At 47.1% G+C, this 57,671-nt stretch carries 55 protein-coding genes (1 of these 55 running past the window's edge); 33 read left to right on the forward strand and 22 right to left on the reverse strand.

The window, feature by feature from the left end; genetic code table 11:
• Positions 1 to 220: 220 nt before the first annotated feature.
• Positions 221 to 1,279, forward strand: a complete 1,059-nt coding sequence (locus tag HZF10_RS10080) for a hypothetical protein (protein WP_176006085.1) — start codon at positions 221 to 223, stop codon at positions 1,277 to 1,279.
• Positions 1,280 to 1,483: 204 nt separating this feature from the next.
• Here the strand turns inward: HZF10_RS10080 and HZF10_RS10085 are convergent, their stop codons facing one another.
• From HZF10_RS10085 to HZF10_RS10095, 3 genes are read right to left on the reverse strand one after another with little or no spacing between them, the layout of a single operon-like run.
• Complete coding sequence (locus HZF10_RS10085; RefSeq protein WP_176006086.1) at positions 1,484 to 2,905, reverse strand: DUF5689 domain-containing protein; 1,422 nt, start codon at positions 2,903 to 2,905, stop codon at positions 1,484 to 1,486.
• A gap of 6 nt (positions 2,906 to 2,911) precedes the next feature.
• A complete protein-coding gene (locus HZF10_RS10090; protein ID WP_176006087.1) occupies positions 2,912 to 3,538 on the reverse strand; it encodes a choice-of-anchor J domain-containing protein in 627 nt (208 codons plus the stop codon).
• Between the two features lie 17 nt (positions 3,539 to 3,555).
• Positions 3,556 to 6,354 carry a TonB-dependent receptor gene (locus HZF10_RS10095; protein WP_176006088.1) on the reverse strand — a complete coding sequence of 933 codons (2,799 nt, stop codon included), beginning with the start codon at positions 6,352 to 6,354 and terminating at the stop codon, positions 3,556 to 3,558.
• 135 nt (positions 6,355 to 6,489) lie between these two features.
• On the opposite strand from HZF10_RS10095, the gene HZF10_RS10100 reads away from it, so the two are divergent.
• The 4 genes from HZF10_RS10100 to HZF10_RS10115 all read left to right on the forward strand — a co-directional run bounded on the left by HZF10_RS10100 (position 6,490) and on the right by HZF10_RS10115 (position 10,455).
• Positions 6,490 to 7,593 carry an endonuclease/exonuclease/phosphatase family protein gene (locus HZF10_RS10100; protein ID WP_176006089.1) on the forward strand — a complete coding sequence of 368 codons (1,104 nt, stop codon included), beginning with the start codon at positions 6,490 to 6,492 and terminating at the stop codon, positions 7,591 to 7,593.
• Between the two features lie 225 nt (positions 7,594 to 7,818).
• Positions 7,819 to 8,355 (forward strand): 3-hydroxyanthranilate 3,4-dioxygenase, encoded by a 537-nt coding sequence (locus tag HZF10_RS10105; RefSeq protein WP_176006090.1) that lies wholly within the window; start codon positions 7,819 to 7,821, stop codon positions 8,353 to 8,355.
• 133 nt (positions 8,356 to 8,488) lie between these two features.
• Positions 8,489 to 10,042 carry an L-piperidine-6-carboxylate dehydrogenase gene (gene amaB / locus HZF10_RS10110; protein ID WP_176006091.1) on the forward strand — a complete coding sequence of 518 codons (1,554 nt, stop codon included), beginning with the start codon at positions 8,489 to 8,491 and terminating at the stop codon, positions 10,040 to 10,042.
• Positions 10,043 to 10,068: 26 nt separating this feature from the next.
• On the forward strand, positions 10,069 to 10,455 hold the full coding sequence (locus HZF10_RS10115; protein WP_176006092.1) for a carboxypeptidase-like regulatory domain-containing protein: 387 nt from the start codon (positions 10,069 to 10,071) through the stop codon (positions 10,453 to 10,455).
• 75 nt (positions 10,456 to 10,530) lie between these two features.
• Here the strand turns inward: HZF10_RS10115 and HZF10_RS10120 are convergent, their stop codons facing one another.
• Positions 10,531 to 11,043, reverse strand: coding sequence for a DUF3575 domain-containing protein (locus HZF10_RS10120; protein ID WP_176006093.1), 513 nt, complete (start codon positions 11,041 to 11,043; stop codon positions 10,531 to 10,533).
• Between the two features lie 7 nt (positions 11,044 to 11,050).
• A complete protein-coding gene (locus HZF10_RS10125) occupies positions 11,051 to 11,779 on the reverse strand; it encodes a metallophosphoesterase family protein (protein WP_176006094.1) in 729 nt (242 codons plus the stop codon).
• A 183-nt stretch (positions 11,780 to 11,962) separates the two neighbouring features.
• Here HZF10_RS10125 and HZF10_RS10130 point away from each other — a divergent pair, with 183 nt between their 5' ends.
• Entirely contained in the window at positions 11,963 to 12,418 is a 456-nt protein-coding gene (locus HZF10_RS10130; RefSeq protein WP_176006095.1) for a hypothetical protein, read from the forward strand.
• Between the two features lies 1 nt (position 12,419).
• On the forward strand, positions 12,420 to 12,830 hold the full coding sequence (locus HZF10_RS10135) for an RDD family protein (RefSeq protein WP_176006096.1): 411 nt from the start codon (positions 12,420 to 12,422) through the stop codon (positions 12,828 to 12,830).
• Between the two features lie 21 nt (positions 12,831 to 12,851).
• On the opposite strand, the gene HZF10_RS10140 is transcribed toward HZF10_RS10135, so the two are convergent.
• The 4 genes from HZF10_RS10140 to HZF10_RS10155 form a co-directional block, all read right to left on the reverse strand.
• Entirely contained in the window at positions 12,852 to 13,997 is a 1,146-nt protein-coding gene (locus HZF10_RS10140) for an ATP-binding protein (protein WP_176006097.1), read from the reverse strand.
• A 210-nt stretch (positions 13,998 to 14,207) separates the two neighbouring features.
• Positions 14,208 to 14,957 carry an SDR family NAD(P)-dependent oxidoreductase gene (locus HZF10_RS10145; RefSeq protein ID WP_176006098.1) on the reverse strand — a complete coding sequence of 250 codons (750 nt, stop codon included), beginning with the start codon at positions 14,955 to 14,957 and terminating at the stop codon, positions 14,208 to 14,210.
• A gap of 3 nt (positions 14,958 to 14,960) precedes the next feature.
• Entirely contained in the window at positions 14,961 to 15,308 is a 348-nt protein-coding gene (locus tag HZF10_RS10150) for a nuclear transport factor 2 family protein (protein ID WP_176006099.1), read from the reverse strand.
• 35 nt (positions 15,309 to 15,343) lie between these two features.
• Positions 15,344 to 16,213, reverse strand: coding sequence for an aldo/keto reductase (locus HZF10_RS10155; RefSeq protein WP_176006100.1), 870 nt, complete (start codon positions 16,211 to 16,213; stop codon positions 15,344 to 15,346).
• 169 nt (positions 16,214 to 16,382) lie between these two features.
• Here HZF10_RS10155 and HZF10_RS10160 point away from each other — a divergent pair, with 169 nt between their 5' ends.
• The 8 genes from HZF10_RS10160 (at position 16,383) to HZF10_RS10195 (ending at position 25,267) form a co-directional block, all read left to right on the forward strand.
• Positions 16,383 to 17,387, forward strand: coding sequence for an AAA family ATPase (locus HZF10_RS10160; RefSeq protein WP_176006101.1), 1,005 nt, complete (start codon positions 16,383 to 16,385; stop codon positions 17,385 to 17,387).
• A 67-nt stretch (positions 17,388 to 17,454) separates the two neighbouring features.
• Positions 17,455 to 18,321, forward strand: a complete 867-nt coding sequence (locus HZF10_RS10165; RefSeq protein WP_176006102.1) for a DUF58 domain-containing protein — start codon at positions 17,455 to 17,457, stop codon at positions 18,319 to 18,321.
• Positions 18,322 to 19,938 (forward strand): hypothetical protein, encoded by a 1,617-nt coding sequence (locus HZF10_RS10170; protein ID WP_176006103.1) that lies wholly within the window; start codon positions 18,322 to 18,324, stop codon positions 19,936 to 19,938. It begins immediately after the preceding gene.
• On the forward strand, positions 19,938 to 20,939 hold the full coding sequence (locus tag HZF10_RS10175; RefSeq protein ID WP_176006444.1) for a vWA domain-containing protein: 1,002 nt from the start codon (positions 19,938 to 19,940) through the stop codon (positions 20,937 to 20,939). The genes HZF10_RS10170 and HZF10_RS10175 overlap by 1 nt, the downstream gene beginning before the upstream one ends.
• A 1-nt stretch (position 20,940) precedes the next feature.
• A complete protein-coding gene (locus tag HZF10_RS10180; protein ID WP_176006104.1) occupies positions 20,941 to 21,981 on the forward strand; it encodes a vWA domain-containing protein in 1,041 nt (346 codons plus the stop codon).
• Positions 21,978 to 22,745, forward strand: a complete 768-nt coding sequence (locus tag HZF10_RS10185; protein ID WP_176006105.1) for a tetratricopeptide repeat protein — start codon at positions 21,978 to 21,980, stop codon at positions 22,743 to 22,745. Before HZF10_RS10180 ends, HZF10_RS10185 begins: the two co-directional genes overlap by 4 nt.
• 13 nt (positions 22,746 to 22,758) lie before the next feature.
• Positions 22,759 to 24,519, forward strand: coding sequence for a BatD family protein (locus HZF10_RS10190; RefSeq protein WP_176006445.1), 1,761 nt, complete (start codon positions 22,759 to 22,761; stop codon positions 24,517 to 24,519).
• A gap of 4 nt (positions 24,520 to 24,523) precedes the next feature.
• A complete protein-coding gene (locus tag HZF10_RS10195; protein WP_176006106.1) occupies positions 24,524 to 25,267 on the forward strand; it encodes a tetratricopeptide repeat protein in 744 nt (247 codons plus the stop codon).
• Here the strand turns inward: HZF10_RS10195 and HZF10_RS10200 are convergent, their stop codons facing one another.
• A complete protein-coding gene (locus HZF10_RS10200; RefSeq protein ID WP_179235272.1) occupies positions 25,268 to 25,786 on the reverse strand; it encodes a CvpA family protein in 519 nt (172 codons plus the stop codon).
• Positions 25,787 to 25,865: 79 nt separating this feature from the next.
• Here HZF10_RS10200 and HZF10_RS10205 point away from each other — a divergent pair, with 79 nt between their 5' ends.
• The 4 genes from HZF10_RS10205 (at position 25,866) to HZF10_RS10220 (ending at position 28,786) form a co-directional block, all read left to right on the forward strand.
• Entirely contained in the window at positions 25,866 to 26,222 is a 357-nt protein-coding gene (locus HZF10_RS10205) for a hypothetical protein (protein WP_176006108.1), read from the forward strand.
• Positions 26,223 to 26,324: 102 nt separating this feature from the next.
• Entirely contained in the window at positions 26,325 to 27,116 is a 792-nt protein-coding gene (locus HZF10_RS10210; RefSeq protein WP_176006109.1) for a hypothetical protein, read from the forward strand.
• Positions 27,117 to 27,216: 100 nt separating this feature from the next.
• Positions 27,217 to 28,236, forward strand: coding sequence for a phenylalanine--tRNA ligase subunit alpha (pheS, locus tag HZF10_RS10215; protein ID WP_176006110.1), 1,020 nt, complete (start codon positions 27,217 to 27,219; stop codon positions 28,234 to 28,236).
• Positions 28,237 to 28,378: 142 nt separating this feature from the next.
• Positions 28,379 to 28,786: a hypothetical protein gene (locus HZF10_RS10220; protein ID WP_176006111.1), complete on the forward strand. Its 408-nt coding sequence runs from the start codon at positions 28,379 to 28,381 to the stop codon at positions 28,784 to 28,786.
• On the opposite strand, the gene HZF10_RS10225 is transcribed toward HZF10_RS10220, so the two are convergent.
• The 9 genes from HZF10_RS10225 to HZF10_RS10265 all read right to left on the reverse strand — a co-directional run bounded on the left by HZF10_RS10225 (position 28,783) and on the right by HZF10_RS10265 (position 35,477).
• Complete coding sequence (locus tag HZF10_RS10225) at positions 28,783 to 28,989, reverse strand: hypothetical protein (protein ID WP_176006112.1); 207 nt, start codon at positions 28,987 to 28,989, stop codon at positions 28,783 to 28,785. The genes HZF10_RS10220 and HZF10_RS10225 overlap by 4 nt on opposite strands.
• Position 28,990: 1 nt before the next feature.
• The gene (locus tag HZF10_RS10230) at positions 28,991 to 29,986 is read right to left on the reverse strand and encodes an NAD(P)H-dependent glycerol-3-phosphate dehydrogenase (RefSeq protein WP_176006113.1); all 996 of its coding nucleotides are present in this window, start codon (positions 29,984 to 29,986) and stop codon (positions 28,991 to 28,993) included.
• A gap of 285 nt (positions 29,987 to 30,271) precedes the next feature.
• Positions 30,272 to 31,267 (reverse strand): tetratricopeptide repeat protein, encoded by a 996-nt coding sequence (locus tag HZF10_RS10235; protein WP_176006114.1) that lies wholly within the window; start codon positions 31,265 to 31,267, stop codon positions 30,272 to 30,274.
• Positions 31,264 to 31,845, reverse strand: a complete 582-nt coding sequence (gene nadD / locus HZF10_RS10240) for a nicotinate (nicotinamide) nucleotide adenylyltransferase (RefSeq protein ID WP_176006115.1) — start codon at positions 31,843 to 31,845, stop codon at positions 31,264 to 31,266. The genes HZF10_RS10235 and nadD overlap by 4 nt, the downstream gene beginning before the upstream one ends.
• Positions 31,846 to 31,848: 3 nt before the next feature.
• A complete protein-coding gene (gmk, locus tag HZF10_RS10245) occupies positions 31,849 to 32,442 on the reverse strand; it encodes a guanylate kinase (protein WP_176006116.1) in 594 nt (197 codons plus the stop codon).
• Positions 32,443 to 33,303: a YicC/YloC family endoribonuclease gene (locus HZF10_RS10250; RefSeq protein ID WP_176006117.1), complete on the reverse strand. Its 861-nt coding sequence runs from the start codon at positions 33,301 to 33,303 to the stop codon at positions 32,443 to 32,445.
• Positions 33,304 to 33,351: 48 nt separating this feature from the next.
• Entirely contained in the window at positions 33,352 to 34,242 is an 891-nt protein-coding gene (locus HZF10_RS10255) for a DMT family transporter (protein WP_176006118.1), read from the reverse strand.
• A 101-nt stretch (positions 34,243 to 34,343) separates the two neighbouring features.
• A complete protein-coding gene (locus HZF10_RS10260) occupies positions 34,344 to 34,691 on the reverse strand; it encodes an arsenate reductase family protein (protein ID WP_176006119.1) in 348 nt (115 codons plus the stop codon).
• A gap of 45 nt (positions 34,692 to 34,736) precedes the next feature.
• Positions 34,737 to 35,477, reverse strand: coding sequence for a DUF3298 and DUF4163 domain-containing protein (locus HZF10_RS10265; protein ID WP_176006120.1), 741 nt, complete (start codon positions 35,475 to 35,477; stop codon positions 34,737 to 34,739).
• A gap of 70 nt (positions 35,478 to 35,547) precedes the next feature.
• On the opposite strand from HZF10_RS10265, the gene HZF10_RS10270 reads away from it, so the two are divergent.
• The gene (locus HZF10_RS10270) at positions 35,548 to 36,690 is read left to right on the forward strand and encodes a cystathionine gamma-synthase (protein WP_176006121.1); all 1,143 of its coding nucleotides are present in this window, start codon (positions 35,548 to 35,550) and stop codon (positions 36,688 to 36,690) included.
• A gap of 49 nt (positions 36,691 to 36,739) precedes the next feature.
• On the opposite strand, the gene HZF10_RS10275 is transcribed toward HZF10_RS10270, so the two are convergent.
• Positions 36,740 to 37,525 (reverse strand): THC0290_0291 family protein, encoded by a 786-nt coding sequence (locus HZF10_RS10275; RefSeq protein ID WP_176006122.1) that lies wholly within the window; start codon positions 37,523 to 37,525, stop codon positions 36,740 to 36,742.
• A 268-nt stretch (positions 37,526 to 37,793) separates the two neighbouring features.
• Here HZF10_RS10275 and gdhA point away from each other — a divergent pair, with 268 nt between their 5' ends.
• The 4 genes from gdhA to HZF10_RS10295 all read left to right on the forward strand — a co-directional run bounded on the left by gdhA (position 37,794) and on the right by HZF10_RS10295 (position 42,899).
• The gene (gene gdhA / locus HZF10_RS10280) at positions 37,794 to 39,134 is read left to right on the forward strand and encodes an NADP-specific glutamate dehydrogenase (RefSeq protein ID WP_176006123.1); all 1,341 of its coding nucleotides are present in this window, start codon (positions 37,794 to 37,796) and stop codon (positions 39,132 to 39,134) included.
• A 332-nt stretch (positions 39,135 to 39,466) separates the two neighbouring features.
• Positions 39,467 to 41,770, forward strand: coding sequence for a type IX secretion system anionic LPS delivery protein PorZ (gene porZ, locus HZF10_RS10285; RefSeq protein WP_176006124.1), 2,304 nt, complete (start codon positions 39,467 to 39,469; stop codon positions 41,768 to 41,770).
• Between the two features lie 38 nt (positions 41,771 to 41,808).
• A complete protein-coding gene (gene recO, locus HZF10_RS10290; RefSeq protein WP_176006125.1) occupies positions 41,809 to 42,522 on the forward strand; it encodes a DNA repair protein RecO in 714 nt (237 codons plus the stop codon).
• The gene (locus tag HZF10_RS10295) at positions 42,519 to 42,899 is read left to right on the forward strand and encodes a ribosomal maturation YjgA family protein (protein ID WP_176006126.1); all 381 of its coding nucleotides are present in this window, start codon (positions 42,519 to 42,521) and stop codon (positions 42,897 to 42,899) included. The genes recO and HZF10_RS10295 overlap by 4 nt, the downstream gene beginning before the upstream one ends.
• Before the next feature lie 22 nt (positions 42,900 to 42,921).
• Here HZF10_RS10295 and HZF10_RS10300 read toward each other — a convergent pair whose 3' ends face one another.
• A complete protein-coding gene (locus tag HZF10_RS10300; RefSeq protein WP_176006127.1) occupies positions 42,922 to 43,278 on the reverse strand; it encodes a TfoX/Sxy family protein in 357 nt (118 codons plus the stop codon).
• 149 nt (positions 43,279 to 43,427) lie between these two features.
• On the opposite strand from HZF10_RS10300, the gene ileS reads away from it, so the two are divergent.
• The 3 genes from ileS to HZF10_RS10315 all read left to right on the forward strand — a co-directional run bounded on the left by ileS (position 43,428) and on the right by HZF10_RS10315 (position 48,042).
• Positions 43,428 to 46,817, forward strand: a complete 3,390-nt coding sequence (gene ileS / locus HZF10_RS10305) for an isoleucine--tRNA ligase (protein ID WP_176006128.1) — start codon at positions 43,428 to 43,430, stop codon at positions 46,815 to 46,817.
• A gap of 9 nt (positions 46,818 to 46,826) precedes the next feature.
• Positions 46,827 to 47,207: a TraR/DksA family transcriptional regulator gene (locus HZF10_RS10310; protein ID WP_176006129.1), complete on the forward strand. Its 381-nt coding sequence runs from the start codon at positions 46,827 to 46,829 to the stop codon at positions 47,205 to 47,207.
• 178 nt (positions 47,208 to 47,385) lie between these two features.
• On the forward strand, positions 47,386 to 48,042 hold the full coding sequence (locus HZF10_RS10315; protein WP_176006130.1) for a lipoprotein signal peptidase: 657 nt from the start codon (positions 47,386 to 47,388) through the stop codon (positions 48,040 to 48,042).
• Here HZF10_RS10315 and HZF10_RS10320 read toward each other — a convergent pair.
• Positions 48,012 to 48,596, reverse strand: coding sequence for a 5-formyltetrahydrofolate cyclo-ligase (locus HZF10_RS10320; RefSeq protein ID WP_176006131.1), 585 nt, complete (start codon positions 48,594 to 48,596; stop codon positions 48,012 to 48,014). The genes HZF10_RS10315 and HZF10_RS10320 overlap by 31 nt on opposite strands.
• Positions 48,597 to 48,690: 94 nt before the next feature.
• Here HZF10_RS10320 and uvrC point away from each other — a divergent pair, with 94 nt between their 5' ends.
• The 6 genes from uvrC to HZF10_RS10350 all read left to right on the forward strand — a co-directional run.
• On the forward strand, positions 48,691 to 50,511 hold the full coding sequence (gene uvrC, locus HZF10_RS10325) for an excinuclease ABC subunit UvrC (RefSeq protein ID WP_176006132.1): 1,821 nt from the start codon (positions 48,691 to 48,693) through the stop codon (positions 50,509 to 50,511).
• Positions 50,492 to 52,738 (forward strand): patatin-like phospholipase family protein, encoded by a 2,247-nt coding sequence (locus HZF10_RS10330; RefSeq protein WP_246282560.1) that lies wholly within the window; start codon positions 50,492 to 50,494, stop codon positions 52,736 to 52,738. The genes uvrC and HZF10_RS10330 overlap by 20 nt, the downstream gene beginning before the upstream one ends.
• A 164-nt stretch (positions 52,739 to 52,902) precedes the next feature.
• Positions 52,903 to 54,540: an amino acid permease gene (locus HZF10_RS10335; protein WP_176006133.1), complete on the forward strand. Its 1,638-nt coding sequence runs from the start codon at positions 52,903 to 52,905 to the stop codon at positions 54,538 to 54,540.
• A gap of 318 nt (positions 54,541 to 54,858) precedes the next feature.
• Complete coding sequence (locus HZF10_RS10340; RefSeq protein ID WP_176006134.1) at positions 54,859 to 56,016, forward strand: homogentisate 1,2-dioxygenase; 1,158 nt, start codon at positions 54,859 to 54,861, stop codon at positions 56,014 to 56,016.
• A gap of 54 nt (positions 56,017 to 56,070) precedes the next feature.
• Entirely contained in the window at positions 56,071 to 57,231 is a 1,161-nt protein-coding gene (hppD, locus tag HZF10_RS10345) for a 4-hydroxyphenylpyruvate dioxygenase (protein WP_176006135.1), read from the forward strand.
• A gap of 369 nt (positions 57,232 to 57,600) precedes the next feature.
• Positions 57,601 to 57,671, forward strand: partial view of a DUF3108 domain-containing protein gene (locus HZF10_RS10350; RefSeq protein ID WP_176006136.1) — the start only. Its footprint extends 706 nt past the window's final position; 71 of the gene's 777 nt are visible here — the first part of the coding sequence; its start codon is at positions 57,601 to 57,603; its stop codon lies off the right edge, out of view.

A 57,671-nucleotide genomic window follows, 5' to 3' on the forward strand; every position in this document is an offset into this window, starting at 1 on the left:
GGGGAGAGCGAGCCTAAGGTGCAGTGCGAGCCGTGCAGCGAGGAGCAGCACGCCCAGAACAGGCGAAGCGAGTTCCTTATCGTGAAGCAGTAAGTACATATAAGATTTCATACAATAGAGCTGGATTTATTCCGGCTCTATTTTTTTGATAGCATATCCACAACAAGTAGATTGGGCAAGAAAATGCATCGAGAGTCCGCAATTTCAATATGATTAAAGTATGAAACTAGAAATTAGACACAGGATAGAAATAGCAGATGGAACCATTGCAGCTGCCGGATTCGACACAGCCGGACAAGTGGTTTTTCTAACGGAAAGCGGTAAAGTGTACCGTTATATAAAATCGACGAAGCAATTCCATCATTTGTTTTCTGCGACAACAGCGTTTGCGTTTGAGGACGGCGGTTTTGATTGCAAGGCCAAGTCAAGTATTTATGCGCAGTACGGTGCGGTCGCGGTAGTCAATGACTTTGGCCGTAACGGACTCGTATTTATCGAATCGGACCGTCAAGTGTTGAACCTTTTCCGAAAGGATTACCATGCCGATATCTCGAAGTTTCCGCTCACGTTTTTCGAAAAGGATGAACATTTCCATGTGATTTATCCAAACGATTGGAACCATATCCAGATCATGGATTTGAAAACGAGACAAATCTTGACGGCAGAAAAATCGTTGATCGAACAAAACGCAGAACAACGATATCGGGAATTCTATAAAAACGATTTTTCACGAAGTCTTCCGTGGCCGCCGCCATATGACTATTTCTACGGGGCGTTATCGGTTTCGAACGATCAAAAGAGGTTTCTGAGTACAGGATGGGCTTGGGGTTCGAGCGACAATTATCGCGTTTATGACATCGACGATTTTCTGTCAAACGGCCGAATACAGGACATTTCGATCGGGCATTGGGAGCATGAGAACCGCGCCGCCTGTTGGATGGGAAATGATCGGGTTGCAATAGCGATTTATCCGTTTGAGGTAGATGAAGGTGAGGAAGGCCAATATGAAATCGCCATCTATAAGATTGCGGATTCAGAAGCTGTTCTGGAGCGCACAATAAGTACAGGAGATTTGAATGTGGTGAAGAGCAAGATGGTTTTTTGGGAGACCCGAAATTGCTTTGTGGTTATATCGGAAGTTGCAGGACTAGCTTTAATTCATTCGGATGGAGAAATACTTTTTCACGATCCCAATCTTATTGCAGATGATTTTGATGTTGATTCGGGAAGCGTGTTACAAATCGAACGCGATTCAATAAATCTGTATGAGTTCAATTGAATGGCTTTCTGGCTTGAAATGGAGCCTTTAAACCAACAAACTCCTTTTTTGGAGTAATGGTGTCGTCAGAAGCAATTTGATGGCTCAAAATCCCTAGATTCGGTAAAAAGTCGTTTAAGAAGCCTTGCGGAAGAAAGATAAACCAGACCAGTACAAATAAAAAAAGCGGATCGAATGACCCGCTTTTAATTTTATGTATGAACCTTAGTTAACGACGATGTTGTCGAGATCCATATTGGTAGTAAAGGCAGGATCTGAAATGCCTGATCCGATGTACTCGAAGATGAAATATCCGTTTCCGGTCAAATTCGACGGAATATTATACGTTCCACTTGGAGTAAAGGCGCCAGTCGATGTTGTTCCTGTGGAGATCGAGAAATTCGAAGTAATATTCACCAATGTAGCATCGGTAATATCTGAACCAGGAATATAATCCATGCTATAATATACTTTCAGCGAATTATGACCCGTTACAAGAAACGAAGCACGTGAGTCAAATTTAAATGTATTGGCCGCAGTCATATCGACAGGTACGATGAAAAGCGTACGGTTGTTTTCGGGAGTTCCGCCAAACGAAGTCATCTGGATGAATTTGTTCACCGGAGTACCGTTAGAGCGCACTCTCCAATAACGTGAACCCACGACGGCATCGTTGATGTATTTCGGGAAGATGTACTGGCCAGTTGTATTCGAACCGGCAGAATAACTTTCGAAATTCTCGGTGAAAGATCCGGAATATACGATTGCACTACCGCCTACCGCAGGATAAGGATCGACGCGAGGCCCATCTAAATGAAGGTCGCTTTGCGAACGTACCAAGAATTGGAAATCATCCTGATATTTGGTCAAAACGCCACGGATCGTTCCGCTTCCTTCAGGAACCATTTGGCCTGCGAATGATGCGAAACTGCTGAAGCGGATGAATTCCTGTCCGCCTGTTTGCGGAAGTGTAGCGCTTTCGATCAAGTGGTTTGTAGCACCGCCGCCCGAATCGACATCGTAGAATTTTCTTCCTAGTGAACTGTCGGCGAACTGAACACTTTGGATATCGACCAACAAACCTTGGTATTGGTTCTGGAAGAGATTGGTGAAGTTTACCGCTGTCACCAATTGAGATTCGGCTACTTCGTCACAGCTCAAGAACACGAAATTCTTCCACTCTGTTTCATTAAGACGTCCGATCTCGGCTGGCTCGTTAGGGTTTGGCTGGTAAATGCCTCCGATTGAAAGGATGCCGTCTACGATAGCCGTGTGAAGCCCTTTCAGTTTGATGTAGACTTTGCGTCCAGGATAGAAACCTTCACCGAACGAAGTCGTAAGGTCGAGCGGAAGGCTGAATCCGATAGGAAGGCTGCCGTCTGTAGAAAGCGTTTGCAAATAAACCGTCTTGTAGAAGTTTCCTTTTTCATCGTTCGAAGTCACATAGCCTTCGATGATGTCGTCGGCCATGTATTCTACCGGAGTCGAGGTAGCTGCCAATTTCACATCGGCAACCGATTTGTTCGCTGTAAGTCCCGGATCAACACATTCGTTTTGCGGGGCCGAATAATCGTCGTCATTCACACAGCCTGTGAAAAGACCGATCGAAAGCAACAACAATCCTGATATTTTTATAATGGATTTCATAGCAGATTAATTTTGGTAAGTGATTTTCACGTTGTCGATTTGATAACCTCCGTCAAGGTTCGGATTGGTTCCTGAACCGACCACTTTGAACGCGATATGAACGGTTCCCGTATAACCCGAAAGATCGATGTCGCCCGAATCCTGGAATTCGAAATACGTAGCGCTCGTACCCGGAACATTTGCCGGAAGCGGCGTCCATGTAGCCGAAGTGATATTGGCCTCGTTTCCGTCGTAATCGGTAGAAATCAACACTTGAAACGTATTGGCCGCGTTCGTAACGTAGCTTTGAGAAATCTGGAAAGACAGCACCTCGCCCGTATACGTGTCCATGTTTACAGCGGGAGATATAAGCCATCCGATATTGACCGGATCCCTGTCTTCTGCGATTGGCTCGTAAGCAGTAAACTCGGCATAATTGTTATCTCCGTAATACTGGGATTTCCAAGGCATGTCACCGGCTTCGGCGTAGTTTTGCCAGCCTTGTATTTCTAGTGCGTCTCCGTCATACAATCCAACTTCGAAGTCCGTTCCGGCCAATGTCGGTGTGTAGTTCGCAAGTTCTGTATCGTCATCGCTTACACAGCTCGAAAGCAATGCAGCCGAAGCGAAAGCAAATCCAAAAAGTTTAAACATTTTCATTTTCATAGCTATTAGAATTGGATATACAAGTTAACGAAATAAGTCCTTCCGTATCCGTAGAAATATTTAGGGCCGAACGCTGGAGTTCCGCTAGCCAAATCGCGATCAAGCTCGCGGTAGTTGGCGTTACGCGCCTGTTCGAAACCTCCTGTTTTGTATGATTCGTCCAAAAGGTTGTTGATACTCGCGAAGAAACCGAATGTCTTTCCGTCGATTCTCCAAGACTTTCCGCCTGTAAGGTTCAAAAGGAAGAAGTTGTCGAATTTTTCTTGTTTCAACAATTGGCGTGCACGATTCTGGTCGATGTTGATGAACGATTCGCCTGTTTGCGGATCGCGGAAGAAATTGTCCGTACGCAAGATAGGAGACACGTCAAGATAATTGTCGGCCAAGTAGTTTCCGTTGGCACCGATCCACCAGAAATGCGGGTCGCGGTATTCCAAACCAAGTGAGTAAGCCTGTTGTGGCGTTCCCGGTAATTTGTAATCTTTCATGCGCGAAGCACCGTAAGCGATAAGCGGGTTCGGGTTTTCGGCAGTAGCGGCAGCATCCTGGTTCAAGAAAACGATAGGATTGTTGTCGTACGTGTATTGTCCGTAAGCGGCACTACCCAAGATTTTGATGGTCGGTGTGATTTGGTACTCCAAACCAAGTTCTCCACCCATGTATTTCTTGTCGAGGTGCGTTACCGTTTCGGCTACGAAAGCATCGGTGTTGTCACCAGTTCCGTCTGTATCTTCGAAAACGCCTTCGGCAAAGAAGAACGACGTTTCCGTTGCGTCTTTCACTTTCGCGAAATAACCTGTAAGACGCGCTTTCAATTTCGGTGTGCGGATCACGTAGCTACCATCGGCGCTCACGATTCTCTCGTCTACGGCATCTTCCATGATGAAGTTGTTCAAACGGGCGTTCGGGAACACGTTGCGCATCGTAGGCGCTTTGGTCATGTACAATCCGTTGAAAACAAGGTAATGCTGACCTGTGATTTTGTAAGTCAAACCACCTTTGAATCCGAAGTTTTCGAATACGATCGACTTGCTTTTCCCGAAAGAGTCGTTCGCATAATATCCGTTGCGGTACAAACCTTCGCGTTGGTATTCAGAGCGCGTGAAATTCTGCGCCATGTAGAAATCGACGCTCTTGTAAGCGAACTTGAATTGCGTGAACGCGTCGGCAACGGTAGCCGTAAGGTTGTAGTTGTATCCGAAAGTATCACCTTCGCCAACGATGCGGTTCGGGTTGTTCAAGTCTGATTGTTCTTGGTCGCCTTCTCCGAACGGATCGATGTCGCGGTAGAAATTACCACCCATGAGGTCGAGCAAGTTCTGGAAGTTGTGCGATTTCAAATGACGGAAAGACGCACCAGCGTTCATCGCTACGTTCTCTGAAAGTTGAGAAGTGAAGATAGAGTTCGCTGTCCATTGCGTATCGTCCGTACGGTCTTCGTAAAGAACGTAAACCGAGTTTCCGTCTTCTGTGTGCTGGTTGGCATAGTACAAGAAATCCCAGTCGATTTGGCGATTCGTGCGGAACGTAGCGTTCTGTGCATACGTCGTGTACGGCTCTTGGTTTCCTACGAATACTCCGTTCAAATACGTTGAAGTGAAGTAGCTCGGAAGGTTTCTGTAATATGTTGGGTCTGGATTACGTGCATCCTGATAGTCAAGACGGCTGTTTCCTACGCTTCCTGTTTGGAAAGCCACGTTGGTCTGCAAGCTGCTCTTGTCGTTGAATTTCCAGTAGTGGGAAAGCATGTTGATCGGCTCTTCTACGTCTTTGTCGCGTGAGTTGCGCTTTTCTCCGTTCTGCCAACCCCAATACGAGTTGTATTTTTCGCCTGCAAGATTCGTAACCTCTGCCGTGTTCGGAGAGTTTTTCCCGCGGCTGTTCTGAGCGTAAATCGATGTGAAGTTCAAAGAGTGGTGCTCGTTGAAACGTTTCTCGACACTTGCGAACAAAGAGAACGCGTCGTAATCCGTTCCTTCGAAGTAACCTTCCTGAGCCCAACGGCGTGAACCTGACACTACGTAAGCCCATCCATTTTTGCTCATGCCAGAAGCGTGTGTTCCCATTGCTCTCCAGCTGTAATTTGTGTTGGTTCCCGAGAAAGAAACGCGGGTTCCAGGACGGAAAATCGAAGCTCTTGTGTTGATTTCCTGTGTTCCGAGGATGCTTCCGAAAGTGTAATCGGATGCGGCAGTACCCATGGTGAATTCCTGGTTACGCGTAGCATCGTTCAAACCACCCCAGTTGCTCCACTGCGGACGTCCGTCGTATATTTTGTTCATGGTCACACCATTGATCATGGTCACACCGTATTCGTTGTCCAAACCTCTGATGCGGAAACGCGCCTGTCCCCAGTTGAAGGCCGCAGCCTGTTGGAAAGCATCGCGAGTCGCCTGAAGCAATCCGGCGGTGTTTTCAGAACCGCTGTTGTCGTCACCAAGGTCATTTTCGGTGATCGTGATCAAGCTGAGCTGCTGTTCAGAAGAAATATCCTCTTCCAAAGCTACAGTCCCGATGTCAAGGACTTGCCCTTGTACGATTGTTACCGGAACGATCTGGTCTTTGTATCCGGTACTTTTGATTTGAACCATCTGTTCGCCTGCAGCGACGTCTTGCTTGAAAGAGAAGACACCATTTTGGTCAGTGAGTTCAGTGAGATTGGTGTTCATCACAGCCACCACGACATTGGGCATCGGGCGTTGCGATTTTGCATCCACGACCTTACCGGTCACTCCGGTCGGCGCTTGTGAAAATGCGATAAGCGCCTGCAAAGAGAGTAGGACGCTAAGGACAAGTTTTCTCATATAAAAAATTAAAATTAATTCAGTGTCAGAGTCTTAATAAAAACTTAAAGCGGGCAAATGTACTGCTTTTAATAATATTATTTACTTTTGGCCCGAGTTTTGTTCAAAACTTGACTTTAAATTAATATTCGATTTATGACGATTAGAAAATTCATGGCCGCTTTCATTGTGTTATTCGCAATAACCTCGGTCAAATCACAGGAAAAACAGTATAAAGTGCATACGGTCGCTTTCTACAACTTGGAAAACCTGTTCGATACCATCAACGGACCGAACAACGACGAAGAATACTTGCCGGCAAAGGGCTGGACGCAGAAAAAGTACAAGAAGAAACTCGACAATTTAGGGCGCGTGCTTCCGCAGATCGGAACCAACGACAAACAGAAGGAATCTCCGGTGATTATCGGCTGTTCCGAAATCGAGAACAGAGGCGTGCTTGAGGATTTGGTCAAGAATTACCAAATGATCGGCAAAGACTATGGCGTCGTACATTTCGATTCACCAGATAAGCGTGGGATTGACGTCGGTCTTCTTTATCAGAAGAAATACTTCAAACCGACCAGTTACAAGAACATCCCGTTGTTGATCACGACCGATGAAGGCAAAAAAGCCGACAAGGACGACAAAGAAGACAAAAGCGAAGACGACAACGCCGCCGCAACCGCCGGACCCGACAAACGCGTCTACACCCGCGACCAATTGCTCGTGACCGGTTTGCTCGAAGGTGAAGAAGTGCATATCATCGTCAACCACTGGCCATCGCGCTCGGGTGGCGAGAAAAAGTCGAGTCCTTTCCGCGAGGCAGCAGGTCGTTTGAATAGAAAAATCATCGACTCCTTAATAAAGATCAACCCGAACGCCAAAATCATCACGATGGGCGACTTGAACGACGGCCCTTACAACAAGAGCGTCAAACAAGGAATCGGTGCTAAACTCAAGAAAGAAGAATTGAAGCAAGGCGACATCTACAATCCGTTCGAGCAAATGCAGAAAAACGGCGAAGCGACTTTGTTTTACCGCGATGCGGGCGACATCTTCGACCAGATCATGGTTTCCGAAGGTTTCTGCAAGCCCGATGCCAAAGGCTGGAAATATTGGAAAGCGGGCATCTACAACAAATCGTTCCTGATCCAGACTTCGGGACAGTACAAAGGATATCCGTTGCGTAATTCGACTTCCGAGCCAGGCTTTAGCGACCACTTTCCGGTGTATGTGTATTTGATTAAGGAAGTGAAATAAGACGAAAAGAGAGTAGATCGATAGATAATAGACGGACTGGTGAAATTCATCGGTCCGTTTTTTATTAAGGGAAAAGATGACCCGAACGATAGATAATGGGCGCATAGAAAATCGATAGACCAGTTTTAGGAAACCCATATCCATCTAAAGAAATTGCGTAATTTTATACCACACGGTCTATCATCTATCCGTCCATTATTTATCATCCGAAAAATCATCCCAGTCATGCCCATCACACCACCTTTCAACCTCAATAAATGGATAGACGAGAACCGTCATTTGCTCAAACCGCCCGTCGGGAACAAGAACATCTATCCGCTGTCACAAGATTATATCGTCATGGTCGTCGTGGGCCCGAATGCGCGAAAGGATTACCATTATAACGAAACGGAGGAACTTTTCTACCAACTCGAAGGATCGATAAAAGTCATCGTGCAAGACGAAGGCCAACGTCGTGAAATGGAACTCAACGCGGGTGAAATGTATCTGCATCCGGCCAAAACACCGCATTCACCGGTGCGTTCGGCGAATTCCATCGGACTTGTGATAGAAAGGGTTCGCGCAGGCAAAGGCTTTACCGACGGACTGCTTTGGTTTTGCGAGAACTGCAACCACAAACTGCACGAGGTGTATTTCGAACTGCACGATATAGAAAAAGATTTCCTACCGCATTACAAGCATTTTTATAACTCCGAGGAATTGCGCACTTGCGATAAATGCGGGACGGTGATGGAAACTGATCCTCGTTACGTTTCGGAATAGTATCCTATAAAAGTATTGGCTCAGATTCCTCCTTCGTCGGAATCTAATTTTTAATGAATGTTGAACAACGATTAACGGACAACGAATGTCGAACAAATCCGAAAACGATATATTTGCACCAAATTTTCAAATTATGGAAACAGCTATCGATACATTCGGCATCAAACAAGCCCTTGACCAATTGGGCATCAAAGACATAAACGACGGAACTTCTACCGGAACCCAGAACTTCGCTTCGGGAGAAATCCTCGAAAGTTATTCGCCTGTAGACGGACAACTTATCGCAAAAGTTCGTCAATCAACCAAAGAAGATTACGAAAAAGTCATGGCGTCTGCGCAGGAAGCGTTCAAGACGTTCAGGATGATGCCGGCTCCGCAACGAGGTGAAATCGTGCGCCAGTTCGGTGAAAAATTGCGCAAACACAAAGAAGCGCTTGGAAAACTCGTTTCGTACGAAATGGGAAAATCGCTCCAGGAAGGTTACGGAGAAGTACAGGAAATGATCGACATCTGCGATTTCGCCGTCGGACTTTCGCGCCAATTGCACGGACTTACGATGCATTCGGAACGTCCCGGACACAGAATGTACGAGCAATATCATTCATTGGGAATCGTCGGGATCATTTCGGCGTTCAACTTCCCGGTAGCGGTTTGGTCATGGAATACGGCTTTGGCTTGGATCTGTGGAGACGTCTGCGTTTGGAAACCGTCCGAAAAGACGCCGATTTGCGGAATCGCCTGCCAAAATATCATCGCCGAAGTCTTGAAGGAAAACAATCTTCCGGAAGGCATTTCATGTCTGATCAACGGCGATTACACCATAGGCGAACTTTTGTCGAAAGACACCCGAGTTCCTTTGGTTTCGGCCACTGGCTCCACGCGTATGGGTAAAATCGTTGCCAAAACGGTTGCCGAAAGACTCGGGAAATCGCTTTTGGAACTTGGCGGAAACAATGCGATCATCGTAACTCCGGACGCCGACGTCAAAATGACCGTCATCGGAGCGGTTTTCGGAGCCGTTGGAACTGCCGGACAGCGCTGTACGTCTACGCGTCGCCTTATCATCCACGAAAGTATGTACGAAAAGGTGAAAGATGCGATCGTTTCGGCTTACGGCCAATTGCGCATCGGAAACCCACTAGATCAGAATAACCACGTCGGGCCGCTTATCGACAAAGATGCGGTTCGCATGTACGAAGCGGCGCTTGAAAAAGTCGTCAAGGAAGGCGGGAAAATCCTCGTTGAAGGCGGCGTCCTTTCAGGCGAAGGCTACGAGAGCGGATGCTATGTGAAGCCCGCAATCGCCGAGGCCGACAATTCTTATGAAATCGTACAGCACGAAACATTCGCGCCGATTTTGTACTTGCTCAAATATTCGGGAGAAGTGGAAAACGCGATCGATGTACAGAACGGTGTCGCGCAGGGACTTTCATCGGCGATCATGACCAATAACTTGAGAGAAGCAGAGCGTTTCCTTTCGGTAGCCGGATCGGATTGCGGTATCGCGAACGTGAACATCGGAACTTCGGGAGCAGAAATCGGAGGTGCTTTCGGAGGCGAAAAAGAAACCGGAGGCGGTCGCGAATCGGGTTCTGACGCTTGGAAAATCTACATGAGACGCCAAACGAATACCATCAATTACACGACGAAATTGCCGTTGGCGCAAGGCATCAAATTCGACCTATAATCGTATATTTGGGCAAAACCCTTGTTATGAGAAAATTGATTTTGATTTTGTGCTTTTTCCCGCTGCTCATGGCCGCGACGTGTGAAGACGATGACGACGTGATCGAAGTGGACAATTGTTCCGAAGAAGCCGTCGCAGGTCTCAATGTCAAGGTCAAAGATGCGGTTACGGGCGAATATCTTTCAGACGGTGTTTCCGTAACGGCCGAAGACGGTTCGTACAGCGAACTTCTGGAACTGGTTCCGGCTAGCGATCCGGCAACGTTTGCGGGCGCTTGGGAAAGAACCGGGATTTATACGATTACGGTACAGAAATCGGGTTACGTTACATTCATTTCGAATGCTTTTCAGGTGACCGAAAATCCGTGTCATGTGATTCCGCAAAATCTCACATTCGAGCTTACACCCTTATAAAAAGGCAATAATCCATAAAAAAATCCCGTCTCAATGGCGGGATTTTTTGTTTGTTGATGCTCGGACCTGAGGAATCTAAAACCGGTAACCGATCCCAAATCCGACGCCGAATTCCACAGGCGTATTGAACTCGTCGTTGACTTCTTCGCTAAAGTTGCGTCCGATCGTGAAATACGGCCCGAACACGAACTTGTCGTTGATATTCCATTTGTATCCGCCGCCGATCCCGACGATAAAGCTGTCCATGTCGATTTTCTCGCTGTCGCTGTATTCCTGATATTCGCCGACGCGCGCTTGGATAAAAGGCGAAATCACGAATTCGTTGTTGCGTTCGCCCGTGTAATAGTTGTAGGCGACCTTGAAACTGTTCGTGTCGAAGTCTTTGGCTTGTCTTCCGATGCGCAGATTGTAGACGTCGTTGAACAGCAATTCAGCTCCGACCGATTGATGGTTGTCGATCAGATATTCATATCCGACCTCTACCGATGCGTGCAAAATCGTATTGCCGATATTCCATTTGATTTCGTGTTTTTGGGCCGAAGCCGAAACCGCGAACAGGACCAGCGCGGCGATAAATAGTTTTTTCATGTGAAGGTTATTTGTTTCTCCCGATTTCGTTCGGATACAGATCGGGCAAGCAATCACTTTGCCAAAACTGCTTGGTTTCGATGTCGAGCACCGAAAGTTTGCCCTTGAAAGCCGCTCCCGTATCGATATTCCAAACGTTCGCGCGATTCTGTGGCGTCGTTTCGTCTATTCTCGTAACGGGAGTATGTCCGATATAGATCTCGTTATAAACCGTAAATCGCTTGGGATATAAAATATGGTCAGGCCCAATCTTCGGATCGAGCGCCAAAGCGGTTTCCCAAAGTGTGCGTTCCCAAAACAGCAACCGCGGATAGTATTCGTAATCGACGCCGTGCAGATTCGTGAAACCCGCATGCACGAAAAGCCGTTTTTGGCCGTCGAGATAATAATTCCGCAGCGAATCCAGAAAAGCGATATGATGTTCCTTAATGGTTTCGGGCAATATGGAATAAGCGAGAATCGTCGCCTCGCCTCCGTGCTGGTGCCACAATTTGTTCTCTTTCCCACGCAGCCATTCCATAAGCAGGTCGTCATGGTTGCCGCGCAGGAAAATGCATTCGTGGGTTTGGGAAAGCGCCATCAGGTAATCGAGCACTTGGGGCGATTCGCTCCAGCCGTCGACGTAATCGCCGAGGAAAATCAATTTGTCGTCTGTAGAGACGTCGGCTCTTTCAAACACTTGTTCCAAAGCGCGAAGTCCGCCGTGTATGTCGCCGATTACTAATGTTCTGTTCATATCGGTTGCAAAAATACGCAATGCCTTGAAAGCGCTTGGATTAATTTAAGACGATGCTTTGGGCTTGATTTCGATTTTAACATTTTTTACAGATTTTCTGTATCGCGTAAACGTTTAAAATTCTGAATTTTAACCTCTAGCGAAAGCTCTTATACATATTGTTCAATTTTAATTTTTAAAGCCATGAAAAAACTTTTTTTCTTTTTGCTCGCCACATTTATGTTCGGGAATTATTGTTCAGCCCAACAAGACAGGACACCTGTAACGCCGATTGACGGAGGCGATTCGGTCGCCTGCAGTGATTTCAACATCTCGGTCTCTATTTTGGTCGTCAGCGTTTCCACGACGGTTTATGTGTGTTGCGGTGGGCCGTTTGTAATCAGCCCGACGGTGCCGTGTTCCGTCGTACCGAAACGCACATACGATATGTGGACGGGACAAAATCGCGGGTCGGCCGGAAATGCGGTGCTTGTATCCGATCTGCTGTACGACGGCAAAACGAATTGGCAAGGCGCGACGTATCTGGATGTTACGAATTCGTCAAAAGCCACTGTCAAAGGGAAACAGGCGGCGATTAAAAAAGGTCGCTATCCGATCGACAGCAAGGGTTACGTGTATTTGGAACTTGAATATTTATGATATGAAACAAACGAAAGGTTCGAGAATGGTCGCTTTTTTGATCGATATCATTGCGACGACAAGTGTCAATTTTGTAGTGAAGGATTGGTTTTCGTCCTATCACATGGGGAATTTTAGCTTTATGGGTCAGGAATTCGACATCACGATCCGTCTGTCCTTGCTGGTAATTCCGCTTTACTTCCTGATTTTTGATTTGTTCAATCAAGGAAAGACCGCGGGTAAGCTCGTCATGGGTATCGTCACCGTAGACGCCCAAACCCAAGTTGCGCCCGATAGATTGACCTTGATGGTGCGAACGTTGTTCAAATTCATAAGTATCGCCTTTTGGCCATTGTCGTTTCTCTTTTTTGTGATATCGGCTACGAGTCTTCAAGATATAGTTGCCAAAACAGTTACCCTGAAAACGAAGTAAGCCGGTCATTCCGGCTTATTTCTATTGTACGTCGTATTTCATTTTGCGCAGAACCCGCATTGCTTCTTTAAAAGACAGATAAACGCCCGCATTGGGTTGGGATTTGAGCAACGTTTTGGCGTCTATGAGTTTCTGTTTGGCCTCGTCGAATCCGTTAAGGTAGCAAATCATCAGCGTGGACGACAAATTTTCAAGATCGCGCTGTTCACGACCTGAAAGTGCGACGCCTTTGCTCATCTTGTCGATCAGCGAAAGATTGGAATTGTAGATGTGATGCAACATTTTCCGATTGAACTGAGGCGGCTCGAACAAGAATTGCCTGTCAATCTTGTAATATCCGTTGTCGTAAAACCGGATCGTCTGCGTTTCTAACGGATAATAGCTCGTGCGATCGTTCAAGCCCAAAGGCACGAATTCGGTAATCGTAAACGAATCGTCGTCGTATTCGATCGTCACGTCGTCTAGAGCCGAATAGAACAACTTGACCTGTTCGTTGATGAGTTCGATATCGACGCGCGAAAAGAAAGTCTGCTCGCGGATCTTGCGTTTAGTTCCAGCCCAACAAATCACGAAGAGTTCTTTAAAGACCTTGTATTTTGGCGAGATGTCGCGATGTCGGTTCTGCATGAAATCCATAACGCCATCCAATGTATAGCCGATCGAATTTCGCGAACTGTTCTCGATGTCGATCACGATCTGCGTATTGGCGAAACTTTTTTCGATTTCGCCATCGACGGGCATCGAATTGCTTCCGACGCGCACAAAAACCGTGTTCATCGGAATCGTGTAAATGTTTTTCTTGAAGAAAGAAGTCTTGGTTTTCGGACGAATCGTAACGAGTCCGACGACTTTGTCTTTTGGCAAATTTGGGAAAGGTACGTTCTCGTATTGTATCCGCGGCGGATTTTCAAGAAACGCGTTGACCAGATTCTGGATGCGGCTGTCGTCGAAAAAGTCATCGCCGACGATCTGGTTGTCCTGGTCTTCAACGCCCACGACGATATACGAATTGTTGTTCGGATTCGAATTCGAAAGCGCGCAAATGTGCTTGAGAAACTTCGCCTTACCTTCTTTGGTGTGCAGATTCAACTGACGCTTTTTGTCATAAAAACTGCTTTCGTCGTTGTGTGCGAGCAGGTTTTTGATCAAGAGGCGTTTGTTAATCATTTCGCAACTTAACGAATCTTAGGTTTTGTTTGCGTTAAATTTCGGTTTAAGACGAAAGATAATAGACGGATAGATGATAGACTTTCCTGTGTCTTCCGTACGAGTTCATCTTATAGATCTTGTTTATTGATCATTGTTATCTGAATGAAGACAAAATTTGAATTTACCGTAAACTGAGTCTATCATCTATCCGTCTATTATCTTGCGAAATCAATTCCGATTCACGACCGTCGCACTCGCTTGAGCCGTCGGTAAAATCACCAAATCGGAAATATTGATATGGTACGGACGCGACACCACAAAATGGATCGTGTCGGCGACATCATCGGGAGAAAGCGGTGTCAGACCTTGGTATACGTTGGCTGCACGCTGTGTATCGCCTTTGAACCTAACTTCAGAAAATTCGGTTTCAACCATTCCCGGATGGATTGCACCGACTTTGATACCGTAAGGATTCAGGTCGAGGAGCATCGATTTCGTGAGCGCATCCACGGCGTGTTTGGTCGCGCAATACACGTTTCCGTTCGTGTACACTTCTTTGCCCGCAATCGATCCGATGTTGATGATGTGGCCTTTTCTCCGGTCGACCATACCCGGAATCACGGCTTTCGACACATAAAGCAAACCTTTCACATTGATGTCGATCATTTGGTCCCAATCTTCGATATCGCCGTTCTGGATCGGATCCAAACCATGCGCATTACCCGCGTTGTTGATCAAAATGTCAATGTGGGCGAAGTTTTCGGGTAAAGACGCAATCGCTTCGGCCACGGCTTTTTTCTTGCTCACGTCAAAAAGCAACGTATGGACTTCAGTGCGTTGCGAAAGTTCGTCCTGCAATTCGGCAAGCCGGTCATCGCGTCGTCCACAAATGATGACCTTGAAGTTGTTTTTGGCGAAGATTCGGGCGCAGGCGCGGCCAATTCCGCTGGTTGCTCCGGTGATTAGGATTGTTTTCATTTACTATTCGAGTTCGATATCCATTTTTCTTAACAATTCGTCCTGGGTAAGATAAATGTGCTTTACCGTGCCGTTGAACATTTCATTTCCTTCGAGATCCTTGACTATTTGGTGGACGGCGACTTCCCAAGTTCCGTTCGGTCTTTGTAAAACGCCTGTCGGATCAACTGTCGGATCGATTTCCGCCCATTGTCTTGTCCAATAGTTGCGGATTTCTTCATGTCCGGAAACATAGCCGCCTTCAAACGCTTTTGGCCATTCCACATCGGGATGAAACGTCGAAAGCGCCGCATCGATATCTCGCGAATTGAAAGCTTCGTAGGCTTTTTTGATCAGATTTTGGAATTCCATTTCGACTGTCAGATTTTTGCTATTTCTTTCTGAAATCACGGTACTTTATCGCCCATGCTTTCCGTCCAGATCGCGAACCAATCCTCGAGTTCCATCTCGATTTTGGTGGCTTTCATGAGTTGTTGGATGCGCGCCACGTTTACCGTTCCGGCAATCGGGATGATGCCTGCCGGATGACGTAAAATCCACGCCAAAAGCAAGACGTCGGCGCCCACATCGTATTTCTGAACCAAAGAAGCCAAAAGACGTTTGAGCCAGCGCGTCTGCTCGGAATCTTCGCGGAATACATTGCCCAGCGGATTCCAAGCCATCGGACGGATGCCGTGAACCTGCATGTGGTCGAGGCTGCCATCGAGCATTGGCGTGAAATACGAAGCCGAAAACTGGATCTGGTTATATGAAACTTTGATTTTTTGCTGGATCAGATCGGTTTGGGAAGACGTGAAATTCGACAATCCAAAATCGACGATTTTTCCTTCAGATTGCAGCTTGGTTATCGCTTCGGCAATCTCATCGGCGACCATCAACGGACTCGGACGATGCAAAAGCAACACATCCAGATAATCGGTCTGAAGGTTCTTGAGCGAATTTTCTACCGACCAAATGATGTAATCCTTGCTGTAATCGTAATGCTTGATGCGGTTGCTGCGGTTTCCGGTCACGTGCTGGATGCCGCACTTCGAAATCAGCTGTATGCTTTCGCGCGACAAGCGGCTTTTCTTGAAACCTTCGCCAAACTCGGCCTCGGTCGTGTAACCGCCGTAAATGTCGGCGTGGTCGAAAGTCGTGATTCCGTTCTCGAGGCAGATATGTATGGTATGCGCCATTTCCTCGGCAGAGAGCTTTTTATCCCAGGCGCCCCAGTTCATGGTGCCCGAAATTATGGGAGATAATCTTGTTTTCAAGGAATGTTTATTTGTGGTCTTAAAATTATAAAAACAAAATCACAATTCATCCTTAATTGCAGGGCTTTCAAAGTTTTTTTAACGAGCCGTTAACAATTCAAATTGCAAGAAATTTTCACCTTGCGACGTAATTTTCACTGAACAAGCATTTAACTAAATTTTTCTCAAAATGGAAGACACCAGCGCCGCATTAGACATTCGGGCGATCAATGAAAAAATAGAGAGGGAAAGCGCTTTTATCGACCTTCTGATGTTAGAGATAGGAAAGGTCATCGTAGGACAAAAGCACATGACGGAGCGATTGCTCATCGGATTGTTGGGCCAAGGTCACATTTTGCTCGAAGGTGTTCCCGGATTGGCAAAAACTTTGGCGATCAACACGCTCTCTCAGGCCGTTCACGGTTCTTTCAGCCGTATACAGTTTACTCCGGATTTGCTTCCGGCAGACGTGGTCGGAACCATGATCTACAACATCAAAGCCAACGATTTCTCGATCAAGAAAGGTCCTATTTTCGCAAATTTCGTGCTTGCCGACGAGATTAACCGTGCGCCGGCGAAAGTGCAGTCGGCTTTGCTCGAGGCGATGCAGGAAAAACAGGTGACCATCGGCGATACGACGTTCAAGCTCGACAAGCCATTCTTGGTACTTGCGACACAAAACCCTATCGAACAAGAAGGAACGTATCCGCTTCCTGAAGCACAGGTTGACCGTTTCATGCTCAAGACCGTCATCGATTACCCGAAAATGGAAGAAGAGCGTCACGTGATCCGTCAAAACCTTAAAGGCGGATTCGAGAAAGTGAACCAAGTCGTTTCCGTAGACCAAATTTTGCGCGCCCAGGCGGCCGTTCGCGAAGTCTATATGGACGAGAAAATCGAGAAATACATCCTCGACATCATTTTCGCGACGCGTTTCCCAGAGAAATACAAACTCGAAAGCCTTAAACCATTGATCAGTTTCGGATCGTCTCCGCGCGGAAGCATCAATTTGGCGACTGCCGCCAAGTGTTACGCGTTCATCAAGCGTCGCGGTTACGTGATTCCAGAAGACGTTCGCGCGGTCGTTCACGATGTGTTGCGCCACAGAATCGGAGTGACGTACGAAGCTGAAGCCGAGAACATCACTTCGGTAGACATCATCAATAAGATCGTCAACGAAGTCGAAGTACCTTAATAAAAAAGGCAATGACAAAAGGCAGTAGCGGATGTTGCTGTCGTTTGTCATTGGAAATACGCGAGCAATGGATACCAAGGAACTTCTCAAAAAAGTCCGCAAAATCGAAATCAAGACCCGAAGGTTAAGCGATCACATCTTCTCGGGCGAATACCACACGTCTTTCAAAGGCCGCGGTATGACGTTCAGCGAGGTGCGCCAATACCAATTCGGTGACGACGTGCGTGCGATCGATTGGAACGTTACGGCGCGCTACAACGAGCCTTTCGTAAAAGTGTTCGAGGAAGAACGCGAGCTCACGATGATGCTTATGGTCGATGTTTCGGGTTCGGAAAGTTTCGGATCGAAAAACCAGTTCAAGGACGAGATCGTGACCGAAATCGCCGCGACGATGGCATTTTCGGCCACACAGAACAACGACAAGATCGGATTGGTGCTGTTTTCTGACCAGATCGAATTGTACATTCCGCCGAAGAAAGGAAAATCGCACGTGTTGCGCATCATACGCGAACTCATCGAATTCAAGCCGAAAAGCAACAAGACCGACATCGCCCAGGCGTTGAAATTCCTGTCTTCGGTACAAAAAAAGAAAGCGATCGTGTTCCTGATTTCCGATTTCATGGCGCCCGATTACGAATTCGTCTTGAAAATCGCGTCCAAAAAGCACGACATCACAGGCATTCGCGTCTATGATCCGAGAGAAGAGAAACTTCCGAATCTTGGAATGGTGCCGATGCTCGATGCCGAAACGGGTGAGCAACGATTGGTCAACACAGGTTCGAAATCGGTCCGCACGGATTACGAAAAGTACTATCACGACAAAGTCAAATATTTCAAGGAAACGTTCTCAAAATGTGGTGCCGGCGTCGTGAATACGCGCGTCGACGAAAGCTACGTGACCAAACTGCTGGGCTATTTCAAATCCAGGACTTAGATGAAAAAAATCCTCTACATCGCGTTGCTGCTCATTTCTACGTTCGGGGTTTCCCAGAAACGCGTGGAAACGAGCATCGATACGACCAAAAATAAAATAGGTGCGCAGTTCAACCTGACCTTGCGCGTGAAAGCCGATACTACCGAAACCGTCGTTTTCCCGCACGGCAACCATTTCGGGCCGCTTGAAGTCATCCGTTCGTATGTCGTGGATACGGTCAAGAAAGACAACCGATACGAACTCGTCAAAAAATACGGGCTCACGCAGTTCGATTCGGGCAAGTATAAATTGCCGCGACTTCCGATCCTGATCGACAACAAACCGTTCTATTCGGACAGTTTAAATGTTGAAGTCGGTGCGGTCGCGGTCGATACGCTCAAGCAGAAAATGTACGACATCAAACCGATCATGGCCGCAGAGTCGATCGGTATCCCGATGTGGGTTTACATACTGATCGTTCTGGCGATAATCGGTGGATTGGGCTATCTCACTTACGCTCTCGTCAAGAAATTCCAAAAGAAGAAGACCGAGGAAGTCATTTATAAAACGCCGATCGAAAAAGCGACCGCGCTTCTTTCAAATCTCGAGAAAAAGCAATTGGTGCAAAGAGGTGAAGTCAAGGATTATTATTCGGAACTGACCGATATCGCCCGAACATATATCGAAGAAGTCGTGCACATCCCGGCTATGGAATCGACGACATCCGAACTCATCGTCGCCTTGCGCGAAGCCGCTTCGAACAAGAAAATGCCGGTGAACCAGGAAACTTTCGAAAATTTGGAACGCGTGCTCAAAACCGCCGATCTGGTCAAATTCGCTAAGTCGCGTCCGCTCGATTTCGAGATTGAAGGCGATAAGGAGAAAATCGAAAAAGTGATCGTGGTCATCGACAAATCGGTGCCGAAAGAAGAGGAAGACGAAGAAACCGAGGCTTTCCGCGAATTGCAACGGCGCAAAATGCTCAACCGCCAAAAACGCAACCGCATCCTGTTGACCGTTGGTGTCGTGTTTTTGTTACTTTTTGCGACGACCGTCTATTTCGTGATGACCAAAGGGTTCGATTACGTGAAAGACAACATCATCGGGCATCCGACCAAAGACCTTGTCGAAGGCGAATGGGTGAACAGCGAATACGGCAATCCGGCCATCGTGATCGAAACCCCGAAAGTATTAAAGCGCATCGACGCCGAAAAACTGTTCCCGAAAGAAGTGATCGCGTTGCTTAAGGATTACCAGACATTCGTGTACGGTTCGATGGTAGATGATTTCTACATCAGCGTGGCCACGTTGAGTTATAAGAGCGAAGTACAGATCGACTTGTCTAAATCGATCGAAGGTTCGATTGCGGTAGTCGAACAGATGGGCGCGCGCAACATGATCGTAAAACAAGAGGAATACCAAACGGGCAAAGGCCTTGAAGGACGAAAAGCATACGGCACGTTCTCGCGCAAAAACGCAAAAGGAGAAGATGTAAAGCTCGTGTACCAAATGCTCGTTTTCGGCCAGCAAAACGGTTTGCAGCAAATCGTGCTCATGTACCGCGAAGACGACCAATATGCCAAACAAATGGCCGACCGCATCCTGAATTCCGTCGAACTTAAACAAGTGATGCAATGATGGAAGGCGTAACATTCATGAACCCGGGTTTTTTCTGGCTGTTTCTGCTGATTCCGGTTTTGGCGGCGTGGTATATTTTCAAACGCAAAAACCAAACGGCGACACTCAAGATCAGTTCGCTAAAAGGATTCGGCACATCGACTTCATTGCTTGCCAAAATAAAACCGATGCTTTTCGTGCTGAGGTTGCTTGCCTTGAGCGCGATGATCGTCGCTTTGGCGCGTCCGAGGACCGTCGATGTGAGCAGCAAGACGAAAACCACCAAAGGAATCGACATCGTCATGGCGATCGACGTTTCGGCCAGTATGCTCGCTCGCGATTTGCGTCCGAACCGTATGGAAGCGCTCAAAGACGTAGCCGAGAATTTCGTCGACGGACGACCTAACGACCGCATCGGACTTGTCGTTTATGCGGCAGAAGCGTACACCAAAACGCCCGTTACGAGCGATAAGGCCATTGTGGAACGCGCGATCGCATCGGTCAAATACGACAACGTGCTCAAGGACGGAACCGCAATAGGCATGGGATTGGCCACGGCCGTGAACCGCATCAAAGACAGCAAAGCCAAAAGCAAGATCATCATTTTGATGACCGACGGCGTGAACAACACAGGATTCATCGAACCCGAAACCGCGTCGGACATCGCCAAAGAATACGGCATCAAAGTGTACACGATCGGCATCGGAACCAAAGGCATGGCCGAATTCCCGTACAGTATCACGCCGAACGGAGATTTCCTGTTCAAGATGATGCCTGTCGAGATAGACGAGAACCTCATGAAAAGCATCGCCGCGAAAACCGGAGGCAAATATTTCCGCGCGACGAGCAAGAACAGCCTCAAAAAGATTTACGACGAGATCAACAAACTCGAGACGACCGAAATAGAGGAACTTAAATTTTACGATTACGACGAGAAATTCCGTCCGTTCGCTATTTTAGCGGCCGCTTTGCTGCTGGCCGAAATCGCGCTTAGAAACACCGTTTTCCGCAGCTTTATTTGACATGTACGAGTTAGACGAAAAGAAATATCTGTATTTGCTCATCGCGCTTCCTGTCCTCGCGGCGATTTTCCTATACAATCTGTATTGGAAACGCCGTAAACAAAAGGAATTCGGCGATCTGGAAATGGTAAAAAGGCTCGCGCCAGAAAAATCGACGTTCAAGCAAACGCTAAAATTCTCGATTTTCCTGTTGGCGCTGGCGAGTTTGATTTTGGGATTGGTGAATCCGAAAATCGGCACGAAGACCGAAACCGTGAAACGCGAAGGTATCGACATCGTGTTCGCCGTCGACGTTTCGAAAAGTATGCTGTGCGAAGACGTGGCTCCGAACAGATTGGACAAAAGCAAACAGGTCGTTTCGCAAATCATCAACCAATTGGCGGGCGATCGCGTCGGAATCGTGGCTTATGCGGGAAGCGCTTTTCCGGTTTTGCCGATCACATCCGATTATGCGGCGGCCAAAATGTTCCTGCAAAGCATGGATACCGATATGGTTTCGTCCCAAGGAACGGCTCTCGACGAAGCGATTAAATTGTCGACATCGTATTTCGATGAAGAAGACAAGCAGACGAGCAAGATGATCATCATGATTTCGGACGGCGAAGATCACGGCGAAAATGCCGAAGACGTAGCCGAGGAAGCCAAAAAGGCCGGAATCAAGATCATCACGATCGGTATCGGAACCGAAAAAGGCGGGCCGATCCCGATCAAAAGGAACGGACAGGTTGCCGAGCTCAAGCGCGACGCGAACGGCGAAATAGTCATCACCAAGCGCAATTCCGAGAGCTTGAAGACGATCTCAAAAAACAGCAAAGGTTATGTGGACGGGAACAATACGAAAGAAGTCGTCGATTACGTCAAAAAATCGCTCGAGAACATAGAACGCAACGAATTCGAAAGCGAGCAGTTCACCGATTTCAACTCGCAATTCCAATGGTTTATCGGCATCGCGTTCGTTTTGCTGGCCATCGATATTTTCCTTTTGGAGAAAAAGACCAAATGGATCGGGCGCATGAATCTGTTCAACGAAAAAAAATCATGAAGCAGCTACTCACATACGGACTTTTGGTGTTCGCTTTTGCGTCTGCTTTTGCGCAGGAAGAGCCCAAAGAAAAAGACAAGTTCCTTCCGAAAGGCAACGAGGCTTTTTCGGAAAAGAATTATGCCGATGCCGAAGCCGACTACCGCGTTTCACAATCGAAATTCCCGAAGAAAGCGAGCGCGTCGTACAACCTCGGAAACAGCATTTACACGCAAAAACACCAAATGGAAGCGGGTTATGCATTCGGAAACGCGATCAAAAACGCCACGACGCGAGAAGAAAAGCATAAAGCCTGGCACAATATGGGCAACGTGCTCATGAACATCAAGGATTACCAAGGCGCGGTGAATGCGTACAAAAATGCGCTGATCAACAATCCCGAAGACGAGCAGACGCGTTACAATTATGCGTTGGCGCGCAAAATGCTCAAGGACAATCCGCCGAAGCCGAACGACAAGAACAAAGACAAGAACAAGGACAAAAACAAGGATAAGAAGGACAAGGACGGCAACGACAACAAAGACAAGAACAAGCAGGATAACAAAGACGGCAAAAACGATAAGAAAAACGATCAGCAGAACCAAGACCAGCAAGGCGGAAACAAACCACAACAAGGACCGAAACCCCAACAAGGAAACGGGATTTCAGGCCAGCGAATGGAAAATCTGCTAGACGCCGTGAACCACGAAGAGAAAAAAGTACAAGACAAAGTGAAAGGACGTGAGGTGAAAGGAAAACCTGTGCGTAATGAAAAGGATTGGTAGTTTTGCGACACGAATGAAGAAAAGCGTTTTCATATTATTACTTTTTACACAGGCGATTTTTGCCCAAGTGCAGTTCGAGGCCAAAGTTTCGAGACAGACGGTAGGTCTTAACGAAACCATGCGCGTCGATTTCGTGATGAATGCCGACGGCGACAACTTCACTCCGCCGAATTTCGAAGGTTTCAAAGTCGTGGGCGGACCTAGCCAATCGGTTAGCCAATCGTGGGTCAACGGAAGAAGCTCGTTCCAAAAGAGCTACATCTACTTTTTGATGCCGACGCAGAAAGGCACGCAGATCATCCGTCCGGCGACGATAGAAATCAATGGGCAAACGTATAAGACGAATCCGGTCAAAATAGCGGTGACCAACGCCATCCAGCGTCCGAGGATGCCGGGCGAACCCGAGCCTGTAGATGTTGACGACGCGATCCATCTGGTAGCCGAAATCTCGAAGACAAATCCGTATATCAACGAACCGATTACCGTCGTTTACAAGCTGTACTTGAGTTATAACATCGGAATCTCGAACTGGCGCGAACTCGACAAGCCCAAATACAACGATTTTTGGAGCCAGAATATAGACATCAAGCAACTTGTCGCCCAACAAGGCACGTTCAACGGTGAGCCGATGCGTTACGTGGTGTTGCGAAAAACCGTCTTGTATCCGCAAAAGGCAGGGAAACTCGTAATAGAGCCGCTTGCGCTCGACCTCGACGTTCAAGTGCCGACGGGCCGACAGGATTGGTTCGGACGCCAGCAAATCGTACAGGATACCAAAAAAGTATCGGCCGGAGTAAAAACGATTAATGTAAAAGCGCTTCCCGAAGCGGGTCGTCCCGATGATTTTTCGGGTGCTGTCGGAAGTTTCGATTTCAGTGTCAAGCCATCCAAAACCTTGCTCAAGAACGGAGAAAGCCTCGATTTGACGGTAAGCGTTTCGGGTAAAGGCAACCTCAAATTGTTCGATTTGCCAAAGCCTGTAGTGCCGACGGCGCTCGAAATGTACGATCCGGTACACAAGGAAAACGTGAACACGCCGCTTTCGGGCATGGCGGGCAAAGTTTCGGATACGTACACCATCGTGCCGACGTATAAAGGCAGTTATCCGATCAAGCCGATGTCGTTCTCGTATTTCGACCTCAAAACCGCGAAATACAAGACGATCACGTCTGCGGAAATCATGATCAAAGTGCTCGACGGACCGGGAACGCCTTCAAGCGAAGAGGCGGTAGCTCAAAACGGACCGGCGAAACAGCATATTTCGGCTTCGGACCAATTCAAGTTCATCAAACTCAAGACGAAACTCATCGCGACAAACCGTGCCGATTTTTACGGTTCGGGTATGTTTTACGGGCTTTTGGTCGCGCCTTTCCTCGCGATTCCGTTGATTATTCTTGTACGACGCAAGAAAGAAGCGTTAGATCGCGACGTGGCCGGAAACAGGTTGCGCACGTCGAGCCGTTTGGCAAAGAAATATTTGTCGGAAGCGCGCAAAAACATCGCAAACAAGGAGAAATTCTATATTTCGCTCGAAAAGGCGCTGCATAATTTCCTCAAGGCCAAACTAGGGATCGAGACTTCGGAAATGAGCAAAGACCGCATACGCGAATTGTTGCTTTCGAGAAACGCGCAACACGAAACGGTAAACGATTTCATCAAATTGACCGAGGATTGCGAGTTCGCACGTTACGCGCCATCGTCGAGTTCGGCTATACAACACGATTACGAAAAGGCGGCCGCGATCATCTCGGACCTTGAAAAACAGATCAGCTAAAACCATGAACAAAGCAGTTTTCATATTCTTGTTGCTCACCCAGGTTTTTTGGGCGCAAAACGGCTTCGACAAAGGGAACGAGCTGTATCGCAAAGGCGATTTCAAAGGTGCGGCCGACGCTTACGAATCGGTTTTGAAATCGAAAAAAGAATCGGCCGAACTGTACTTTAACCTTGGCAATGCGTATTACAAACTCAACCGCGTCGCACCGGCGATCTACAATTACGAGAAGGCGCTTTTGCTGAATCCGAACGACAAGGAAATCTCGAACAACCTCAAATTCGCGCATAAGCTTCAGATAGACGACGTAAAGGAAACGCCCAAAGTCGGATTCCGTAAAATGATCGAGGATTTCACATCTCAAGTGCACTATAACACTTGGGCGAAACTCGCGGTCGCAGGCGCGTTTTTGGTGCTTTTGTTGTTCGTCGGCTATTATTTTTCGGGAACGACGCTGGCCAAACGCATATTTTTCGTGTCGATGTTTGCGGCATTGTTGTCCATCGCACTTAGCGTGTTCGCCACGATTTTCGAGAAGAGCACGTATAATATGGAACGTCCGGCAATCGTATTCGCATCGATCACAAGCGCCAAAAGCGAACCCCAAAAAGAGGCACAGGACGCGTTCATCGTACACGAAGGCACGAAAGTTTATGTGTTGGAAAGCCTTGACGGATGGAAAAAAGTCGAACTTCTCGACGGCAACCAAGGCTGGATCGACCAATCGGCGATCAAGGAGCTTAAATAATCACTGTTTTTCGGGCATTTTGATGCGGATCTCGTGTAATTCCTCTTTCAAGAACGGATAGACGATTTCGGCCGACACTTTCAACGGACGATACAAAATCGATTTGTCGAGCGTTTCCTGGCTTGCGAGTGAATCCATGATATTGACTTTGTCGAAGATGTTGAGCAATACACTCAAGACAAGAAGCGTGCGTACGAATCCGAACAATCCGCCTCCGATCGCGTTGAAAATTCCCAATCCCGAAAAGTCGGCGATCTTGGTCAGCACTTTGGCGAGTAACGAAATACCCACGACGACGGCCAGGAACGTGATGATGAATGCGAAAATGTAAGCGGTTTTTGGATTCGATCCGAGGTGGTTTCCGAAGAAATCGCGTGTCACGTCCGAAAACTTCAACGCTACCCAAAGTCCGATCAGCAATCCGACGAGTGAAGCGAATTCTACAAAAAGACCGTTTTTCATGCCTTTGAACGTACCGATGAAAAGCAAAAGGATCAGGATGATGTCGAGAAAGGCCACAGGCAAACGCTTTAATGTTTAATTTTGCCAGCTAAAATAAGGCAAAGCCAGCAAACGTCTTTGCCATAATCCAGAAATAATGTCACGCGATATACAACTTAAAGAACGATGGGAAAAGCTCGTGCAATTCCTGTCGGATAGATTTTCACAAGGAGAAGACCTCGATCTGGATGGGATCATTTATTTGATCGGCGTTCAGGAATTGGGCAAAGTGCACAACAAATTCAAGAAGGACGAAAAGCTCAATTTGATGCACATCGCCATTTGCCGTCTGCTTGAACCGTACGGATTCTATGAATTCGACTTTGTGGATCGCGACGGTTGGCCGCATTACAAAGTCAAGGAACAATTGCCCGCGCTTAAGGCCGGAGAGCAATCGGTATTGATGAAAGAGGCGATCGTCTCTTATTTTCTCGAAAAAGGGCTAATCGATTAAAATCACAGATTTTTTTGACGAAAACACTGCATTTGGTCTATTTCTGAACGATTTGCTTTGCATAACCCAGAATTAGTCCTACCTTACTTTTAAATCGGAATTATGGAACAGAATACACCAGAAAATTCAGGCCAAGAAAACAAACCTGTAGTGAGAAAGCCGCGTACGACGGCTGCAAAGAAACCGTCGACCGTGCGAAAGACTACGGTCAAAAAGCCGGTTGCTCCTAAAACTGCCGAAGTGAAAAGTGCAACGGTCAGAAAAACGGCCGCGAGAAAACCGAGGGCGACTAAAACTGTTGCAGCTAAGACAATCGGAAGCGAAACGGCTGCGGAAACCAAGGCTCAAATCAAGCCGATCGTCAGGAAACCTGCGGGAAGAAAGCCAGCAGTGACCAAAACCATGGCCGAAAAACCTGTAGCGGCAAAACCGGCGACCAGAAAACCTGCCGTGAGAAAAACCGCTGCTACGAAATCCGCAGAAACGAAACCCATCGCTACAGAAGTGACGGCCGAAAAACCACAGGTGAAAACCACAGTACGTAAAACCACGGCCAGAAAACCAGCTGTTCGCAAAACAGTGGCAAGGAAGCCCGTCGGAAGAAAACCGGCTGCGAATAAAGCCGTCGCTGCAGAAAAACCGGCAATGGAGACTGTTGCGGTTCAAGAAAGCGTTGCGTCGATCGCCGCTTCTCCGACCCCGAAAAAACTCAGCGACAAAAACCTAAAAAAACTCGAAAAAGCTGCCGAGCAGCTAAAGAAACTGCAGAAAAAAGAAAAGCAGAAGGAAAAAGAGAGAAGAGCGAAGAAAAAAGAGAAGGAAAAGAAGAAGCTAAAAGACAAAAAAGCCAAGAAAAAATCTTCGGACAAGAAAAAGAAGCCGAAGAAAAAATAATTTCCCCAACCGAAGCTCATAGTTTCGGTTTTTTTACGTCTCGATTTAGCGTCGAAAATCTTTCAATTATTGTAAATTTGCCCCCTCAAAGCACATGAAGATGACCGACAAGATCAAAGAATACATTGCCGAAGCACGCGAATTCCAAACCGACAAGAAAGAACAACTTGAGGCTTTCCGTATCAAGTTTTTGGGAAGCAAAGGGCTTTTGAAAGACTTTTTCGCCGAGTTCAAGAACGTTCCGAACGAGATGAAGAAGGAATTCGGCCAGGTCATCAACGAGCTTAAGAATACGGCCGAAGAAAAAGTCAAGGCCATTCAGGAAGCACTTGAGAGCAAAGCCGAGGTAAAAGGCGGTTACGGCGACTTGACGCGTCCGGGCGAACCCATGCCGATTGGGTCGCGCCATCCGATTTCGCTTGTGAAGAACCAGATCATCGATATTTTTTCGACCATAGGATTCAACGTTTCCGAAGGCCCGGAAATCGAGGACGACTGGCACAACTTTACCGCGTTGAACCTTCCGGAATACCATCCGGCGCGCGACATGCAGGACACGTTTTTCATCCAGACGAATCCCGATGTCTTGTTGCGCACGCACACATCTTCGGTCCAGGTTCGTTATATGGAAAACAACAAACCGCCGATCCGGACGATTTCTCCGGGTCGCGTGTTCAGGAATGAAGCGGTTTCAAGCCGTTCGCATTGTATTTTCCACCAGGTCGAAGGACTTTACATTGACAAAGACGTTTCGTTTGCCGACTTGAAGCAGACGTTGCAATATTTTACCAAGGAAATGTTCGGGAAGTCGAAAATCCGTCTTCGCCCGTCTTACTTTCCGTTTACCGAGCCAAGCGCCGAGGTCGATATTTATTGGGGTTTGAAAACCGAAACCGATTACCGCATCACCAAGGGAACGGGCTGGCTCGAGATCATGGGTTGCGGAATGGTCGACCCTAACGTTTTGAAGAACTGCGGCATCAACCCGGACGAATACAACGGATTCGCTTTCGGTATGGGAATCGAGCGCATCGCGATGTTGTTGTACCAGATCGGCGACATCCGTATGTTTTATGAGAACGACGTGCGATTTTTGGAGCAATTCAAGTCGAGCATCTAAAATAAGACGGATAGATAATAGACAGATAGATAATAGACGCATTTCGGAAACGGGTGCGTTTTATTGTTTGATTGAAAGTCTTGATTTGTCGCTTTCTCCGAAGAATCTATTATCTATCTGTTTATCATCTATTATCTGAAAAATGAAGAAAGATATTGTCATCCCCAAAGTAGAAAACGTTTTCCTCGCCGCGATCCAGGAGTGGAGCGACGATTTTATGGAAAAAGTATGGTTCGTGCATTTGGTCAACGATTCCGATTTCGATCTGGACAACGTGATGGTTGTCTCGAAAGCGTTCGGAACGATCAATGGCGAAATGAAGAAGACCTCGTTGCTGCGTCACGCGTTCGTGAAAGTCCCGACACAATCGCTCGTAAAGATCGAAATGGTCGAAAAGAGCGTGCTTGCGCTCAACAACGAATTCATGGTGACGTATTTCATCGGGAATACGCTTTACGACAAAAAGTTCATTTTCCGGACCAATACGATCAACGAACGCGCTACGGAAGAAGTGCCGCACATCTGGCAGCCCGGAGTCGTCGTGCGCTAATTTGCCTGTTTCTTACCGGCGCTGAAATATCCGACGGGAAAAATCCCAACCAACGTGTAAACAAGCGATCTGAGCCAAAAACTTCCCGAATTCACGATTTCCGAAAGTGTTTTTTCCTGCAAATCGAAAAGTGCCGAAAAAATCAGCATAAGAATTCCCCAAAGCAAACCAAATTTCAGGGCTGTTTTCCAACGTTCGCTCATATCAGTCTAATTTTTCAGTTAATTTCCTAAAAACCTTTTTGGCTTCTTTGCCTTCGTATAAAACGTCGTAAACGGCATTGATGATCGGAGTCTTCGCTTCGAGCTTTTCGTTGAGCCTATGCGCGCTTTTGGCCGCGTAATAACCTTCGGCGACCATGTTCATCTCCATTTGGGCACTTTTCACAGTATAACCTTTGCCGATCATGTTGCCGAACATGCGATTTCTTGAGAAAACAGAATATCCGGTAACGAGCAAATCACCCAGATATGCCGAATTGTTAATGTTGCGCTTCATCTTGTGCACTTTTCGGATGAATTTCTTCATCTCACGTATGCTGTTGCTCATCAAAACCGACTGGAAATTGTCTCCGTAGCCCAAACCGTGCGCGATTCCGGCGGCGATGGCATAAATGTTCTTGAGCATCGCGGCGTATTCGCTTCCGATGATATCGTCCGAAATCTTGGTTTTGATATAATCGCTGGACAACGCCGCGGCCATGATTTTTGCTTTTTGACTGTCGCCGCACGCGATGGTCAAGTAGGAAAGGCGTTCGAGCGCGACTTCCTCGGCGTGGCAAGGACCTGTGATGACGCCTATGTTCTCGAACGGGATGTCGTATGTGTCGTTGAAATGCTCCCCGACGATAAGGCTCGTTTCGGGAACGATTCCTTTGATTGCCGAAAAAATCACTTTGCCTTCGAGGCTCGCCGTGAGTTTGCTCATCTCGTCATTGAGGAAAGCCGACGGAATCGCGAAAATGATATAATCGGCAAATGCTACGGCTTCGTTGATGTCGGTCGTAAGACGCAGTTTGTTCGGATTGAATTCTACCGAACTCAAATAATTCGGGTTGTGGTGATGCGTCTTCAAATGGTCGATCGCGTCCTGGTTTCGCATATACCAAGCGATCTCGTCACAGTTCACGCATAGCATTTTGGCGATTGCGGTCGCCCAGCTTCCGCCTCCTATGACGGCAAATTTGAGTTTTTGGCTCATGGGAATGTAGTTGTTCGTCTCAAAAATAGTTCAAAAAAAGCAATGGTATCCGCAGTTGTGATGAATATTCCCGTTAAAAGGAAAGTCGTCCAAAACCTTAAGTTAATTTTAACTTATTATTATGATTCTGAGCACAATGCGAGGTATAAATTTGCGTTCTATAGCTTATTATATAATCTTGAACGATTACAGAAAAGTTAGTTAAATTTTGTTTTTGGTGTTTTGAGAAAGGCGCTTTTGAACTTGTTCAGAAGCGCCTTTTGATTTGTTGTCGCTTGGGCTCGTTTATTTACAGATAAGTTTCTTGAGGTTCTCCAATTCGTCTCCGTACGACTTCGTAAAACCCAATTCGAGCGCTTTTTTCACATCCTGGCATGCCGCTTCCACGTTGTTCTGTTCGTTGTATATCAACGCTCGGTTGCGGAATGCATAACTGTTGTCTGCAGAAAGTGAAATAGATTGGTTGACGTCCGACATCGCACCGTTCAAATCCCCGAGTTTCATTTTCGCATAACCGCGATTGTTGTAAAGCAAAGACGCGGATACATTGTCTTGAAGTTTTGCTTTCGAACTTACTTCGGTCGTTCCGTCTGCGGCCACTTTTGGCGATAACGAAATGGCCTTGTCGTAAATCTGCAGCGCTTTTGCATAATCGTTCTTCGCCAGGTATCGGAATCCCAGATTGTTATAAACCGACGGCACTTTCGGATAGGTCTTGACGGCTTCTTCCAAATACGAAATCGCTTCGTCGTTGCGGTTGAGTCTGCCCAAAACCGCTCCGATATTGGTGATGCACGCGAATTTCAAACCGTCTTCAGGATTGCTTTCGAGTACTTTTTTGTAGTCTTTCACGGCGCCTTCCAAATCGCCCTGATTGCGTCTGATGTCGCCGTTCAAAGCCAAAAGACGCGTTTCAAGTACTTTATCGCCATTTGCTTTCTGCAAAGCCACGTCGTGGTCGAGTTTGGCTTCGGTCAACGCGTTCACGGTAAAGAAGAACAAAGCGCGGTCGTACAGCAAAATCGCCGAATCGGGCTCGAGTTTGATCGAAGTCGAATAATCTTCGTATGCCTTGTCGTAATCGGTGTCCATCGAATACGCGAAGGCACGCTTGTTGTAATATTTGGCGTTTTTGGGCTCGGCTTTTATCGCATCGGAATACAGCGATATGGCAGCTTTGAAATCGCCTGTTTTCATCTTGGCCTCGGCCGCGTCGAGTTGTTTTTTGCCTTGGGCCGAAACGAATCCGCAAACCAGAAGCATCATTAAAAATCGCGTCATTTTCGATAGATATTGTTATGGTCGATATAGTTCCAAACCTTTTCGGGCAACAAAGCTTTCGGGTTTTTCTTGTCTTTGATGGCGTCGCGGATGAAAGTCGATGAAATTTCAACAATCGGCGCGTCGATAAACTTTACTCGTGAATGGTTTTCCAATCCCGATTTTTCGGTTTCCGAAGAAATCCGCGGGTAAACCAAAATGTCGTAACGCTCCAAAATCACCTCGAAATTCTTCCATTTGTGAAGCGAATTGATGTTGTCTTCGCCCATGATCAGCGCAAATTCGTAATTCGGGAATTTTTCCTCGAGATGCGCAAGCGTGTTGATCGTATAATTGGGTTGCTCGAGTTTGAATTCGATGTCGCTCGCCTTGAGTTTCGGATAATCTTCCACGGCCAAACGGACCAGTTCCAGACGCGTGTAATCGTCGAGCAAAGTTGCCTTTTTCTTAAACGGATTATGAGGCGTGACGACGAGCCAGACTTGATCCAAATCGGTGAATTCGGCCATGTGGTTGGCGATGATCAGATGTCCGACGTGAATCGGATTGAACGTCCCGAAATATAACCCGACTTTCAAAACCTATTCTTTGTGTGGAACGTGGCCCGTCTTGATGAAATCGCTGACCAGATCGTAGGCTTTTTGCTTCGCCTGGGACAGGTCGGCATTTTCTACGATGACGTCAAAAAGAGGAGATGTCGCAAGTTCTGCAGACGATTTGGCGATGCGCATCGCGATTTTTTCCTCACTTTCGGTAGAGCGTTGCTTGAGGCGGCGCTTGAGTTCGTCTATGCTCGGCGGTTTTACGAAAATCGCGATCGTGTCTTCGGGGAATTTGCGTTTGATGCGCAATCCGCCCGAAACGTCGATGTCGAAAATCACATTTTTTCCGGCATTGCGGATGGCTTCGACTTCAGATTTGAGCGTTCCGTAGAACATGTCGGGATACACTTCTTCCCATTCGACGAAATCTTCGGCCTTGATGTGCTGTTTGAAATCGTGTACCGACATGAAATGGTAGTCGTTCCCGTGGGCTTCCTGTCCGCGCGGCTCACGTGAAGTGGCCGAAATCGAGAATTCGAGCTTCAATTCGGGATGTTGCAGCAAATGGCGTACGATCGTGGTTTTTCCTGATCCGGACGGAGCCGAAAAAACAATCAGTTTTCCTTTCTCCATCTACAACACGTTTAGCACTTGTTCCTTGATTTTCTCGAGTTCGTCCTTCATCTGGACGACGAGTTTCTGCATCGCTGCATGGTTCGATTTCGAGCCCATCGTATTGATTTCACGTCCCATTTCCTGGGTGATGAAACCGAGCTTGCGGCCGTTGGCTTCTTTGTCGGCCAAGGTTTGTATGAAGTAGTTGAGGTGGTTTTCCAAACGGACTTTTTCCTCGGTGATATCGTATTTCTCGAGGTAGAAAATCAATTCCTGTTCGAATCGGTTTTCGTCCAACGTCACTTTGAGGTCTTCAAGAGCTGCGGAAAGGCGTTTCTTGACGTTTTCGATGCGTTCCCCGTCCATGGCAACCGTCGCGTTCATCATGGTCATGATGTTGGCGATGCGTTGCAGGAATTCTTTCTCAAGAGCGGAACCTTCGGCGATTCGGAACGATTTGATGTTGCCGACCGCTTCAGAAATCACGCCCTCGATCTGTTTCCACTCGTTTTCGTCCACTTCCTCGCGTTCGGTTTTGAGCGCGTCGGGCATACGGACGGCCATTTTCATGAGTTCGGTCTCATCGGCGTTGGGATACACTTCCAAAAGTTGCCCGATGTAGGCTTTCACGATCGGAATGTTGACGCGTGTCGCGGTCTGCTCGGTCGTGTTTTCCACGTAAATCGCAAAATCGATCTTGCCTCGCTCGAGAGCGTTCGACAATTGGGTACGAAGCCCGAGTTCCATTTCGCGATAGACCGACGGCATGCGCACGTTAAGGTCCAAACCTTTGCTGTTAAGGGATTTGATTTCGACGGTAATCTTTTTGGAAGGCAACTGGAGCGTGGCCTTTCCAAATCCGGTCATGGATTGTATCATGTGCTCTAAAAAAGTTGCACAAAGATAACAATTACAGACAAGGCGAGGTCAATTCGCGGGATTCTTCTTGCGCGTGACCAGATAAACCCCGATGAAAATCAGTAAGGCGGCCGAAATCTTGATCCAACTCAATTGGTCTTTTCCGAGTCCGATCGCGAAAACCGTGGCGAACAAGGGTTGCAGATAGATGAAAACAGCAACTGTCGTGGGTTTTAGTTCCTTCATCGACAACAGATTCAGCAAATAGGTAAGGAATGTCGAAATGATGACGACGAACGCCATTTTGAGTGCGACCGACGTCGGTAGAAATTCCCATGAAACCTGAGAAAATTCACTCCATCCGAAAGGCAAAACCATGATGAATCCGAAAAGATAGATCCACTTGACGAACGTGAACGCGTTGTATTTGTCCATGAGTTTGCGCACCATGATAAGGTACAATCCGTAAGAAACCGCGTTCACGAAAACCAGGAAATTGCCGAGTGGCGCGTTCGTGGCGTTTCCTATCGATTTTCCGTATCCGATCAAAACCGCCGTGCCGACCAATCCGAGGACGATGCCGACCGCTTTTGAAGTCTGCATGCGCTCCTTCATGATGATCGATGACAGAATTAACACGATAATTGGCGTCGTACACATCAAAACCGCTGCGGAAATCGGCGAGGTGAGACTCAAACCCTTGAAAAATGTGAGCATGTTGAACGCGACTCCGAAAAACGCGGCTGCGGTAATTCTCGGGAAATCGTTTTTCGCGATTTTTTCCTTTACCGAAAACAACCACGCGAGCCAGAACAATACCACTGAACCGCCCACGCGCATCACGATGAAGCCGAAAGCGCCTACGTATTTGGGCATGACGTCTTTTGCGATCGTAAACGTGACGCCGTAAATAATCGAGACCAATGTGGCCGCGACTAGAGCGAGATTCCTTTTTGACATTGTTATTGCTTTATTTCTTATTATTTATTGTTATTGCCGTTTGCGTGGTAGTGGAGTCTTTTGCGAGGCAATAAAGAATACAAATAAGAATAAGGAATAAATTAGATGAGTGCAGCAATCACGTTTTCTACGTTTTTGGCGCTGTTGCCGACGTAGATTTTTCCGTCGATAAGGAACACCGGACGACTCAAAAACGTGTAGTGCTCGAGGATGAGGTTTTTGTAATCGTCTTCGGCCAGCTTTTGATCCTTAAGCCCGCGAGCCTTGTACAGTTGGGCCTTTCGACTGAAAAGCGCTTCGTAGCTTCCGGCAAGGTCTTTCATGTGGGCGAGCTCTTTTTCGGTAATCGGCTGTTGTTTTATATCGTGAAGCTGCAAGTCGTTTTTAGGAAGCGACGCGAGGATTTTTCGACAGGTATCGCATGTAGATAAATAATAAACGGTGTCCATAAATCGGGTTTTGGATGCAAAGAAAAGCCGAAAATGTGAATTGGCCTACTTGATTTTCAAAAGCGTGCCCAATTCGGAATACGGAAGCATCACGTCGCGCGGCCCGTCGGCATAAGAAGCGATTTCGTAAGTGTTGTAGTAAAGCAAAACGCCTTTGTCACTAAAGAAAATCGTGGCCGGAAGCGCGAATTTTTCGTTCTCGAACATCAATCCGCCTGAGTTTATCGGAGCGTTTTCGGGAATCTTGAATTTTTCGCGGAAGTGTTTTTCGGCGAGCTTCGTCACGGCTTTCACATCGGTAAAAAGCGAATCGTTCGGAATCGATTTCCCGGTTTCCAAATTGAAAATCAACGACGTTTTTCCGCTGTAACCATGAGCGCCGCCCGTAAAAGTGTAATGTTGGATTTCGATGTCGAGCACTTTTTGCGAACGGTACACCAAACGCGAATTCACGTCGCCTTCCCAACCGATGAGTTCGTCCGGGTCTTCTTTCTGCATTTTTTCGTAAGACGCTATAAAATCGTTGGCAAGCTCTTGATAATCTTTCGATTGATATGGTTCTTCGCCGAAATAGACGATTTCCTTGAGTTTTGAGAAAATTTTATTGTTGATGCTGTCGGCTATGAAACCGTTTGAGGCGACTGGAACTTTAATGGTAATTTTCGGACATAGGCCTTGGCATTTGAGCGAAGTCCTTTTCTCGAAAGTCTTGGTTTCGAACTCCAAATCCTTTGAGCATGAGGCAAATACGAAAATCGATAAAAAACAGTAAAAATACGGTTTCATCAGGTTGTTCAATTAGTTGGGGAATAAAATTAAATTTGCGAATATTTGAATACTTACAAAAATAAATTACATGAAGTTTAACACAAAAACCATACATGGCGGCCAGCACCACGATCCGAGCACGGGCGCGGTCATGCCGGCGGTTTTCCAGACCTCGACTTACGTTCAGGAAAGTCCGGGGAAACCGATAGGCGAATACGAATACAGCCGCGCGGCGAATCCGACGAGAACGGCTTTGGAAAATGCGCTCGCGAGTATCGAAAACGGAGCGAAAGGCCTTGCTTTTTCTTCGGGTCTTGCGGCGACCGACTGTTTGTTGCGTTCGTTCAAGGCGGGCGATGAGGTCATTGCCATGGACGATTTGTACGGTGGAACATACCGCATGTTCACGCGTATCTACAAAGATTCGGGCATCAAGTTTCATTTCATCGATTTGACCGATCTGGAGAAGCTGCAAAGCCTGATCAATCCGAATACGAAATTGGTTTGGGTAGAGACGCCGACGAATCCGCTTATGAAATTGGCCGATATTGCCGAAATCGCAAAAATCACCAAACAACACAACATCTTGTTTGCCGTCGATAATACGTTCGCGACGCCTTATCTGCAGAAACCGCTTGATTTGGGTGCCGATGTCGTGATGCATTCGGCTACGAAATATCTTGGCGGACATTCGGACGTAATCGCCGGAGCGTTGATTATCAAAGACGCTCAACTTGCCGAACAACTGCATTTCCAGCAATTCGCTACAGGTGCGACTTTGGGTCCGATGGATTCGTTTCTTGTACTACGTGGAATAAAGACGCTTCACCTGAGAATGCAACGTCATTGCGAGAACGGTGAAAAAATTGCGGCTTATCTGTCGAACCATCCGAAAATCTCTACGGTTTACTTTCCGGGATTGGAGTCGCATCCGTTCCATGAGATCGCCAAAAAGCAGATGTCGGGATTCGGCGGAATGGTTTCGTTCAAGTTCAAATCGGGCGCAAAGGCCGATGCGATTTCGTTCCTAGAGAAATTGCAGGTTTTCACTTTAGCCGAATCGCTTGGCGGAGTCGAGTCTTTGGCGAACCATCCGGCGTTGATGACGCACGCGTCGATTCCCGAAGAAAAGCGCAAAGAAACGGGCATTTCCGATGATTTGGTACGATTGAGCGTAGGTGTCGAGGATATCGATGATTTGATTGCCGATCTGGAACAGGCATTGAAATAAAACAAAAAGCCCGGATGTTCGTCCGGGCTTTTTTATATCTGATAAAATCTTAATCCAAATAGTAGATGTAACCTACGTTGAGCCAAACCAACCACTCGTTGGCTTTGTTCTCTTTGTAGACGTCCGGGTTCGGGTTCAAACCGTCGACCCAGTTCGAGAAGTAATACTGCCAACGCAAGTCGATCATCAAATCGGAAAGGATGGTCAGTTTGTAACGCGTACCGATACTTCCTACGACAGACCATGTAGTTCCTCCGTCCTGATCGAAAGCATCGAAATATTTCACAGGAGTGATGATCGGATCTTCGCCAAGTTCACCGCTTCCCAAATCGGAATAAGCTTTCGGTTTGTAGAAAGAAAACTGTCCGCCCAAACTTACAAATGGAGCCAACTTACCAGGAGTAGCCGAGAATTCGCGGATACTGAACGGGAAATACTCCAATTGCATACCAATGTTGGTTACGCTGGTTTCACCGTGCATGGCTTTAAGCTGTTGCGCGAAAACGCCGTTGCCTTCGGTCCATTCACCGTAATGCTCAAGTTTGGTCTTGTTGAAGGAAAGCTCACTGCGAAGCTTGAAGTGGTCGTTGAAATACGTTTCGGGAGCGTAACAGTTACACTCCGCACGATAAGCAAAATTGAGGTAATGGATGATTCCGACACCAAATCCCGTGTTTCCGGCATTAGTAGACAAATCGTAACGCTCACCATAATCGGACATCATCGCCACGGGACCAACAATAGCTCCTATCTCGTGAGAGAAACCGAACTGCGACAAGGCTTTGTTAGAGAAACCAAGCGCCATCAAAAAGCTCATGATTAAATACTTGGGCATTGTTTTTTGGGTGTTACAATTGGTGGCAAATATATAAAAATAGCGTTCAGTTTGTAAATTAAAATAAAAAATACTTGATTTCCCTCAAAAAAAGCAGGTAATAGATTAAATGTATGAATTAATGCTATTTAACTGTGCAAATTCTTAGAAATGAAATAAATCTGTTGCGGAATTGAAAAAAATAACAGCCCAATTTTGTCTATACTTTTATCTTTGCGCTGTTAACGAAAACGTTTTCATAACAAAACGTTAAAAACCAAAATTAAGTATGTCACAATCTATTAATGCTTTTGTTGAGGCAGTGGCTAAAAGAAACCCGAATGAACCCGAATTCATCCAAGCGGTTCACGAAGTTGCCGAAACAGTAATACCGTTTATCGAAAAGAATAAAAAATACCAAGGCCAAATGCTTCTTGAGCGCATGGTCGAGGCCGAGCGCATCATCACGTTCCGCGTTTGCTGGATCGACGATGCCGGAAAAACACAAGTGAACCGCGGTTACCGTATCCAGATGAACTCTGCGATCGGACCTTACAAAGGTGGTTTGCGTTTCCACCCGTCGGTAAACCTTTCGATTTTGAAATTCCTTGCTTTCGAGCAGACTTTCAAGAACAGCTTGACTACGTTGCCTATGGGCGGTGGTAAAGGCGGATCGGATTTCGACCCTAAAGGAAAATCAGACAACGAAGTAATGCGTTTCTGCCAGTCGTTCATGACGGAATTGGCAAAACATATCGGAGCCGATACAGACGTTCCTGCCGGAGACATCGGAGTCGGCGGACGCGAAGTAGGTTACATGTTCGGACAATACAAAAGACTTCGCAACGAATTCACGGGCGTTTTGACCGGAAAAGGAATTCCGTTCGGAGGTTCTTTGATCCGTCCTGAAGCAACGGGTTACGGTTGTGTGTACTTCGCAGAATCCATGCTAGGTACAAAAGGCGATTCTTTCAAAGGAAAAGCGGTTGCGATTTCCGGTTCTGGAAACGTGGCTCAGTACGCTGCCGAAAAAGCTACGGAGCTTGGCGGAAAAGTTGTAACGCTTTCTGATTCATCGGGTTATATCTACGATGCCGACGGAATCGATGCCGAGAAATTGGCTCACGTAATGGAAATCAAAAACGAATTGCGCGGCCGTATCAGCGAGTACACCAAGAAATATCCTAACGCGAAATTCGTAGAAGGAAAACGTCCTTGGGAAGTGAAATGCGACGTTGCTCTTCCTTGCGCGACCCAAAACGAATTGAACGGAGATGAAGCGAAAATGCTCGTTTCTAACGGATGTATTGCCGTTGCCGAAGGTGCAAACATGCCATCTACTCCAGAAGCGGTTGCCGAATTCCAAAAAGCAAAAATCCTTTTCGCTCCAGGAAAAGCGTCTAACGCGGGCGGTGTTGCTACTTCAGGTCTTGAAATGTCGCAAAACTCGCTTCGTTTGAGCTGGACTCGCGAAGAAGTCGACCAACGTTTGAAAGGCATCATGCTCAACATCCACTCTGCTTGCGTGCAGTACGGAAAAGACGGTGATTTCATCGATTACGTAAAAGGCGCGAACATTGCCGGTTTCGTTAAAGTTGCCGATGCGATGCTTGCCCAAGGAGTCGTATAAGCTTAACTGACTATATTTTAGGAATGCCTTCGATGATTCGGAGGCATTTTTTGTTTTAAGATTTTTAGATAGTAGACTGATAGATGATAGACTTTTCAAGGAAAGCGACAAACCTATATTTTCAATCAGATAAAACACTTGTCGATTTTTATTTAATAGAATCATAACATGGAGTTTTTTGGGAAGTTTTCTTTTCTGAATTGAACACCAGACCAGTAATTTTCTCCAGATTGTCTATTATCTATCCGTCTATCATCTATTATCTCTCCGGCCAAATATGAAAATCAGCATAATTGCGTTTGTACTATATTTGTTACCCATTCCGGATGGTTATGAAGAAGAATTACATTTTTATTGTCGCGATGCTTTTGGCTTCGGTATTTGCGTTCCCACAGGCGAATCCGGGGTGGACGGGATATTTTTCATATACCGAAATCAAAGACCTCACGCAATCGCCGACACGTTTTTATGCCGCGTCCGAAAATGCGCTGTTCTCGAAAGACCTCACCACAAACGTGATCAAAACCACGAATACCATCGACGGATTGTCGAGCCAGGTAATTTCGGCAGTTTATCACAGCGCCGCCACGAATCGCACTATCGTAGGTTACGAAAACGGTTTGATCAACGTGATCAATTCCGACGGCACGATAACCAAAGTCGTCGATATCATCAACAAACAGCTTCCGCCGAACATCAAGCGCGTCAACCATTTTATGGAATCGGACGGCATCATTTACATCTCGTGCGATTTCGGGATCTGCCAATACAACATCACGAATCTGCAATTCGGGGATACCTATTATATAGGAACGGGCCCGTCCGAAATCATCATCAAGCAAACCGCCGTGTTCAACGGGTTCATTTATGTGGCGACCCAGGATTACGGCATCAAACGCGCCGACATCACGAATCCGAATCTTATCGATGCCAACCAATGGACGACGGTCACTACGGGAAGTTGGGCCGGAATCGAGACGTTCGGGACCGAATTGGTCGCCGTTACCTCGGCTGGCCAACTCAACCGATACAACGGAAGCGCGTTCGTCGGATTCAATACGTTGCCCGCAGCACCAAAAGACCTGCGTGCCACATCCGATTACCTGATTGCGGTTACCGCGGGGAAAGTCTCGATTTTCAACCAGACGTTAGGGCTTGCCACTCAAGTTTTCAACTATTCGATTACCGATGTCGCCGTCCAATTTACCTGCGCAACGGTCATCGGACAAAATATTTACATCGGAACGTTGGCTCATGGCGTGTTTGTGACGACGCTGGCCAATCCGACCGTGTTCGAAAACATCACCCCGGACGGCCCGGCCAAGAACAACGTGTTCTCGCTGAATACCCAAACACCCGATCTGTGGGTGACTTATGGCGACTATACTTATTTTTACGACCCTGATCCGTTATTGTACGAAGGAATCAGCAAGTTCAATGCGGAAGGTTGGAACAATATCCCGTATGCCGACGTACATCCGACCGGTAAAGATGTGAACGATTTGGTACGCATGACGTTCAATCCGAACAACCCATCGCAATTTTACGTGAGCTCGTATCATTCAGGATTGCTAAAATTCGAGAACGAGGAATTCGTCCAATTGTACGACCAGACCAATAGCGAACTGGAATCGTTGGTTTTGGGAAGTGTTCCGTCGTATATAAGTATAAGGGTTGAACAATCGGCGTTTGACAGCAACGGCAATCTTTGGATGACCAATGCTAAGGTAGAAGACGGGCTTAAAGTGCTCAGAGCGAACGGCACGTGGGAATCTGTAGACATGAGCCCAATCATCGACGACTTTTTCTCTGACAGTTTCGGGCGTTTGGTCGTCGACAAGAACGACACCAAATGGATGGTTACGTATGCCAACGGAGTTGTCGCGTACAACGAAAATGCAGCCGAACCGTATAAAAAAATCACGGTGGGTTCCGAAACGGGCAATTTGCCCATAAATGATGCGCGCGCAATTGCGATAGATAAACGTAACCAATTGTGGATCGGCACGCGTAAAGGCTTGCGCGTATTGTCTAGCGTAGACAGGTTCAATAACGAAGGCCAGATGCGTGCCAACGAGATCGTGATAGAAACCGATGACGGTGATTCCGAATTGCTTTACGAGCAAGCCATCAACGACATTTGTGTGGATGGAGCGAACAACAAGTGGATCGGTACCGTCGATTCGGGCGTATTCATGTTTTCGTCGGACGGACAGGAAGAAATCCATCATTTCACGACCACGAATTCACCATTGCCGAGCAACGCGATAAACGATATAGAAATCAACGGAACTACTGGGGAAGTCTACATCGCGACCGACAAAGGATTGGTATCGTTCAAGGGCGTCAACACCGATCCGAAAGACAATTTGAGCAGCGTTTACGTGTATCCGAACCCGGTTCGTCCCGGTTTTACGGGTACGGTCAAGATCGCGAATCTCATCGACAACGCGAATGTCAAGATCGCCGACATTGCCGGAAACCTCGTTTTCGAGAAAGTCTCCGAAGGCGGAACGGTAGAATGGGATACGACGGCATTTGGCAAATATCGCGTGGCTTCGGGCGTTTACATGATTTTTATCGCTTCGGACGACGGGACTGAAACGAAAGTCAAGAAGGTCATGATCGTCCGATAGCTTATTATTTATTCTCATTTTTATTTTTTATTGCTCAAATGCGAATAACGACGAAGGCGATTGTAATTTCTTCATTGAAATATCAGGAAAAAAGCCTGATTGTGAAGTGTTTTACGCAATCGGACGGCTTGAAATCGTACTTCGTGCACAATGCGTTTTCGTCGAGAAGCGCCGCGCGAAAAACCGCCTATTTCCAACCGCTTTCGATTCTCGAGGTTGAGGCGAACCACAAAAACAAAGGCACGCTCGAAACGTTCAAGGAAATCCGTTTGGCGACGCCTTTCGCGACGGTTTCATCGGATGTCGTCAAAAGCACGATCGCGATTTTCCTGTCGGAAGTTTTTCATCACAGTATCCGCGAAGAAGAAAGAAACGAAGCGCTTTTCGAGTTTTTGGAAACCGCGCTATTGTGGTTCGATACACACGATGAGGTGGCGAATTTCCATTTGATCACGTTGCTTCAGGCGACTAAATTCCTCGGGTTTTATCCGGCTTCACCCACAAATCATTCGCGTCATTTCGAGATGGTCGAAGGCGTTTTTTCGGATTCGCTCGCGGTTTCTACTTTAGATGAGAACGAAACGCATCTGTTCAAGAGATTGCTTGGGCTTAAATTCGATTCCGACCAAAAAATATTTTCGGGTAACGAACGTTCGCAATTGCTGAAAATCGTGCTTGATTATTACGCGTTCCACCTCGACGGATTCAAACGCCCGAAATCGCTCGACGTATTAAAAGAAGTTTTCTCATGACCTTTCGACTGCGCTATCTCGTTTTGACAATCGTCCTTTTTGTGACTGAGGTCTTGATCGCGCTTTACGTGCACGACGACTTCGTAAGGCCGTATGTGGGCGATTTGCTTGTCGTAATCCTGATTTACGCGTTCGGACGTACTTTTTTTAAAATCTCGGTAAATCTGGCGGCAGTAGGAACTTTGGCGTTCGCGTTCTTTGTGGAATTCCTACAGTTTTTCCAAATTGTCGACAAGTTGGACTTGCGTGGGAATAAAGTGGCGCGGGTCGTGATCGGGACGTCGTTCGCTTGGGAAGATTTGGCGATGTATGTTGCGGGAATGGTAATTGTGCTTTTGGTTGAAAAGTTGCGCTCCTCGACTGCGCTCGGAGCCTAACCTCCGAGCGCAGTCGAGGAGGTCACGTCTTACTTTTCTTCGCCAAAGGATTATACTCCAAACACATTTTCACCCATCGCTCCAACTGATTTTTCGTTTTAAAACCCGTTTCGTCCACGTAAACGAAATTGCGCATCACCGATTTTCCATGACCCATGGGTGTCACTTCGGGATTTTCGAGTTCACGTTCGTAATCTTGATCCGAAATACGGCACAACAAACGGTCATGTCCCGAATCTTTTTCGGTCTTGGTGCAGATACACATTTTATCGTCGACCATGACGCAAACGCCTCCGAACATTTTCTTTTCCGAAAATTCCGTTCCCACATCCAGAAACGCTTCCCGAAGGCGATCCATAACCGATTCATTGTAAGCCATATGTAATGATTTTGTGAATTTTGTGTAACAGAAGTGCCGAAAACCCGCATTTCATCGCGAAAAACGTGCAATACCGCTAAAACACAGGCTTTAACACCAATTTAAACATTTTTTTGTTTACATTCGCGCGTCTTTTATAAATGCACCAAATGAACGCCAAATTTACGGAATACAAAGGGCTAGACCTGCCTACAGTAGCATCCGAAGTCCTCGATTTCTGGAAGAAGAATCACATATTCGAGCAAAGTGTAACCAGCCGTGAAGGCGCGCAACCTTACGTGTTTTTCGAAGGTCCGCCGTCGGCTAACGGTTTGCCCGGGATTCACCACGTAATGGCGCGTGCGATCAAAGACATTTTCTGCCGATACAAAACCCAGAAAGGTTTCCAGGTGAAAAGGAAAGCCGGTTGGGATACGCACGGTTTGCCTGTAGAACTCGGAACCGAAAAAGAACTCGGCATCACCAAAGAAGACATCGGCAACAAAATCACCGTAGAAGAATACAACGAAGCCTGCAAGCGCACCGTGATGCGTTACACCGACGTTTGGAACGACCTCACCGAAAAAATGGGCTATTGGGTCGACATGAACGACCCGTACGTGACCTACGAACCCAAATACATGGAAACGGTTTGGTGGTTGCTAAAACAGATTTACGACAAGAATTTACTCTATAAAGGCTACACGATCCAGCCGTATTCGCCAAAAGCGGGAACGGGTTTGAGCTCGCACGAAGTGAACCAACCCGGCGCGTATCGCGATGTGACCGATACGACTATCGTCGCCCAATTCAAAGCGATTGCCGAGACGCTTCCAAGCTTTTTGCAAGGTTTCGGAACGGTTCATTTCATGGCTTGGACGACGACGCCTTGGACATTGCCTTCGAACACAGCTTTGACCGTCGGGCCAAAAATCGATTACGTTCTGGTCAAGACGTTCAACCAATATACGTTTGAGCCGATCAATGTTGTTTTGGCGAAGAATCTTGTCGCGAAACAATTCGGTAAGAACTACGTCGAGTCTTCGGATTTCGATACTTATAAAGCGGGCGACAAGCAAATCCCTTATCAAATCCTTGCCGAATTCAAAGGTGCGGACACGGTCGGGATCAAATACGAGCAATTGTTGCCGTACACGCTTCCGTACCAAAATCCTGAAAACGCGTTCCGTGTGATTTCCGGAGATTTCGTGACTACGGAAGACGGAACCGGAATCGTGCACACCGCGCCAACTTTCGGTGCCGACGATGCCAAAGTCGCCAAAGAAGCGACTCCCGAAGTTCCGCCGATGCTTGTTTTGGACGAATTCGGAAATCCCGTTCCGCTTGTCGACTTGCAAGGAAAATTCACGTCTCACATGGGCGATTTGGCCGGAAAATACGTGAAGAACGAATATTATGACGCCGGAACTGCGCCTGAAAAATCGGTCGATGTTGAAATCGCAATCCGTTTAAAGGAAGAGAACAAAGCGTTCAAAGTAGAGAAATACGTCCACAGTTATCCGCACTCGTGGAGAACGGACGAGCCGCTTTTGTACTATCCGCTCGATTCGTGGTTCATCAAAATGACCGACGTCAAAGAGCGCATGTTCGACCTGAACGAGGAAATAAACTGGAAGCCGAAAGCGACCGGCGAAGGCCGTTTCGGAAACTGGCTCAAAAATGCGAACGACTGGAACTTGTCGCGCTCGCGTTATTGGGGAATCCCGTTGCCGATCTGGCGTACCGAAGACAAATCCGAGGAAATGATCATCGGGTCAGTCGAGCAGCTTTATAACGAAATCGAGAAATCGATCGGCGCCGGTTTCCAATCCGAAAACCCGTTCAAGGGGTTCGAGGCCGGAAACATGTCCGATGAAAATTATAAACTCGTCGACCTGCACAAGAATGTGGTCGACAACATCACGCTGGTTTCGCCGTCAGGAAAACCGATGAAACGCGAATCCGACCTTATCGACGTTTGGTTCGATTCGGGCGCGATGCCTTACGCGCAATGGCATTATCCGTTCGAGAACAAAGACAAGATTGACGGCAAGAAAGATTTTCCCGCCGATTTTATCGCCGAAGGAGTCGACCAGACGCGCGGTTGGTTCTATACGTTGCATGCGATCGGAACGTTGGTTTTCGATTCCGTCGCGTATAAAAATGTTCTTTCGAACGGTTTGGTTCTCGATAAAAACGGACAGAAAATGTCGAAACGCCTCGGAAACGCGGTCGATCCGTTCACGACCTTGGGCGAATACGGTGCCGATGCGACGCGTTGGTACATGATTTCGAACGCGAATCCTTGGGACAACCTGAAATTCGACATCGAAGGCGTGGCCGAAGTGCGTCGAAAGTTCTTCGGAACGCTTTATAATACGTATAGTTTCTTTGCGTTATATGCGAACATCGACGGTTTCAAATATTCTGAAGCCGAAATCCCGATGGAAGAGCGACCTGAAATCGACCGTTGGATCATTTCGGAACTGAATACGCTCGTGAAAGACGTCGATTCGTTCTACGCCGATTACGAACCGACGAAAGCCGCACGCGCGATTTCTGATTTCGTTCAGGAAAACCTGTCGAACTGGTACGTGCGTTTGTGCCGCAGACGTTTCTGGAAAGGCGATTACGCACAAGATAAGATTGCGGCTTACCAAACGCTTTACACCTGCTTGGTGACGGTTGCCAAACTGGGTGCGCCAATCGCTCCGTTCTATATGGACCAGCTTTATCGCGACCTCAATAATTTAACGCAAAAGGAAAATTTCGACAGTGTGCATTTGGCAAAATTCCCGGAATTTGTCGAAAACTTTGTTAATAAAACCTTAGAGAGCAAAATGGGCAAGGCCCAAACGATTTCTTCGTTGGTTTTGTCGCTTCGCAAAAAGGAAATGATCAAAGTGCGTCAACCGCTGCAAAAGGTTATGATTCCTGTGCTTGACGCGAATCAGAAGGCTGAAATCGAGGCCATTTCCGACCTCGTGAAAGCCGAAGTGAACGTCAAGGAAATCGAACTTTTAGACGATGCGTCCGGTGTTTTGGTCAAGCAGATCAAGCCGAATTTCAAGGCATTAGGACCGCGTTTCGGAAAAGATATGGGGTTGATTTCCAAAGAAATACAAGGTTTTTCCCAAGAGCACATCGCCCAATTGGAGCGCGAAGGCGAGCTTACGCTTGCCATATCGGGAAAAGATACTACTTTAACAACCGCCGATGTCGAGATCTCATCACAGGATATCGAAGGTTGGTTGGTAGCGAATTCAGGCGCGATAACTGTAGCTCTGGACATTACGATTACCGACGAACTCAAGAACGAAGGCATCGCACGAGAACTCGTGAACCGCATCCAAAACATGAGAAAGGATTCCGGATTCGAAGTGACCGACAAGATTACGGTGAGTTTACAAAGCGAACAAACATTGAACAAGGCCATCGAAAGTTTTGGCCAATACATCAAAGACGAAACACTAACCAAGGAACTGGTCATCAGCGAAAGCGTTGACGGAACCGATGTCGAATTCGACGATATCAAAACATCAGTATTAATCTCAAAATAACTAAACGAAATGGTAGATGAAAAGATTAGATACTCCGATGCCGACCTGGCGGAGTTCAAGGAAATCATTTTGAAGAAAATCGAAAAAGCCAAAGCCGATCTTGACCTTATAAAAAGCGCCTATATGAACGACTTGAACAACGGAACCGACGACACGTCGCCAACGTTCAAGGCATTCGAGGAAGGAAGCGAAACCATGTCTAAGGAAGCGAACTCCCAATTGGCGATCCGTCAGGAGAAGTTCATCCGCGACTTGAAGAACGCGCTTTTCAGAGTCGAGAACAAGACGTACGGCATCTGCAAAGTGACCGGGAAACTTATCAGCAAGGAACGCCTTAAAATCGTTCCTCACGCTACGATGAGCATCGAGGCCAAGAACTTGCAGCGATAATATTTTACGAAAGACTGAACGCTCCTTGATTGGGGCGTTTTTTATATCTGATTTTTTGCCAATTGGTTCTGGCAAAGCCAATTATTTGCTAAATCTGCAAATTCCGGTCCTTATAATTGGGATTTGGGATTTGGAATTTCGTTTTTTCATTTACTTTTGCCGCTTTAACAACTACTGCATGTCATTACGGAACGCGTACCTGCTCATTTTCTTAGTGTTGATCGTTGATCAGTTCAGCAAAATCTACATCAAGACGAATTTTATCCACGGCGATGAGGTTCGCGTTTTCAGTTGGTTCCGTATTCTTTTCATCGAAAACGAAGGAATGGCGTGGGGAACGAAAATCCCGGGCGCGTATGGAAAGCTCATTCTGACCGTTTTCCGATTGCTCGCTGTCGTCGGTATCGGATACTGGTTGTGGACGGCCGTTAAAGCGCACAGTTCACGTTATCTTGTCGTCGCCATCGCGTTGATTTTCGCGGGCGCTTTGGGCAACATCATCGATTCTGTATTCTACGGCGTGATTTTCTCGAGCAGCCACGGTCAATTGGCCGAAATGATGCCGCAACATGCCTACGGTACGTGGTTTCACGGAAAAGTGGTCGACATGCTGTACTTCCCGATAATCGAAAATTACCAGCTTCCGTCTTGGGTCCCGATTTGGGGAGGCGAGAAAATCACGTTCTTCAACGCGATCTTCAACATTGCCGATACGGCGATTTCTGTAGGAGTAGGGATTTTGATCGTCTTCAACAAAAAAGCGTTCCATAAAAAGGAAACTTCAGAAGATACTATCGTCACGACTCACGAAACGTCTGCACCGGCAAACGAATAAGTCTTTTCGGGCGTGATGCAATAATCGAGCTTCACATCGCTTTCAAAAACATCTTCCCAGGTATCGACGGCTTCGAAGAATGACAATCCGATCTTGATGGTTTCGGGTTTGCATTTGGCGAGAAACTTGTCGTAAAACCCTTTTCCGTATCCGATGCGGTTTCCGGTATCGTCAAAACACAAAAGCGGTACGAAAACCACGTCTATTTTGTCGATGGGAATTTCGATTCCGTCTTCGGGTTCGGGGATTCCGTTCGGGTTCGGGATAATTTTGGTGTCGTCGGTCAAAAGGAAATGCGTCATTTCGCGCGTTTCGAAATCGCTTTTGGAAAGGATTGCGTTCTTGTCTTTTCCGGCGAGCAAGTGCAGGATGAATTCGGTATCGACCTCGTTCTGTTTTTTTATCGGAAGGAAAATATGGTAACACTTGAAATCCCAAATCGGCAATTGCAGCAAACGGTTCGTGATGACGAGGCTTTTTTGCTCGACCTGATCGGGCGTCAGTTGCAACCGAAGTGTTTTATAGGCGATACGTAAATCCTTTTTGGTGAACATCGCGATAATTTTGGCTGTTAAAAGTACTTAAATTTCGGTTTTGGGCGCAAACCCAGCTACGTTCCTTTATCGCGATTCGTTACATTTGTACACTATGGAATCTCCTTCATTGGCCTTGCAAATACAGACCTTACCCGATTCTCCGGGCGTTTACCAGTATTTCGACAAGGACGAAAAATTGCTGTATGTCGGGAAGGCGAAAAACCTAAAAAAACGCGTTTCCTCGTATTTCAACAAAGTGCACGACAACGCCAAGACGAACGTCATGGTGCGCAAGATCGCGACCATTAAACACATTGTCGTTTACAGCGAAAGCGATGCGTTGCTGCTCGAGAACAACATGATCAAGAAACTGCAGCCGCGTTTCAACGTCATGCTCAAGGACGACAAGACGTATCCGTGGATATGCATCAAAAGAGAACCGTTCTCGCGTATTTTTTCCACACGTAAAATGATCAAGGACGGATCTGAATATTTCGGGCCGTACACGAGTTTCAAGACGATTTACACGATTTTGGATATGATCAAGGAATTGTATCCGCTGCGCACCTGCAATTACGATCTGACGCCCGAAAATATCCGAAGCGGAAAGTTCAAAGTGTGTCTCGAATACCATATCGGCAATTGCAAAGGCCCGTGCGAAGGCCATGAACCGTTGTCGGTTTATCAGGATCACGTCGATCAGATCCGCGAGATTCTCAAAGGAAATTTCAAGGACAGTTTGCGCGAATTCAAGAAACAGATGCAATTTTTCGCATCCGAAATGGAATTCGAGAAAGCACAGGTCATGAAGAACAAAATCGATGTTTTGGAAAACTATCAATCGCGTTCTATGGTCGCGAACCCGAAGATCACAAATGTCGACGTTTTCTCGATCGTGTCGGACGAAGCTTCGGCCTACATCAACTATTTACAGATTTCACACGGTTCGGTGATTCGGTCACATACGTTGGAACTCAAGAAAAAGCTCGATGAATCGGATGAGGAGCTACTCGAAATCGGCATCGTCGAAATCATGGAGCGCTTCGAACTCAAACTCAAAGAAGTCATCGTTCCGTTCAACGTCGATTTGGGCGAGAAAGTCAACGTCACCGTTCCGCAACTAGGCGATAAAAAACAAATTCTGGAATTGTCGATCAGAAATGCGAAATACCATCGCATGGAACAGATGAAACAAATGCAGATCGTCGATCCCGACCGACACACGACGCGCATCATGGCGCAGATGAAAAAAGATTTGCGTTTGCCCGAAGAGCCGCGCCACATAGAGTGTTTCGACAACTCGAACATTCAGGGAACGAACCCGGTTTCGGCCTGTGTCGTGTTCAAGGACGGCAAGCCGAGCAAGAAAGATTACCGCCATTTCAACATAAAAACCGTCGAAGGCCCGAATGATTTCGCGTCTATGGAAGAAGTCGTGCACCGTCGTTACAAACGGCTTTTGGACGAAAACGAGCCGCTTCCGCAACTGATCATCATCGACGGAGGGAAAGGACAGCTTTCGGCCGCATTGAAAAGTCTCGAACTGCTTGGTTTGAGAGGAAAAATCTCGATCATCGGCATCGCGAAACGACTCGAGGAATTGTTTTATCCCGAAGATCCGATTCCGTTGTATCTCGATAAAAAATCGGAAACGCTCAAAATCATACAGCAATTGAGGAACGAGGCGCACCGTTTCGGTATCACGCACCATCGCGACCGACGCAGCAAAGGCGCGCTACAGACCTCGATGGAAACCATTCCCGGAATCGGCGAAAAGACCATGCAGACGCTGATTAAGCATTTCAAATCGGTCAAAAGACTCAAAGAAGCCCAAGAATCTGCTATAGCCGAGGTAATTGGGCCGTCTAAAGCCAAAAAAATTACCGACTTTTACCATTCACAAAACCAAACAGATGATCGGAAGCAGGTGTAGAATGAAAATCCGCGGCATAATGTCGCTGATTTGCGTGTTGCTGTTTCCGATGGCGGTTTTTGCCCAAGACACGGTCGTCAAGCCGCGCCCGAAAATCGGATTGGTTTTGAGTGGCGGCGGGGCGAAAGGTTTTGCGCACATCGGCGTGTTGAAAGTGCTCGAGAAAACCGGCGTCAAGATCGATTACATTGGCGGGACGAGCATGGGCGCGATCATCGGTGGATTGTACGCTTCGGGTTACAATGCCACGCAAATCGATTCCATTTTCCGATCGACGAATTTCGACGAACTTTTGGGTGATTACATCCCGCGCGCTTCCAAGAATTTTTACGGCAAACGCAACGACGAGCTGTATGCGCTTACGCTTCCGTTCCAAAAGATGAGAATCGGGATTCCGCGTTCGTATTCCAAAGGCATCTACAATTACAACCTGATCGCGAAACTTACGCATAACGTGCGCCATGTGCGCGATTTCAACAAACTTCCGATTCCGTTTTTGTGTATCGCGACCGATATCGAAACGGGTGAGGAAATCCTGCTCAACAAAGGTTATCTGCCGCAAGCGATCCGAGCGAGTGCCGCGCTTCCTACGGTTTTCAGTCCTGTCGAGCTCGACGGGAGATTGCTCGTAGACGGTGGTGTTTCGAACAATTATCCGATAGATGAGGTGCGAAAACTTGGTGCCGACATCATCATCGGCGTCGACGTTCAGGACGATTTGAAAGACCGTGAATATTTGAGTGACGCCACTCGCATCCTGTCGCAGATTTCGAATCTGCAGATGATCGAGAAAATGCAGCAGAAAAAGAAGCAAACCGAGATCTACATCAAACCCGACATGTCCGATTACAGCGTGATTTCGTTCAGCAACGGCGCCCAAATCATCGACGAAGGCGAACGTGCGGCTTGGGAACAAGCGTATAAACTGCGCGCGATCACGGTGCAAAAAGGCGAGTACCATCGTCCGGACATCAAAGTCCAAAAAGACAGCCTGAACATCAAGAACATCAACATCGACAAGCTCGACAACTTTACCCGTGCCTATATCATCGGGAAATTGCGGTTCAAGAACGGCAGCAAGATTTGTTACGACGATTTGCGCGCGGGTATCGACAATCTAACGGGAACGCAGAATTTCAGTTCGATCAGTTATTCGCTCGAAAAGACGGCGACGGGCGACGAATTGCGCCTGCATTTGGTCGAAAATCCGATTCGCACGTACCTTAAATTTGGGCTTCACTACGACGGTTTGTACAAAAGCGGCATTTTGATGAACGTGACGACCAAACGCGTTTTGTTCAAGAACGATGTGGTTTCGGCCGACGTGATTTTGGGCGACAACTTCCGTTACAACTTCGATTATTACGTAGACAACGGCTTTTACTTCAGTTTCGGATTGCGCTCGCGCTACAACAGTTTCAACCGAAATGTCGGGACCGATTTCAGCAACGGCGCGCTTCTGGATTCTCTCGGTTTGAATACGCTCAACATCAATTTTTCGGATTTGTCGCATCAGGCGTATATCCAGACGCTTTTCATCCAAAAGTTCATGATCGGCGCCGGATTGGAGTGGAAACACCTCAAAATCAAGTCGGAAACGATCCAGAACCAAACCGTTTCGCCGACTTTTGAGCAAAGCGATTATTTGAGCGGGCTCGCTTATCTGCGTTACGATTCGTACGACAACCGTTATTTCCCTAAGAAAGGCTCGTATTTTTCGGGCGATTTCCAAACGTATCTGTACTCGTCCGATTACGGCAACGACTTCGAGAAGTTCTCGATTTTAAAGGCCGAAATCGGTTTTGCCAAGACGTTCTTCAGGAAATTCACGTTGCGATACGATGTCGAGGCCGGTTCGGCTATAGGCGACCACAGCATACCTTTTTTCGATTTCGTGCTCGGCGGATACGGTTTCAGCGGCGTCAACAACATCAAACAATTCTACGGATACGATTTCCTGAGCATTTCGGGAGACAGTTATATCAAGACCGGACTTACGTTCGATTATGAGATTTTCAGGAAACACCACGTAAATGTCGCGGCCAATTTCGCGAATCTGGGCAGTAACATCTATGCCGACGGTTCTTGGGTTTCATGGCCGCATTATACGGGTTATGCGGTCGGATACGGAATGGAAACCATAATCGGTCCGATAGAAATCAAATATTCGTGGTCGCCCGAACTTCCTAAAGGGTTCACGTGGTTCAGTGTCGGATTTTGGTTTTAGCACGCTCCTCGACTGCGCTCGGAGGGTTGGGTTCCGAGCGCAGTCGAGGAATCACCCCAAAAAGCAGAATTTTCCAAATTATACGAAGGTTTTGACTCCTTTTTACAAAAAGCGATATATTTGGCCTTCAAACAAACCAATCGTTTAAATTATAACCACTTTATATGTCTATTTGGAAAAGAAAGCCTTTGAACCAGTTGCTCGACGAGGCGACGGAATCTGAAAAAGGACTCAAAAAAACCTTGTCGGCCTCGGGTCTTGTCGCGCTTGGCGTAGGTGCCATCATCGGCGCCGGATTATTCTCGATTACCGGTTTGGCGGCGGCGACCAACGCAGGTCCGGCCATCACCATTTCGTTTCTAGTGGCGGCTTTCGGCTGTATTTTCGCCGGATTGTGCTATGCCGAATTTTCGTCCATGATTCCGGTCGCGGGTAGTGCCTATACCTATTCGTTCGCGACGATGGGCGAATTCATCGCGTGGATCATCGGATGGGATTTGGTACTCGAATACGCCGTAGGGGCGGCGACGGTCTCGATCAGTTGGTCGCGGTATCTCGGAAAATTCCTCAGCGGATACGGCATCCACATACCCGATGCGTACATGCTTTCTCCGTTCGAAGGCGGCGTCATCAACATTCCGGCGGTCTTTATCGTGATCGTGATGTCGATGATCTTGATGCGCGGTACGAAAGAATCGGCATTCGTGAACGGGTTGATCGTAACCTTGAAAGTGAGTGTCGTATTAATCTTTATCGCGGTGGGCTGGCAATACATCAGACCGGAAAACTATACCCCTTATATTCCTGAAAACACTGGTGAGTTCGGGCATTTCGGGTTCTCGGGAATCATTCGTGCGGCGGCTATCGTTTTCTTCGCTTACATCGGATTCGATGCGGTTTCGACTGCTGCCCAGGAGGCCAAAAACCCGAAACGCGACATGCCGATCGGAATTTTGTTGTCGCTCGGAATCTGTACGTTATTGTACATCCTTTTCGCCCACGTGATGACGGGAGTCGTGAATTATACGGCTTTCGCAGGTCAGGACGGGATCGCGCCGGTTGCGGTTGCGGTCGAAAATATGGGTCACGCCGACGCTTCGGGTATGATCACTCCAGCTTATCCGTGGTTGAACAATGCGATTTTGCTCGCGATTTTGGCGGGTTACGCATCGGTTATCCTTGTGATGCTAATGGGGCAAAGCCGTGTGTTCTTCTCTATGAGTAAAGACGGTTTGATGCCGAAAGTGTTCTCTGAAGTGCATCCGAAATACAGAACTCCGGCAAAAAACAACACGCTTTTCATGATTTTGGTGAGTATTTTCGCCGCTTTCATCCCGGCGCGTGTAGTCGGTGAGATGACCAGTATCGGAACGTTGTTCGCGTTTATCCTGGTTTGTATCGGTGTGATGATCATGCGCAAGAAAATGCCGGATGCGCCTCGTGCTTTCCGTACGCCTCTTGTGCCTTTGGTTCCGATTTTGGGTATTGGCGTTTGCTTGTTCATGATGGTTTTCCTTCCTCTTGACACTTGGATCCGTCTTATCGTCTGGATGATGATCGGTTTCGATTTGTATTTGTTCTACGGAATGAAGAACAGTTATTTGAACAGCGGCCAATTCTCTATCGGGAATTATAAAACCGTCGCCGGTTCTGGTTTGGCGATGGTATTGAGTTTGGTCGTCGTGGCTTTCGTACACCACTCGAGTCCCGATGCCGACGATGCGTCACTGTTTTATTTCTCGTTGATTTTTGCGGCCATCCACACGATGGTATACGCTTATAGCTATAAGAAGGCGAAATAAGATTCACGATATTTACGAAGAACTCCGGTCGAAACGCCGGAGTTTTTGTTTTTATAAATTATCCGTAACAAACACGGTCAAAATTTAAATTTTTCCGATATTTGACGGTATGACAACCTGGAAAGATTTATTGTCGCATCTCAAGTTCATGATCAAGCGAAACCCCGAGTGAGATTCGGTTTTTTGCTGCGAATTTCACGAATTACCCGAATGTATTACGTGAAATTCAAGACTTCAGAATTCTTTTATTTGCCCGATTTCTGCATTGCTTATTTGTGTGATTCGTGAAATTCGCGGCTAAACAAAAAACACTTAACTATGCCAATTTATCATAAACTCGGCGATTTTCCACAAAAGCGGCATACGCAGTTCGAGAAGCCGGACGGCGGCCTTTATTACGAGCAGTTGTTCGGCACCGAAGGCTTTCACGGACATTCGTCGTTGCTGTATCACGTGCATCGCCCCACGCAGGTCAAGGAAATCCGCAAGTCGTATTCGGTAGAGCCTAAAATCGCGATCGACAAGAACATCAAGTCTTTGCTTTTTAAAGGTTTCGAATTGAAACCAGCCGACGATTTCCTCGAAAGCCGCAAAGCCATGCTCGTGAACCGCGACTGTATCATCGGGCTTGCCGCACCGAGAAAATCACTTCGCGAGTACTTTTACAAGAATGCCGATTCAGACGAAATGCTGTTCATCCACAAAGGAAGCGGGAAACTGCGCACCATGATGGGCAACATCGATTTCGAGTACGGCGATTATTTGATCATCCCGCGCGGCATGATTTACCAGATCGACTTCGATACAGAAGACAACCGTTTGTTCTACGTCGAGTCGCACGCACCGTTTTATACGCCAAAACGCTATAAGAACGCTTCGGGGCAATTGCTCGAGCATTCTCCTTTTTGCGAGCGCGATTTCAAGCTTCCGTCAGAAATCGAAACCCATGACGAAAAAGGCGAATTCGTAATCAAGATCAAGAAGGAAGGCATGATGCACGAGCTCGTCTACGCGACGCATCCGTTCGATGTGATCGGTTGGGACGGCTATAACTTCCCGTACGGATTCTCGATCCACAATTTCGAACCGATTACGGGTCGTGTGCACCAACCGCCTCCGGTACACCAGACTTTCGAGACGTCTACGTTCGTGGTTTGCTCGTTCTGCCCGCGTTTGTACGATTACCATCCGAAAGCCATTCCGGCGCCTTACAACCACAGCAACATCGACAGCGATGAGGTTCTATATTATGTAGACGGCGATTTCATGAGCCGAAACAACATAGAACAAGGCCATATCACGTTGCATCCGAAAGGAATCCCACACGGACCGGCGCCCGGCGCGATGGAACGCAGTATCGGCAAAACCGTTACCGAAGAATTGGCCGTTATGGTCGACACGTTCCGACCGTTGATGGTGACCGAAGAAGCCATGGGGTTGGACGACGGGCAGTATTACAAATCATGGGTTGAATAATCCGAAAAAATTTAAACAACAAACTGTCAGCAATAGCTGAATAATTAGCTGAATATGAGCAAAGAAGTAAAATCGGTCGAATACGGCCTTGAAAAAATATTTGAAGGCGCGCAAGACTTTTTGCCGCTATTGGGAACAGATTACGTGGAGCTGTATGTCGGAAACGCCAAACAAGCCGCGCATTTTTACAAAACTGCTTTCGGATTCCAGTCTGTAGCCTATGCCGGATTGGAAACGGGCGTGAAAGACCGTACGTCTTACGTGATCCAGCAAGGAAAAATCCGATTCGTGCTCACCACGCCATTGACTCCGGATTCACCGATCAACGATCACCTCAAAAAACACGGTGACGGCGTTAAAGTCGCGGCTTTGTGGGTAGAAGACGCCAGAAGCGCGTTCGAGGAAACTACAAAACGCGGCGCGAAACCTTTTATGGAACCGACCGTCGAGAAAGACGAATTCGGCGAAACTGTGCGTTCGGGAATCTATACCTATGGCGAAACCGTGCATATGTTCGTAGAGCGCAAGAACTACAACGGTCCGTTCCTTCCGGGTTACAAAGTTTGGGAATCCGATTACAAGCCTGAACCGACCGGATTGAAATACATCGACCACATGGTAGGAAACGTCGGCTGGGGCGAAATGAACACATGGGTGAAATGGTACGAAGAAGTAATGGGCTTCGTGAATTTCCTTTCGTTCGACGACAAGCAGATCAATACCGAATATTCGGCTTTGATGTCTAAAGTGATGTCGAACGGAAACGGGCGCATCAAATTCCCGATCAACGAACCGGCCGAGGGCAAGAAAAAATCCCAAATTGAGGAATATCTCGATTTCTATGGCGGACCTGGAATCCAGCACGTAGCGATTGCGACAGATGACATCATCACGACCGTTACTCAATTGCGCGCGAGAGGCGTAGAATTCCTTTCGGCTCCGCCTGCCGAGTATTATGAGGATGTCCCGAACCGTTTGGGCGACCATATGAAAATGATGAAAGAAGACCTGAATGTGATCAAAAATCTCGCGATTTTGGTCGATGCCGACGAAGAAGGTTATTTGTTGCAGATTTTCACAAAGCCGCTTCAGGATCGTCCGACGTTGTTCTTCGAAATCATCCAGCGCATGGGAGCCAAAGGTTTCGGTGCCGGAAACTTCAAAGCGTTGTTCGAATCTATCGAAAGAGAGCAGGCGAAACGCGGAACGCTCTAATTTTTAATCGATTATCACAAAAAGTCCGTCATTTTGGCGGGCTTTTTGTGTTTTAACACATGAATTTTTTGTTCCCTGAATGTTATATTTCTGATAGAATCCTCAAAAAGGCCATTTTCGAAAACGTTTTCTTTGCAAAATTTGTGTTAAATCTAATTTTTTTATTGCAAATCCTCAATAGCGGCGTATCTTTGCAGCGCAATTCAGGGGGTGGTTTCCCGGTCTTGCAGTAAAGTTTTTCATAATTATAGTTTTTTGGTTGGTTAATAGCATTAGACCCGTTCGGATTTCCGGACGGGTTTTTTGTTTTATCATTTTTTTTGGAATGGATTTTGACTAGCCCCACGAAAAAAAAGCTATTTTTAAAGTATGAAAAAGGTAATAGTATTCTTATTATTCATTGTAACCGCCGGATTTTCTTCCCAAAAGGAAGATGCGTT

Origin of the sequence: Flavobacterium agri (assembly GCF_013401995.1) — a bacterium.
In the GTDB taxonomy this organism is placed as follows: domain Bacteria; phylum Bacteroidota; class Bacteroidia; order Flavobacteriales; family Flavobacteriaceae; genus Flavobacterium; species Flavobacterium agri.

Excerpts from the sequence above, each read along its gene's own strand:
- HZF10_RS10080 (WP_176006085.1), top strand. The coding sequence starts at position 221 with ATGAAACTAGAAATTAGACACAGGATAGAAATAGCAGATGGAACCATT.
- HZF10_RS10085 (WP_176006086.1), bottom strand. The coding sequence starts at position 2,905 with ATGAAATCCATTATAAAAATATCAGGATTGTTGTTGCTTTCGATCGGT.
- HZF10_RS10090 (WP_176006087.1), bottom strand. The coding sequence starts at position 3,538 with ATGTTTAAACTTTTTGGATTTGCTTTCGCTTCGGCTGCATTGCTTTCG.
- HZF10_RS10095 (WP_176006088.1), bottom strand. The coding sequence starts at position 6,354 with ATGAGAAAACTTGTCCTTAGCGTCCTACTCTCTTTGCAGGCGCTTATC.
- HZF10_RS10100 (WP_176006089.1), top strand. The coding sequence starts at position 6,490 with ATGACGATTAGAAAATTCATGGCCGCTTTCATTGTGTTATTCGCAATA.
- HZF10_RS10105 (WP_176006090.1), top strand. The coding sequence starts at position 7,819 with ATGCCCATCACACCACCTTTCAACCTCAATAAATGGATAGACGAGAAC.
- amaB (WP_176006091.1), top strand. The coding sequence starts at position 8,489 with ATGGAAACAGCTATCGATACATTCGGCATCAAACAAGCCCTTGACCAA.
- HZF10_RS10115 (WP_176006092.1), top strand. The coding sequence starts at position 10,069 with ATGAGAAAATTGATTTTGATTTTGTGCTTTTTCCCGCTGCTCATGGCC.
- HZF10_RS10120 (WP_176006093.1), bottom strand. The coding sequence starts at position 11,043 with ATGAAAAAACTATTTATCGCCGCGCTGGTCCTGTTCGCGGTTTCGGCT.
- HZF10_RS10125 (WP_176006094.1), bottom strand. The coding sequence starts at position 11,779 with ATGAACAGAACATTAGTAATCGGCGACATACACGGCGGACTTCGCGCT.
- HZF10_RS10130 (WP_176006095.1), top strand. The coding sequence starts at position 11,963 with ATGAAAAAACTTTTTTTCTTTTTGCTCGCCACATTTATGTTCGGGAAT.
- HZF10_RS10135 (WP_176006096.1), top strand. The coding sequence starts at position 12,420 with ATGAAACAAACGAAAGGTTCGAGAATGGTCGCTTTTTTGATCGATATC.
- HZF10_RS10140 (WP_176006097.1), bottom strand. The coding sequence starts at position 13,997 with ATGATTAACAAACGCCTCTTGATCAAAAACCTGCTCGCACACAACGAC.
- HZF10_RS10145 (WP_176006098.1), bottom strand. The coding sequence starts at position 14,957 with ATGAAAACAATCCTAATCACCGGAGCAACCAGCGGAATTGGCCGCGCC.
- HZF10_RS10150 (WP_176006099.1), bottom strand. The coding sequence starts at position 15,308 with ATGGAATTCCAAAATCTGATCAAAAAAGCCTACGAAGCTTTCAATTCG.
- HZF10_RS10160 (WP_176006101.1), top strand. The coding sequence starts at position 16,383 with ATGGAAGACACCAGCGCCGCATTAGACATTCGGGCGATCAATGAAAAA.
- HZF10_RS10165 (WP_176006102.1), top strand. The coding sequence starts at position 17,455 with ATGGATACCAAGGAACTTCTCAAAAAAGTCCGCAAAATCGAAATCAAG.
- HZF10_RS10170 (WP_176006103.1), top strand. The coding sequence starts at position 18,322 with ATGAAAAAAATCCTCTACATCGCGTTGCTGCTCATTTCTACGTTCGGG.
- HZF10_RS10175 (WP_176006444.1), top strand. The coding sequence starts at position 19,938 with ATGGAAGGCGTAACATTCATGAACCCGGGTTTTTTCTGGCTGTTTCTG.
- HZF10_RS10180 (WP_176006104.1), top strand. The coding sequence starts at position 20,941 with ATGTACGAGTTAGACGAAAAGAAATATCTGTATTTGCTCATCGCGCTT.
- HZF10_RS10185 (WP_176006105.1), top strand. The coding sequence starts at position 21,978 with ATGAAGCAGCTACTCACATACGGACTTTTGGTGTTCGCTTTTGCGTCT.
- HZF10_RS10190 (WP_176006445.1), top strand. The coding sequence starts at position 22,759 with ATGAAGAAAAGCGTTTTCATATTATTACTTTTTACACAGGCGATTTTT.
- HZF10_RS10195 (WP_176006106.1), top strand. The coding sequence starts at position 24,524 with ATGAACAAAGCAGTTTTCATATTCTTGTTGCTCACCCAGGTTTTTTGG.
- HZF10_RS10205 (WP_176006108.1), top strand. The coding sequence starts at position 25,866 with ATGTCACGCGATATACAACTTAAAGAACGATGGGAAAAGCTCGTGCAA.
- HZF10_RS10210 (WP_176006109.1), top strand. The coding sequence starts at position 26,325 with ATGGAACAGAATACACCAGAAAATTCAGGCCAAGAAAACAAACCTGTA.
- pheS (WP_176006110.1), top strand. The coding sequence starts at position 27,217 with ATGACCGACAAGATCAAAGAATACATTGCCGAAGCACGCGAATTCCAA.
- HZF10_RS10220 (WP_176006111.1), top strand. The coding sequence starts at position 28,379 with ATGAAGAAAGATATTGTCATCCCCAAAGTAGAAAACGTTTTCCTCGCC.
- HZF10_RS10225 (WP_176006112.1), bottom strand. The coding sequence starts at position 28,989 with ATGAGCGAACGTTGGAAAACAGCCCTGAAATTTGGTTTGCTTTGGGGA.
- HZF10_RS10230 (WP_176006113.1), bottom strand. The coding sequence starts at position 29,986 with ATGAGCCAAAAACTCAAATTTGCCGTCATAGGAGGCGGAAGCTGGGCG.
- HZF10_RS10235 (WP_176006114.1), bottom strand. The coding sequence starts at position 31,267 with ATGACGCGATTTTTAATGATGCTTCTGGTTTGCGGATTCGTTTCGGCC.
- gmk (WP_176006116.1), bottom strand. The coding sequence starts at position 32,442 with ATGGAGAAAGGAAAACTGATTGTTTTTTCGGCTCCGTCCGGATCAGGA.
- HZF10_RS10250 (WP_176006117.1), bottom strand. The coding sequence starts at position 33,303 with ATGATACAATCCATGACCGGATTTGGAAAGGCCACGCTCCAGTTGCCT.
- HZF10_RS10255 (WP_176006118.1), bottom strand. The coding sequence starts at position 34,242 with ATGTCAAAAAGGAATCTCGCTCTAGTCGCGGCCACATTGGTCTCGATT.
- HZF10_RS10260 (WP_176006119.1), bottom strand. The coding sequence starts at position 34,691 with ATGGACACCGTTTATTATTTATCTACATGCGATACCTGTCGAAAAATC.
- HZF10_RS10265 (WP_176006120.1), bottom strand. The coding sequence starts at position 35,477 with ATGAAACCGTATTTTTACTGTTTTTTATCGATTTTCGTATTTGCCTCA.
- HZF10_RS10270 (WP_176006121.1), top strand. The coding sequence starts at position 35,548 with ATGAAGTTTAACACAAAAACCATACATGGCGGCCAGCACCACGATCCG.
- HZF10_RS10275 (WP_176006122.1), bottom strand. The coding sequence starts at position 37,525 with ATGCCCAAGTATTTAATCATGAGCTTTTTGATGGCGCTTGGTTTCTCT.
- gdhA (WP_176006123.1), top strand. The coding sequence starts at position 37,794 with ATGTCACAATCTATTAATGCTTTTGTTGAGGCAGTGGCTAAAAGAAAC.
- porZ (WP_176006124.1), top strand. The coding sequence starts at position 39,467 with ATGAAGAAGAATTACATTTTTATTGTCGCGATGCTTTTGGCTTCGGTA.
- recO (WP_176006125.1), top strand. The coding sequence starts at position 41,809 with ATGCGAATAACGACGAAGGCGATTGTAATTTCTTCATTGAAATATCAG.
- HZF10_RS10295 (WP_176006126.1), top strand. The coding sequence starts at position 42,519 with ATGACCTTTCGACTGCGCTATCTCGTTTTGACAATCGTCCTTTTTGTG.
- HZF10_RS10300 (WP_176006127.1), bottom strand. The coding sequence starts at position 43,278 with ATGGCTTACAATGAATCGGTTATGGATCGCCTTCGGGAAGCGTTTCTG.
- ileS (WP_176006128.1), top strand. The coding sequence starts at position 43,428 with ATGAACGCCAAATTTACGGAATACAAAGGGCTAGACCTGCCTACAGTA.
- HZF10_RS10310 (WP_176006129.1), top strand. The coding sequence starts at position 46,827 with ATGGTAGATGAAAAGATTAGATACTCCGATGCCGACCTGGCGGAGTTC.
- HZF10_RS10315 (WP_176006130.1), top strand. The coding sequence starts at position 47,386 with ATGTCATTACGGAACGCGTACCTGCTCATTTTCTTAGTGTTGATCGTT.
- HZF10_RS10320 (WP_176006131.1), bottom strand. The coding sequence starts at position 48,596 with ATGTTCACCAAAAAGGATTTACGTATCGCCTATAAAACACTTCGGTTG.
- uvrC (WP_176006132.1), top strand. The coding sequence starts at position 48,691 with ATGGAATCTCCTTCATTGGCCTTGCAAATACAGACCTTACCCGATTCT.
- HZF10_RS10330 (WP_246282560.1), top strand. The coding sequence starts at position 50,492 with ATGATCGGAAGCAGGTGTAGAATGAAAATCCGCGGCATAATGTCGCTG.
- HZF10_RS10335 (WP_176006133.1), top strand. The coding sequence starts at position 52,903 with ATGTCTATTTGGAAAAGAAAGCCTTTGAACCAGTTGCTCGACGAGGCG.
- HZF10_RS10340 (WP_176006134.1), top strand. The coding sequence starts at position 54,859 with ATGCCAATTTATCATAAACTCGGCGATTTTCCACAAAAGCGGCATACG.
- hppD (WP_176006135.1), top strand. The coding sequence starts at position 56,071 with ATGAGCAAAGAAGTAAAATCGGTCGAATACGGCCTTGAAAAAATATTT.